Annotated in this window: 72 protein-coding genes (2 of these 72 only partly in view); 64 read left to right on the top strand and 8 right to left on the bottom strand. The window is 47.4% G+C overall.

Annotated features, from left to right (window positions below; genetic code table 11):
- A protein-coding gene (locus T494_RS14105; RefSeq protein WP_155984021.1) for a hypothetical protein crosses the window boundary here: on the top strand, positions 1-131 show its 3' portion. The gene continues 25 nt to the left of window position 1, outside the view; 131 of the gene's 156 nt are visible here — the last part of the coding sequence; its start codon lies beyond the left edge, outside the window; it ends in the stop codon at positions 129-131.
- 95 nt (positions 132-226) lie between these two features.
- Here the strand turns inward: T494_RS14105 and guaB are convergent, their stop codons facing one another.
- Positions 227-1,705 carry an IMP dehydrogenase gene (gene guaB, locus T494_RS0103305; RefSeq protein WP_028505068.1) on the bottom strand — a complete coding sequence of 493 codons (1,479 nt, stop codon included), beginning with the start codon at positions 1,703-1,705 and terminating at the stop codon, positions 227-229.
- Positions 1,706-1,958: 253 nt separating this feature from the next.
- Here guaB and T494_RS0103300 point away from each other — a divergent pair, with 253 nt between their 5' ends.
- Positions 1,959-2,927 carry a CobD/CbiB family cobalamin biosynthesis protein gene (locus T494_RS0103300; protein WP_028505067.1) on the top strand — a complete coding sequence of 323 codons (969 nt, stop codon included), beginning with the start codon at positions 1,959-1,961 and terminating at the stop codon, positions 2,925-2,927.
- A gap of 384 nt (positions 2,928-3,311) precedes the next feature.
- On the top strand, positions 3,312-6,887 hold the full coding sequence (gene nifJ / locus T494_RS0103295; RefSeq protein WP_028505066.1) for a pyruvate:ferredoxin (flavodoxin) oxidoreductase: 3,576 nt from the start codon (positions 3,312-3,314) through the stop codon (positions 6,885-6,887).
- A gap of 107 nt (positions 6,888-6,994) precedes the next feature.
- Here the strand turns inward: nifJ and alr are convergent, their stop codons facing one another.
- A complete protein-coding gene (alr, locus tag T494_RS0103290) occupies positions 6,995-8,113 on the bottom strand; it encodes an alanine racemase (protein ID WP_028505065.1) in 1,119 nt (372 codons plus the stop codon).
- Positions 8,114-8,226: 113 nt separating this feature from the next.
- On the opposite strand from alr, the gene T494_RS12145 reads away from it, so the two are divergent.
- The 24 genes from T494_RS12145 (at position 8,227) to rplA (ending at position 28,697) form a co-directional block, all read left to right on the top strand.
- The gene (locus T494_RS12145; protein ID WP_051539979.1) at positions 8,227-8,853 is read left to right on the top strand and encodes an SLOG family protein; all 627 of its coding nucleotides are present in this window, start codon (positions 8,227-8,229) and stop codon (positions 8,851-8,853) included.
- Between the two features lie 72 nt (positions 8,854-8,925).
- Positions 8,926-9,861 carry an LCP family protein gene (locus tag T494_RS12140; protein ID WP_051539976.1) on the top strand — a complete coding sequence of 312 codons (936 nt, stop codon included), beginning with the start codon at positions 8,926-8,928 and terminating at the stop codon, positions 9,859-9,861.
- Positions 9,862-9,890: 29 nt separating this feature from the next.
- Positions 9,891-10,364: a hypothetical protein gene (locus T494_RS12135; protein ID WP_051539975.1), complete on the top strand. Its 474-nt coding sequence runs from the start codon at positions 9,891-9,893 to the stop codon at positions 10,362-10,364.
- A gap of 164 nt (positions 10,365-10,528) precedes the next feature.
- On the top strand, positions 10,529-11,032 hold the full coding sequence (rimP, locus tag T494_RS0103270; protein ID WP_028505064.1) for a ribosome maturation factor RimP: 504 nt from the start codon (positions 10,529-10,531) through the stop codon (positions 11,030-11,032).
- 123 nt (positions 11,033-11,155) lie between these two features.
- Positions 11,156-12,229 (top strand): transcription termination factor NusA, encoded by a 1,074-nt coding sequence (gene nusA, locus T494_RS0103265; protein ID WP_028505063.1) that lies wholly within the window; start codon positions 11,156-11,158, stop codon positions 12,227-12,229.
- Between the two features lie 13 nt (positions 12,230-12,242).
- The gene (locus tag T494_RS0103260; RefSeq protein WP_028505062.1) at positions 12,243-12,494 is read left to right on the top strand and encodes a YlxR family protein; all 252 of its coding nucleotides are present in this window, start codon (positions 12,243-12,245) and stop codon (positions 12,492-12,494) included.
- Positions 12,484-12,816, top strand: coding sequence for a ribosomal L7Ae/L30e/S12e/Gadd45 family protein (locus T494_RS0103255; protein ID WP_028505061.1), 333 nt, complete (start codon positions 12,484-12,486; stop codon positions 12,814-12,816). The genes T494_RS0103260 and T494_RS0103255 overlap by 11 nt, the downstream gene beginning before the upstream one ends.
- Before the next feature lie 53 nt (positions 12,817-12,869).
- On the top strand, positions 12,870-15,392 hold the full coding sequence (gene infB, locus T494_RS0103250; protein ID WP_037343789.1) for a translation initiation factor IF-2: 2,523 nt from the start codon (positions 12,870-12,872) through the stop codon (positions 15,390-15,392).
- A gap of 99 nt (positions 15,393-15,491) precedes the next feature.
- Positions 15,492-15,863, top strand: coding sequence for a 30S ribosome-binding factor RbfA (gene rbfA / locus T494_RS0103245; protein WP_028505059.1), 372 nt, complete (start codon positions 15,492-15,494; stop codon positions 15,861-15,863).
- 34 nt (positions 15,864-15,897) lie between these two features.
- Entirely contained in the window at positions 15,898-16,845 is a 948-nt protein-coding gene (locus tag T494_RS0103240; protein WP_028505058.1) for a bifunctional oligoribonuclease/PAP phosphatase NrnA, read from the top strand.
- A 2-nt stretch (positions 16,846-16,847) separates the two neighbouring features.
- Entirely contained in the window at positions 16,848-17,756 is a 909-nt protein-coding gene (gene truB, locus T494_RS0103235) for a tRNA pseudouridine(55) synthase TruB (protein ID WP_051539972.1), read from the top strand.
- Positions 17,757-17,764: 8 nt separating this feature from the next.
- Complete coding sequence (gene nudC / locus T494_RS0103230; protein WP_028505056.1) at positions 17,765-18,583, top strand: NAD(+) diphosphatase; 819 nt, start codon at positions 17,765-17,767, stop codon at positions 18,581-18,583.
- 16 nt (positions 18,584-18,599) lie between these two features.
- Complete coding sequence (ribF, locus tag T494_RS0103225; RefSeq protein WP_037343786.1) at positions 18,600-19,535, top strand: riboflavin biosynthesis protein RibF; 936 nt, start codon at positions 18,600-18,602, stop codon at positions 19,533-19,535.
- A 21-nt stretch (positions 19,536-19,556) separates the two neighbouring features.
- The gene (gene gltX / locus T494_RS0103220) at positions 19,557-21,005 is read left to right on the top strand and encodes a glutamate--tRNA ligase (protein WP_028505054.1); all 1,449 of its coding nucleotides are present in this window, start codon (positions 19,557-19,559) and stop codon (positions 21,003-21,005) included.
- A 31-nt stretch (positions 21,006-21,036) separates the two neighbouring features.
- Positions 21,037-21,993, top strand: coding sequence for an ATP-binding cassette domain-containing protein (locus T494_RS0103215; RefSeq protein WP_028505053.1), 957 nt, complete (start codon positions 21,037-21,039; stop codon positions 21,991-21,993).
- On the top strand, positions 21,993-22,697 hold the full coding sequence (locus T494_RS0103210; RefSeq protein ID WP_028505052.1) for an ABC transporter permease subunit: 705 nt from the start codon (positions 21,993-21,995) through the stop codon (positions 22,695-22,697). The genes T494_RS0103215 and T494_RS0103210 overlap by 1 nt, the downstream gene beginning before the upstream one ends.
- A gap of 12 nt (positions 22,698-22,709) precedes the next feature.
- Complete coding sequence (locus T494_RS12130; RefSeq protein ID WP_051539970.1) at positions 22,710-24,266, top strand: GldG family protein; 1,557 nt, start codon at positions 22,710-22,712, stop codon at positions 24,264-24,266.
- Between the two features lie 9 nt (positions 24,267-24,275).
- Positions 24,276-25,709 (top strand): DUF4340 domain-containing protein, encoded by a 1,434-nt coding sequence (locus tag T494_RS0103200; protein ID WP_028505051.1) that lies wholly within the window; start codon positions 24,276-24,278, stop codon positions 25,707-25,709.
- A gap of 43 nt (positions 25,710-25,752) precedes the next feature.
- Positions 25,753-26,034, top strand: a complete 282-nt coding sequence (locus T494_RS0103195) for a hypothetical protein (protein ID WP_028505050.1) — start codon at positions 25,753-25,755, stop codon at positions 26,032-26,034.
- Between the two features lie 331 nt (positions 26,035-26,365).
- The gene (gene rpmG / locus T494_RS0103190; RefSeq protein WP_002848320.1) at positions 26,366-26,515 is read left to right on the top strand and encodes a 50S ribosomal protein L33; all 150 of its coding nucleotides are present in this window, start codon (positions 26,366-26,368) and stop codon (positions 26,513-26,515) included.
- Positions 26,516-26,538: 23 nt separating this feature from the next.
- The gene (gene secE, locus T494_RS0103185) at positions 26,539-26,802 is read left to right on the top strand and encodes a preprotein translocase subunit SecE (protein WP_028505049.1); all 264 of its coding nucleotides are present in this window, start codon (positions 26,539-26,541) and stop codon (positions 26,800-26,802) included.
- Positions 26,803-26,850: 48 nt separating this feature from the next.
- Complete coding sequence (gene nusG / locus T494_RS0103180; RefSeq protein WP_028505048.1) at positions 26,851-27,381, top strand: transcription termination/antitermination protein NusG; 531 nt, start codon at positions 26,851-26,853, stop codon at positions 27,379-27,381.
- Between the two features lie 120 nt (positions 27,382-27,501).
- Positions 27,502-27,927 carry a 50S ribosomal protein L11 gene (gene rplK / locus T494_RS0103175; protein ID WP_028505047.1) on the top strand — a complete coding sequence of 142 codons (426 nt, stop codon included), beginning with the start codon at positions 27,502-27,504 and terminating at the stop codon, positions 27,925-27,927.
- A 74-nt stretch (positions 27,928-28,001) separates the two neighbouring features.
- Complete coding sequence (gene rplA / locus T494_RS0103170) at positions 28,002-28,697, top strand: 50S ribosomal protein L1 (RefSeq protein WP_028505046.1); 696 nt, start codon at positions 28,002-28,004, stop codon at positions 28,695-28,697.
- 120 nt (positions 28,698-28,817) lie between these two features.
- Here rplA and T494_RS0103165 read toward each other — a convergent pair whose 3' ends face one another.
- Genes T494_RS0103165 through T494_RS0103155 form a run of 3 tightly spaced genes read right to left on the bottom strand, consistent with a single transcriptional unit; the run spans position 28,818 to position 33,005 of the window.
- Positions 28,818-31,271, bottom strand: a complete 2,454-nt coding sequence (locus T494_RS0103165; protein WP_028505045.1) for a glycosyl hydrolase family 65 protein — start codon at positions 31,269-31,271, stop codon at positions 28,818-28,820.
- A gap of 52 nt (positions 31,272-31,323) precedes the next feature.
- Complete coding sequence (locus tag T494_RS0103160) at positions 31,324-31,995, bottom strand: hypothetical protein (protein WP_028505044.1); 672 nt, start codon at positions 31,993-31,995, stop codon at positions 31,324-31,326.
- A gap of 2 nt (positions 31,996-31,997) precedes the next feature.
- Positions 31,998-33,005, bottom strand: a complete 1,008-nt coding sequence (locus tag T494_RS0103155) for an aldose 1-epimerase (RefSeq protein WP_028505043.1) — start codon at positions 33,003-33,005, stop codon at positions 31,998-32,000.
- 205 nt (positions 33,006-33,210) lie between these two features.
- Here T494_RS0103155 and T494_RS0103150 point away from each other — a divergent pair, with 205 nt between their 5' ends.
- The 3 genes from T494_RS0103150 (at position 33,211) to rplL (ending at position 35,140) form a co-directional block, all read left to right on the top strand.
- A complete protein-coding gene (locus T494_RS0103150) occupies positions 33,211-33,417 on the top strand; it encodes a DUF378 domain-containing protein (RefSeq protein ID WP_028505042.1) in 207 nt (68 codons plus the stop codon).
- A gap of 684 nt (positions 33,418-34,101) precedes the next feature.
- Complete coding sequence (rplJ, locus tag T494_RS0103145) at positions 34,102-34,614, top strand: 50S ribosomal protein L10 (RefSeq protein ID WP_028505041.1); 513 nt, start codon at positions 34,102-34,104, stop codon at positions 34,612-34,614.
- 154 nt (positions 34,615-34,768) lie between these two features.
- Positions 34,769-35,140 (top strand): 50S ribosomal protein L7/L12, encoded by a 372-nt coding sequence (gene rplL / locus T494_RS0103140; RefSeq protein WP_028505040.1) that lies wholly within the window; start codon positions 34,769-34,771, stop codon positions 35,138-35,140.
- 69 nt (positions 35,141-35,209) lie between these two features.
- On the opposite strand, the gene T494_RS0103135 is transcribed toward rplL, so the two are convergent.
- The 3 genes from T494_RS0103135 to T494_RS0103125 form a co-directional block, all read right to left on the bottom strand.
- Entirely contained in the window at positions 35,210-35,836 is a 627-nt protein-coding gene (locus T494_RS0103135) for a zinc ribbon domain-containing protein (RefSeq protein WP_028505039.1), read from the bottom strand.
- Between the two features lie 20 nt (positions 35,837-35,856).
- The gene (locus T494_RS0103130; RefSeq protein ID WP_028505038.1) at positions 35,857-36,360 is read right to left on the bottom strand and encodes a hypothetical protein; all 504 of its coding nucleotides are present in this window, start codon (positions 36,358-36,360) and stop codon (positions 35,857-35,859) included.
- A gap of 76 nt (positions 36,361-36,436) precedes the next feature.
- On the bottom strand, positions 36,437-37,069 hold the full coding sequence (locus T494_RS0103125) for a zinc ribbon domain-containing protein (protein WP_028505037.1): 633 nt from the start codon (positions 37,067-37,069) through the stop codon (positions 36,437-36,439).
- A 951-nt stretch (positions 37,070-38,020) separates the two neighbouring features.
- Here T494_RS0103125 and rpsJ point away from each other — a divergent pair.
- The 34 genes from rpsJ to T494_RS0102955 all read left to right on the top strand — a co-directional run.
- Positions 38,021-38,335, top strand: a complete 315-nt coding sequence (gene rpsJ / locus T494_RS0103120; RefSeq protein ID WP_028505036.1) for a 30S ribosomal protein S10 — start codon at positions 38,021-38,023, stop codon at positions 38,333-38,335.
- Between the two features lie 89 nt (positions 38,336-38,424).
- Positions 38,425-39,060, top strand: coding sequence for a 50S ribosomal protein L3 (gene rplC / locus T494_RS0103115; RefSeq protein ID WP_028505035.1), 636 nt, complete (start codon positions 38,425-38,427; stop codon positions 39,058-39,060).
- 17 nt (positions 39,061-39,077) lie between these two features.
- Entirely contained in the window at positions 39,078-39,701 is a 624-nt protein-coding gene (rplD, locus tag T494_RS0103110; RefSeq protein ID WP_028505034.1) for a 50S ribosomal protein L4, read from the top strand.
- Positions 39,701-39,991, top strand: a complete 291-nt coding sequence (rplW, locus tag T494_RS0103105; RefSeq protein ID WP_028505033.1) for a 50S ribosomal protein L23 — start codon at positions 39,701-39,703, stop codon at positions 39,989-39,991. Before rplD ends, rplW begins: the two co-directional genes overlap by 1 nt.
- A 23-nt stretch (positions 39,992-40,014) precedes the next feature.
- A complete protein-coding gene (locus tag T494_RS0103100; RefSeq protein ID WP_028505032.1) occupies positions 40,015-40,197 on the top strand; it encodes a hypothetical protein in 183 nt (60 codons plus the stop codon).
- 38 nt (positions 40,198-40,235) lie between these two features.
- A complete protein-coding gene (rplB, locus tag T494_RS0103095; protein ID WP_028505031.1) occupies positions 40,236-41,069 on the top strand; it encodes a 50S ribosomal protein L2 in 834 nt (277 codons plus the stop codon).
- Between the two features lie 22 nt (positions 41,070-41,091).
- On the top strand, positions 41,092-41,373 hold the full coding sequence (gene rpsS, locus T494_RS0103090; protein ID WP_028505030.1) for a 30S ribosomal protein S19: 282 nt from the start codon (positions 41,092-41,094) through the stop codon (positions 41,371-41,373).
- 20 nt (positions 41,374-41,393) lie between these two features.
- Entirely contained in the window at positions 41,394-41,729 is a 336-nt protein-coding gene (gene rplV, locus T494_RS0103085; RefSeq protein ID WP_028505029.1) for a 50S ribosomal protein L22, read from the top strand.
- An 18-nt stretch (positions 41,730-41,747) separates the two neighbouring features.
- Complete coding sequence (rpsC, locus tag T494_RS0103080) at positions 41,748-42,566, top strand: 30S ribosomal protein S3 (RefSeq protein ID WP_028505028.1); 819 nt, start codon at positions 41,748-41,750, stop codon at positions 42,564-42,566.
- Positions 42,566-42,997 (top strand): 50S ribosomal protein L16, encoded by a 432-nt coding sequence (gene rplP, locus T494_RS0103075; protein ID WP_028505027.1) that lies wholly within the window; start codon positions 42,566-42,568, stop codon positions 42,995-42,997. Before rpsC ends, rplP begins: the two co-directional genes overlap by 1 nt.
- Positions 42,997-43,194, top strand: coding sequence for a 50S ribosomal protein L29 (gene rpmC, locus T494_RS0103070; RefSeq protein WP_028505026.1), 198 nt, complete (start codon positions 42,997-42,999; stop codon positions 43,192-43,194). Before rplP ends, rpmC begins: the two co-directional genes overlap by 1 nt.
- Before the next feature lie 20 nt (positions 43,195-43,214).
- Complete coding sequence (rpsQ, locus tag T494_RS0103065; protein ID WP_028505025.1) at positions 43,215-43,475, top strand: 30S ribosomal protein S17; 261 nt, start codon at positions 43,215-43,217, stop codon at positions 43,473-43,475.
- 45 nt (positions 43,476-43,520) lie between these two features.
- Entirely contained in the window at positions 43,521-43,889 is a 369-nt protein-coding gene (rplN, locus tag T494_RS0103060) for a 50S ribosomal protein L14 (RefSeq protein ID WP_028505024.1), read from the top strand.
- Between the two features lie 15 nt (positions 43,890-43,904).
- Entirely contained in the window at positions 43,905-44,222 is a 318-nt protein-coding gene (gene rplX, locus T494_RS0103055) for a 50S ribosomal protein L24 (protein ID WP_028505023.1), read from the top strand.
- Between the two features lie 17 nt (positions 44,223-44,239).
- Positions 44,240-44,782: a 50S ribosomal protein L5 gene (gene rplE, locus T494_RS0103050; RefSeq protein WP_028505022.1), complete on the top strand. Its 543-nt coding sequence runs from the start codon at positions 44,240-44,242 to the stop codon at positions 44,780-44,782.
- Between the two features lie 19 nt (positions 44,783-44,801).
- Positions 44,802-44,987 carry a type Z 30S ribosomal protein S14 gene (locus T494_RS0103045; protein ID WP_028505021.1) on the top strand — a complete coding sequence of 62 codons (186 nt, stop codon included), beginning with the start codon at positions 44,802-44,804 and terminating at the stop codon, positions 44,985-44,987.
- 15 nt (positions 44,988-45,002) lie between these two features.
- Complete coding sequence (gene rpsH / locus T494_RS0103040) at positions 45,003-45,401, top strand: 30S ribosomal protein S8 (RefSeq protein ID WP_028505020.1); 399 nt, start codon at positions 45,003-45,005, stop codon at positions 45,399-45,401.
- A gap of 14 nt (positions 45,402-45,415) precedes the next feature.
- Complete coding sequence (gene rplF / locus T494_RS0103035) at positions 45,416-45,967, top strand: 50S ribosomal protein L6 (RefSeq protein ID WP_028505019.1); 552 nt, start codon at positions 45,416-45,418, stop codon at positions 45,965-45,967.
- An 18-nt stretch (positions 45,968-45,985) separates the two neighbouring features.
- Entirely contained in the window at positions 45,986-46,345 is a 360-nt protein-coding gene (rplR, locus tag T494_RS0103030) for a 50S ribosomal protein L18 (protein WP_028505018.1), read from the top strand.
- Between the two features lie 17 nt (positions 46,346-46,362).
- Positions 46,363-46,863, top strand: coding sequence for a 30S ribosomal protein S5 (rpsE, locus tag T494_RS0103025; protein ID WP_028505017.1), 501 nt, complete (start codon positions 46,363-46,365; stop codon positions 46,861-46,863).
- Between the two features lie 13 nt (positions 46,864-46,876).
- Positions 46,877-47,056: a 50S ribosomal protein L30 gene (gene rpmD, locus T494_RS0103020; RefSeq protein WP_028505016.1), complete on the top strand. Its 180-nt coding sequence runs from the start codon at positions 46,877-46,879 to the stop codon at positions 47,054-47,056.
- Positions 47,057-47,075: 19 nt separating this feature from the next.
- On the top strand, positions 47,076-47,516 hold the full coding sequence (rplO, locus tag T494_RS0103015) for a 50S ribosomal protein L15 (RefSeq protein ID WP_028505015.1): 441 nt from the start codon (positions 47,076-47,078) through the stop codon (positions 47,514-47,516).
- A gap of 2 nt (positions 47,517-47,518) precedes the next feature.
- The gene (gene secY / locus T494_RS0103010) at positions 47,519-48,814 is read left to right on the top strand and encodes a preprotein translocase subunit SecY (protein WP_028505014.1); all 1,296 of its coding nucleotides are present in this window, start codon (positions 47,519-47,521) and stop codon (positions 48,812-48,814) included.
- A 132-nt stretch (positions 48,815-48,946) separates the two neighbouring features.
- Positions 48,947-49,579: an adenylate kinase gene (locus T494_RS0103005; protein ID WP_028505013.1), complete on the top strand. Its 633-nt coding sequence runs from the start codon at positions 48,947-48,949 to the stop codon at positions 49,577-49,579.
- Between the two features lie 34 nt (positions 49,580-49,613).
- On the top strand, positions 49,614-50,360 hold the full coding sequence (gene map / locus T494_RS0103000) for a type I methionyl aminopeptidase (RefSeq protein ID WP_028505012.1): 747 nt from the start codon (positions 49,614-49,616) through the stop codon (positions 50,358-50,360).
- Between the two features lie 15 nt (positions 50,361-50,375).
- Entirely contained in the window at positions 50,376-50,642 is a 267-nt protein-coding gene (locus T494_RS12125; protein ID WP_242836373.1) for a KOW domain-containing RNA-binding protein, read from the top strand.
- A 16-nt stretch (positions 50,643-50,658) separates the two neighbouring features.
- Positions 50,659-50,877, top strand: a complete 219-nt coding sequence (gene infA / locus T494_RS0102990; RefSeq protein ID WP_028505011.1) for a translation initiation factor IF-1 — start codon at positions 50,659-50,661, stop codon at positions 50,875-50,877.
- A 52-nt stretch (positions 50,878-50,929) separates the two neighbouring features.
- Positions 50,930-51,043, top strand: a complete 114-nt coding sequence (gene rpmJ, locus T494_RS0102985; RefSeq protein WP_028505010.1) for a 50S ribosomal protein L36 — start codon at positions 50,930-50,932, stop codon at positions 51,041-51,043.
- Positions 51,044-51,072: 29 nt separating this feature from the next.
- Positions 51,073-51,441 (top strand): 30S ribosomal protein S13, encoded by a 369-nt coding sequence (rpsM, locus tag T494_RS0102980; protein ID WP_028505009.1) that lies wholly within the window; start codon positions 51,073-51,075, stop codon positions 51,439-51,441.
- A gap of 15 nt (positions 51,442-51,456) precedes the next feature.
- On the top strand, positions 51,457-51,858 hold the full coding sequence (gene rpsK, locus T494_RS0102975) for a 30S ribosomal protein S11 (protein WP_028505008.1): 402 nt from the start codon (positions 51,457-51,459) through the stop codon (positions 51,856-51,858).
- An 86-nt stretch (positions 51,859-51,944) separates the two neighbouring features.
- Positions 51,945-52,541, top strand: coding sequence for a 30S ribosomal protein S4 (rpsD, locus tag T494_RS0102970; protein WP_028505007.1), 597 nt, complete (start codon positions 51,945-51,947; stop codon positions 52,539-52,541).
- 124 nt (positions 52,542-52,665) lie between these two features.
- Entirely contained in the window at positions 52,666-53,625 is a 960-nt protein-coding gene (locus T494_RS0102965; RefSeq protein WP_028505006.1) for a DNA-directed RNA polymerase subunit alpha, read from the top strand.
- An 18-nt stretch (positions 53,626-53,643) separates the two neighbouring features.
- The gene (gene rplQ / locus T494_RS0102960) at positions 53,644-53,985 is read left to right on the top strand and encodes a 50S ribosomal protein L17 (protein WP_028505005.1); all 342 of its coding nucleotides are present in this window, start codon (positions 53,644-53,646) and stop codon (positions 53,983-53,985) included.
- A 150-nt stretch (positions 53,986-54,135) separates the two neighbouring features.
- A protein-coding gene (locus tag T494_RS0102955; RefSeq protein WP_028505004.1) for a metallophosphoesterase crosses the window boundary here: on the top strand, positions 54,136-54,394 show its 5' portion. 932 nt of this gene lie beyond the right edge of the window; 259 of the gene's 1,191 nt are visible here — the first part of the coding sequence; it begins with the start codon at positions 54,136-54,138; its stop codon lies off the right edge, out of view.

Genomic DNA, 54,394 nt, shown 5'->3' with positions numbered 1-54,394 from the left:
CCCTTCAGAAACCTTTTATTGCTTTTTCGCCATCGGGGATCTTCGACCCCGATAACGAAAAAGTAGTGAGAGGCTCAGAGAGAGTTAAGAGAAAACTTTTTTCAGAAGAAATACCCTCAGCTGTCAGCTGAGCAGACGCAGATATGTATTTCAGACAACAAGTTCTTACATCTTATCTTTTTTTCTTAAAAACTAAAAGCCGAGATCTCTCTCGGCTTTGTATTTATCAGAATCCTGCCGAATAGTTCGGAGCTTCCTTTGTGATATAAATGTCGTGCGGGTGGGACTCTTTCAGTCCTGCGCCTGTGATCCTTATGAACTGTGCCTTTTCCGCAAGCTCGTCGATAGTGTGGCAGCCGCAGTAACCCATACCCGATCTGATACCGCCTACAAGCTGGTAGATAGTATCGCTTACAGGACCCTTGAAAGCAACTCGTCCCTCTACGCCTTCCGGAACAAGCTTCTTTGTGTTGGTCTGGAAGTATCTGTCCTTTGAGCCGCAAGCCATTGCAGCCATTGAACCCATGCCTCTGTAAACCTTGAAGGAACGTCCCTGGTATATCTCTACCTCGCCGGGAGCTTCTTCGCAGCCTGCCAGCAGCGAGCCGAGCATTACTACGCTTGCACCTGCGGCAAGTGCCTTTACAATATCGCCCGAGTACTTGATACCGCCGTCTGCGATAACGGGAACACCGTACTTTGCAGCCTCACAAGCAGCGTCATAAACCGCTGTGATCTGGGGAACGCCGATACCCGAAACAACTCTTGTTGTGCAGATGGAGCCCGGACCGATACCTACTTTTATAGCGTCTGCGCCTGCCTCACAAAGAGCCTTTGCAGCAGCAGCGGTTGCTATGTTTCCTGCGATCACGGGAGTGTCCGGGAACGCAGCCTTTACCTTTTTGAGGCAGTTGATAACGTTCATCGAATGACCGTGTGCAGAGTCAAGCACCAGTACGTCCACCTGTGCATCTATAAGCGCACCTGCTCTTTCAAGTACATCCTGGGTCATGCCGATAGCTGCACCGCAAAGCAGTCTGCCCTTTTTATCCCTTGCGGAGCTTGGATATTTCTCCGCTTTTTCAATATCCTTTATAGTGATAAGTCCTTTGAGGACGCCGTCTTTATCAACAAGCGGGAGCTTTTCGATCTTATGCTTCATAAGGATCTGCTGTGCGCCTGCAAGGTCTGTGCCTACGGGTGCTGTGACAAGGTTGTCCTTTGTCATAACGTCTTTTATCAAAATAGAATCAAAGTCTTTGATAAATCTCAGATCCCGGTTTGTCAGGATGCCAACGAGTTTGTTCTTTTCGTCAACGATAGGAACGCCGGATATTTTGTATCTTCCCATAAGTGCGTCAGCCTCGGCAACTGTTTTATCGGCTGTAAGAGAGAACGGGTCAACGATAACTCCGTTTTCCGACCTTTTGACCTTGTCCACCTCGTCAGCCTGCTGAGCAATGGTCATGTTCTTGTGGATTATGCCGATACCGCCCTCACGAGCAATAGCGATAGCCATTCTGGATTCGGTGACCGTATCCATTGCCGAGGTCATTATTGGTGTGTTGAGAACGATGTCCTTGGTGAGATGGGTGTGAATGTCCACCATGTCGGGAGTACAATCGGACTCTCCTGGTATGAGCAGCACATCGTCAAATGTGATGCCTTCTTTTGTAAATTTCTTGTTTTCGTTTGTTTCAAGCATAATTTTACCTCCCGTTTTCCTTCATACTTCAAACTTCGTCAAAAATATTATTCTTCATGATACACCATTTCAGCCTAAAAGTCAATAAACGCAAATGTAAAAAATATCAAACTCACTGTTAACAAAAACAGCAATTTGCACATATGGTGGATTGGGAGAAAAAAGTTTGCAAATGCTGTTGAAAAAAAGTTGTAATTGTGATACAATGTATGACAGCGTCAGTTTCTGATGCAGCGGAACGGAGAGAAACGATATGATAATGAATACACTTTGCGCACTGGCAATAGGTTTTGTGCTTGATGCGCTGCTGGGAGATACCTCGGTGGGGAGATTTCTTCCGGGACTGATAAAAAAATACATAACTGTCGTTGACAGCAGGATAAAAAATGCATATGCCGATTCAAAGGAAGCAAGAAATGCAGCCGGGGGAATGTTTGAGTTCATCGTGCTGCTGAGTGCGGTGATACCCTCCGTGGGTCTGTATATCCTTGGATATCTTATTTCAAATGTGGTAGGGATCTTTGTGGAAAGCATCATGTGTGCAGCCGCACTTTCCATAAGAAATTCAAAGACCCTTGCCGCACAGATAATGAGGTCGCTGCAGAAAAACGACCTTCAGAGTGCAAGAGAGTTTTTTACAGAGCTTACCGGAATGAATGCCGATGACCTTGACTCGGAGGATATCGTAAGATGCACCCTGGAGTCTGCCTCGGCTAATATAACCGACCACGCAGTTGCGCCTATATTCTGGATAGGACTGCTTGGGGGAGCCGGGGGATTTGTGTACCGCTGTGTCAATATCGCCGACAGAGTCGGCGGCAGGATGGGAGGCTACGAGGATACCTCCGGACGGGTCCCCACGGCAATAAATAAGTTCTTTACTTTTGTGCCTTCAAGGATCGCCGCAAAGCTTTGCGTTGCCGACGGCTCGCTGCTTATGCTGGATTCAAAAAACGCATCCCAGACGGTGAAAAGATTTGCAGCAGATTCGGCAAACAGGAATGCGGCACAGACCCAGGCGGCGTGCGCAGGACTGCTGGATATTTCCATTGACAGCGGCTATCCCAACAGCGTAACGATGACGCTGGGAAAAGAAACACAGACTCCCGGCACCGCCAGTATCTATTGGGTCAATCAGCTTATCTCCGGCTCGTCGATGTTCATGCTCATGCTGGTCGCAGCGGTGAGAGTGGGACTGTTTTTCCTGATGAAATATATCTGAAAAATTGAATCAGAAACAATATGTATATCAAGCGGATTTTTCCATTGCCTGCCGATAAAAAACGGCGGGCTTTTTTGTTACCCGTGAGAAACTTTCACGATGAAAGTCTGCGTTTGAAAATGACACGGGCACATCATCAAAAATTTAAAATAATTAAGGGAAATTTTTTCAACAAAAAAGCGGAAAGCTATTTACAAATCAAAAAATAAGTGATATACTATAATAGTTAAAATGACAGAAAGTATTTTTGCGTTTTGCTTTTTGTCTTACGCAGAGTTTAAGCTTTGCAAGAGGTCAAGTCTGCCGTGTGCTTTGCCGGGCAGACAAAAAAGAATTTCTAATTTTGCCTGAGGGCTAAATATTCAGAAAGGAATGATTCAAGAAATGGCAAGAAAAATGAAAACCATGGATGGTAACAACGCTGCTGCATGGGCATCATACCCGTTTACAGAAGTCGCTGCTATCTATCCGATCACACCTTCTTCCGTTATGGCAGAGGTAACAGACCAGTGGTCTGCAAAGGGACAGAAAAACCTGTTCGGCGCACCGGTAAAGGTTGCAGAGATGCAGTCTGAGGCAGGCGCTTCCGGTACAGTTCACGGTTCTCTTGCAGCAGGTGCACTGACAACTACCTACACAGCATCCCAGGGACTTCTCCTTATGATCCCAAATATGTACAAGATCGCAGGTGAGCTTCTCCCTTGCGTTATCCATGTATCTGCAAGATGTGTTGCTTCCCATGCACTTAACATCTTCGGCGATCACTCTGACGTGTATGCTTGCCGTCAGACAGGTTTCGCAATGCTGTGCTCATCCAACCCTCAGGAGGTTATGGACCTTGGTACAGTTGCTCACCTTTCGACAATCGAAGGCAGAGTTCCTTTCCTTCACTTCTTCGACGGATTCAGAACATCTCATGAGATCCAGAAGATCGAGACATGGGACATCGAAGACGTAAGAAGCATGGTAAACTTCAAGAAGATCGACGAGTTCAGAAAGAGAGCTCTCAACCCTGAGCATCCTGTACTTCGTGGTACAGCTCAGAACCCTGATATCTTCTTCCAGGCTCGTGAGGCTTGCAATCCTTACTATGACGCTATCCCCGGCATCGTTGAGGATTACATGAACAAGGTAAACAAGAAGATCGGTACAGACTATAAGCTGTTCAACTACTACGGTGCTCCCGATGCAACTCACGTAATCGTTGCTATGGGCTCTGTATGTGATACTATCGAGGAGACTATCGATTACCTCAACGCTACCGAAGGCACAAAGCTTGGTCTTGTTAAGGTAAGACTTTACAGACCTTTCGTAGCTTCCAAGCTGGTAGAGGCTATCCCAAGCACCTGCGAGCAGGTTTCTGTTCTTGACAGAACAAAGGAGCCGGGTTCTCTTGGCGAACCTCTGTATCTGGACGTTGTTGCAGCTCTCAAGGGCACTCAGTTCCATGATGTTCCCGTTGCATCCGGCAGATACGGTCTTGGTTCCAAGGATACAACTCCTGACCAGATCAAGGCAGTTTACTGGAACGCTTCCTGGAAGGATACCTTCAAGCCAAGATTTACTATCGGCATCGAGGACGACGTTACAGGCCTTTCACTCAAATCCGAGGGCAAGCTTAACTCTGCTCCCGAGGGCACAACTGCTTGTAAGTTCTGGGGTCTTGGCGCTGACGGTACCGTTGGTGCAAACAAGAACTCCATCAAGATCATCGGTGACCACACCGACCTTTATGCTCAGGCTTACTTCGCTTATGACTCCAAGAAGTCCGGCGGCGTAACAGTTTCTCACCTCAGATTCGGTAAGACACCTATCAAGTCCACTTACCTCATCAACCAGGCTGACTTCGTTGCCTGCCATAACGAGTCGTACATCAACAAGTACAACATCGTTAACGACATCAAGCCGGGCGGAACATTCCTGCTCAACTGTCAGTGGACAGAGAAGGAGCTTGACAAGCACCTCCCCGGACAGGTTAAGAGATATATTGCCCAGAACAACATCAAGTTCTATATCATCAACGGCGTTAAGATCGGTAAGGAGATCGGTCTGGGCAACAGGATCAACACCGTGCTCCAGTCTGCATTCTTTAAGCTTGCAAACATCATTCCTATCAAGGACGCTATCAAGTATATGAAGGACGCTGCTACCGCTTCTTATTCCAAGAAGGGCGAGGCTATCGTAAAGATGAACCATGACGCTATCGACGCAGGCTGCCAGCAGGTAGTCGAGGTCAAGGTACCTGAGTCCTGGAAGAACGCTAAGGATTCCAAGATGGGTATGCCTAAGGTTAAGGTCGCAGGCAACAAGACACTTCAGGATTTCGTAAACAGCATCCAGATCCCATGCAACGCTCAGGAAGGCGACAAGCTGCCTGTTTCCACATTCGTGAAGATGGCAGACGGTACATTCCCACAGGGCTCAGCTGCATTTGAGAAGAGAGGCATCGCTGTTGACGTTCCTGCATGGAACAATGAGAATTGTATCCAGTGTAACTTCTGCTCTTATGTCTGCCCGCACGCAGTTATCAGACCTGTTATCATGACAGATGCTGAGCTGAAGAAGGCTCCTAAGCTTGCTCAGGAAAAGGCTATCCCATGCATGGGTATGCCGGGATACAACTTTGTAATGACAATGTCCGCTCTGGACTGCACAGGCTGCGGTTCCTGCGTAAACGTATGTCCCGGAAAGAAAGGCAACAAGGCACTTTCTATGATGCCTCTGGAGAGCCAGCTTGCTGAGCAGGAGGTATTCAACTACGGTCTGACTCTTGCTGAAAAGCCTGAGGTATTTGCAAAGTTCAACGAGAAGACTGTTAAGGGCTCACAGTTCAAGCAGCCTCTGCTTGAGTTCTCCGGCGCTTGCGCAGGATGCGGTGAGACACCTTATGCTAAGCTCATCACACAGCTGTTCGGCGACAGAATGTATATCGCCAACGCAACAGGATGCTCCTCTATCTGGGGCGGCTCCGCACCTTCAACTCCTTACACAACAAATAAGGACGGCAAGGGTCCTGCATGGGCTAACTCCCTGTTCGAGGACAACGCTGAGTACGGCTACGGTATGTTCCTGGCTCAGTCCGCTGTAAGAAACAGAGCTATCGGCAAGGTACTTGACCTTTCCAAAGCTACAAAGAACGCAGGTCTGAAGAAGGCTTGTGAGGAATATCTTGCAACCGTTGACGACGGTGCAAGCAACGGCGCTGCAACAGAAGCTCTGGTAGCAGCTCTGAAGAAGAACAAGTCAAAGGCAGCTGATGAGATCCTTAAGGATGCTGATTACCTCAAGAAGAAGTCCATGTGGATCTTCGGCGGCGACGGCTGGGCTTATGATATCGGATTCTCTGGTCTTGACCATGTTATCGCTTCCGGCGAGGACGTAAACATCTTTGTATTCGATACCGAGGTTTACTCCAACACAGGCGGACAGTCCTCCAAGTCAACTCCTACCGGTGCTATCGCACAGTTCGCAGCAGCAGGTAAGGAAGTTAAGAAGAAGGATCTGGCAGGTATCGCAATGTCTTACGGCTACGTTTATGTTGCACACATCGCAATGGGTGCTGACATGAACCAGTGTATCAAGGCTATCAGCGAGGCTGAGGCTTACCACGGACCATCCCTTATCATCGGTTATGCTCCATGTATCAACCATGGTATCAAGGGCGGTATGTCCATCGCTCAGACTGAGGAGAAGAAGGCAGTACAGGCAGGTTACTGGCATCTGTACAGATTCAATCCTGAGCTGAAGGCAGAGGGCAAGAATCCGTTTACTCTGGACTCCAAGGCTCCAACAGCTGATTATAAGGAGTTCATCATGGGTGAGGTAAGATATAATGCTCTTGCAAGACAGAACCCTGAGAGAGCTGAAAAGCTGTTCAGCAGCGCTATCAAGAACGCAGCTGACAGATATGATTATCTGGTAAGATACGCTAAGCTCTACAACAACGAGGAAAAGAAGTAATTTTCCCATAAACATCAAAGAGGTCGGACCTTATGGTCTGACCTCTTTTTTGTGCGGCAGAAAAAAGAGGCATGAGCTGTATGCTCATACCCCGTTTATGTTTTATGTTATATCTTTACCCTGGGTACCCTTGCGGTTATGCCGCAGACTATCTCGTAACCAATGGTATCTGTAAGATGTGCGATGTGGTCAGCGGTTATCTCACTTCCGAAAAGAATTACCTCATCATCTGTGGATACCTCATCCAATTCGGAAACATCGCACATGAACTGGTCCATGCAGATACGCCCCACAATAGGACATCTTACACCCCTTACAATGACCTCCCCCTTGTTGGACAGTCCCCGTGGGAAGCCGTCAGCATATCCTGCGGTAACAGTTGCCAGCTTCATGCGCTTTTGGGCGGTAAAGGTGCGCCCGTAGCTGACGCAGGTGCCTTTTTCTATGTATTTTATCTGGGAGATCACCGCTTTAAGCGTCATAACAGGCTTTGGAACAAAGGGCAGCGAAAGACCGGGGTCGGGATACAGCCCGTAAAGAATTATCCCGAGCCTTGCAAGGGTGCTTTTGTCGGTGGTGTGATACACCCCGCCGGCAGAGTTGAGAAAATGCACCTGTTCAAGATCAAGCCCCTGCTTTTTGAGCTCGTCGTATACAGCCAGTATCTTCTGCGTCTGTGCGGCGGTGTATGCGACGTTGTCCTCGCTGTCCGAGTCGGCAACAGCATAGTGGGTGAATATTCCCTCAAGGGATATGTTTTCAAGCCGGGAGATCTTTTCAAGTTCGTCGGCGTTTGCCTTAACGTCCCCGTGAAGCCCGATCCGTGTCATTCCTGTGTCAATGGCTGCGTGCAGGCGCACCCTGCCCTTTGAAGCAGCTTGTGAGAGCTTTTCAGCAAAGCTGTACTCGGTGCAGGCTTGTATTATATTGCTTTCAATAAGCCTGTCAGCGTGCCGTGGGGGAGTGTATCCCAGTATGAGTATCTCGCCCTTTACGCCGTATTCACGCAGCTGTAAAGCCTCCGTGAGATTTGCCACCGCAAACCACTTTACGCCCAGCTCCTTTTCAAGACAGGGCACGATAATATCTGCTCCGTGACCGTAGCAGTTGGCTTTTACAACGCACATAAGCTCTGTGGGACTTTTTATGCAGTTTTTGTACTGCCGTAGATTGTACCGCAGGCTGTCCATGTCTATTTCAGCCCAGCAGCGGCGTAAAAATTCCATTTTCATTACTTCCTTTGTCTGTATTTTTGAAGGGAATAAAAGAATAGCTATTGAAAAAAATAAAACAATGTGCTATAATATTCTAAATGGTGTGTGGGCGGAGGTGAAACCGGTTGAAAGAAGTCAGCATCAATAGCTTTGAGTGCGACAGGCTTTCTACCTGTTGTTTCAGCGGTCACCGCAGCCGTGATCTGCCATTCAAAGGCGACCTGCATAAACAGGGGATGAAGTGCCTTTACAGCACCCTTCAGCTGCTTGTGGTGGAGGCGGTTTCCGACGGCTTCAAGACCTTTATTTCCGGAATGTCCGACGGCATAGACCTTATCTGTGCCGATATCGTCCGACAGTTGATCCTGAGCAAAAGATACGGCGACATCAGACTTATCTGCGCTCTGCCTTACCGTGAACAGTATAACGAGATACACAGTGCTCTTGACAAATACAAGTATTCCATTATAATAAACAGCTGCGATGAAAGGGTGATCGTTTCCGAAAAGAGCGATCCCGACAGATATAAGCTGCGCAATAAGTTCATGGTGGACAATTCGTCCAGGATCATAGGCGTGATGAAAGAAAAGCAGAGAGGATCCGGAACGCTCCAGACGCTTAATATGGCAAAGCGTGCAGGGATAGAAATGAAGATAGTATCACTTGCGAACAATCCGCAGCTTTATGTTGATACCGATTTGGGTATCGACCGCAAGCTTGAGATATACAACGAAAAAAACTTACCCTTATAGTTTACACCCAAACGGTTATAAGTTCAATAGTTTTGCGAAAAAAACTGAAAAAATAAATAAGGAGAAAGAAAAATGGCAAGAAAAAAGGCAAAAAAGAGATCTCAGGCACCGGTTGCCCTGGTGTATTTTATTACACTTTTGCTGGCATTGTCGCTTGTGGGAGGAGTGTCTTATTATTTTCTGAAAAAATATGATGTTTTCAAGTCCGAAGACGAAAGCTCCCAGTCGGAAAAGTCCACCAGTGTAAATCTGCTTTTTGCAAGGGTGAGCGAAACCGGCGAGTTCAAGGATCTTTGCGTTTTCAGAATAGACTCTGTGAAAAAAGAGATAATAATAGTACCTCAGCCCGATGTTACTAAAACAGCCACAGGAAAACAGTACCGTGAGGTAATGGCGGAGTCCGGCATCAACGGTCTGGAAAGAGCCGTGGGACAGGCTCTGGGAATACAGATAGACTACCATGCAACAGTTACCGATTCGGCATTTGAGCAGGTGGCAGACATAATGGGCGGAATGACATATACCGCACCCCAGGAGCTTTACCACATTTCTCAGAAGAGCGGAAAGGACGATATATCGCTGCAAAAAGGCGACAGAGCTACCCTTAACGCACGGCAGATAAGAAATCTTATGGACCTTAAGATCTTCAATAATAATAAGCAGGGCAACCTGGAGTTTATGGGACAGGCAATGGAGGAGATCGTGAACAACGGCTTCAGACAGGCAACAATGCTCAAGGACAACCTGTATAACATTTACGAGATACTTATGGTGGGCAGCGACACAAACATAACCAAAGAAGTCTTTAACGAGATAAGAAAATATCTTAATACCATGCTGGACGAAAGAGATATCCCTGCAAGGGTAATGCAGCCCGAGGGCTTCTGGAACAACGACTACACCGCATTTACCATGAAGGATGAGTTCAGGTCATCCGTTGCGTCGGCATTCGGTGTGAAGCAGCCGGAAAGCTCCGTAGTTACCACCAAGCCTACCGAGCCGGAATAAGATAAACAAATTTACGGGAGAACACAATAATGAAGCTAATGGTTATAATCCTCAACAAGACCGATGCCCTTGACAGCCTGCTTGAGGGAATGTCCGCAGCAGGTCTTGGAGGCGCAACGATAATAGAATCCTCGGGACTTGCCACCACTCTTTCAAGGCTGGACAGCAGCATTATAAGCGCATCTATCAGAGCTATACTCAGCGGTGCCGAAGAGGATAACCGCACCATTTTGTCGGTTATACGCAATGACCAGCTTGAGATAGCAAGAAAGGTGGTCTATAACACCGTTGGCGATCTGTCTCATCCGAACACAGGTATAATGTTCACTGTGCCCATAGACTTTGTGGAAGGCACAAGGAAAAACCGCAGCAGCTTTGAGCCTGCGATTGCGGAGCCTGATGAACAGACTGCTGTGCAGCAACAGAGCAAGGAGCCTGAAAAGGCGGCGAAAAAGCATAAGCTGTTCGGAAGGAATAAAAAATCAAGAAATGAGGAGAGTTAACAGAATATTTACAAAATACCCCTGCGAATATTCATCAAATCCTCTTTAAAAACGGTTTTTAGCCTTGCAAAAAAACAATAAATATGGTATACTAACTACAATAGGCTTTTATTAAAAGACTGGAATTTGACTTCCGGTCTTTTGATTTTGTATGGAGGGATTTTATGGAGAGTAAAAAAAGCACCGTTGAAAAAGTATGGGAGCTTGCACAGCCCATAGCCGATGAACTGGGGCTTTTCCTTTGGGACGTGCGGTTTGAAAAGGAAGGTTCGATGTGGTATCTTCGGGTGCTTATCGACAAGGACGGCGGCGTGGATATGAACGACTGCGAGGCGTTCACCAGACCTATGAACAAAGCCCTCGATGAAGCGGACCCTATACAGCAAAGCTATGTGCTTGAATGCGGAAGCCCGGGACTTGGCAGAGAGCTGAGAAGAGCGGAGCATTTTCAGGTGTGTATCGGTGATGTTATAAGAATAAGGCTCATAAGACCCGATGAAAACGGAGAGAGAGATTTTGTCGTGGGGCTTGTGGGGTACGAAAAGGATAAACTGCTTTGTCAGACGCTTGACGAAAACGGCAACGGAGTGGAAAATGTTGAGTTTGAGCTCAGCGACTGCGCTTATGTCAGACTCAACGACGACGAAGATCTGTTTGACGGGATATGACCACGACCTGTGACCCTTATCAATATACAGATATATCATCTTAACTAACGGAGCATTGCTCCTTATCAATAAAAATCAACCAAGCCGAAAGGCAGACCATAACAGAAAGGAACGGTAGGAAAAATGAACAAAGAGATATTTGACGCACTGGGCGCATTGGAAAAGGAAAACCATATTGAAAAGGACGTGCTTATCGAAAAGATAAAGCAGGGCATCATGAAGGCGATCAAGAGAGATTACCCCATGAGCGAGCACATTGTAGTGGATATCGACCCGGATAACAATAAGTTCGAGATGAAGCTGCAAAAAGAGGTCATGGACGTTAAGTATGTTGACGATCCCGACAACGAGATCTGGATAGAGGAAGCAAGGACATACGATCCCAACGTAATGGTTGGCGACTGGATAGATATTCCTCTTGATCCGGCAAGGTTCGGAAGAGTTGCTGCGCAGAACGCAAAGCAGTCCATAAAGCATGACATCAAGGACTACGAAAGAGCTAAGCTCATCGAACAGTATCAGGACAAAGAGCGTGAGGTGGTGTCCGCCGTTGTTCAGAAGGTGGAGCCGGGAACACTTAACGCTATCGTTACTATTGACAAAAACGAGGTATATTTCATAAGAAAAGAACAGATACCGGGCGAAGTCCTCAAAGCCGGCGACATGATAAAGGTGTATGTGGCAGGCATAGCAAATTCCGAAAAGAGACAGCCTGTTATCAGAATTTCCAGAACACAGAGGGAATTTGTCAAGAGGCTGTTTGAGATCGAAGTTCCCGAGATCGCAGACGGTACGGTGGAGATAAAGGCTATCTCAAGAGTTGCAGGCGCAAGAAGCAAGATCGCTGTTATCTCAAATGACCCCAATGTTGATGCGGTAGGTGCCTGCATAGGACCGAGAAAGTCCAGGATATCTGCTGTTGTAGACGAGCTTAACGGCGAAAAGATAGACGTTATAACATACAGCGAGGATCCTGCGGAATTTATCGCAAAGGCTCTTGCTCCTGCAGAGGTCATAAGAGTTGACCTGCTGGAGGATCTGGTGGACGGAGATAAGGTACAAAAGAGATGCCAGGTCATCGTTCCCAACAATCAGCTTTCGCTGGCTATCGGAAATAAGGGTCAGAACGCAAAGCTGGCTGCCGGACTTACAGGATACAAGATAGATATTCTTCCCCAGGTGCCTGTAAGCGAATAACGAGGAAATGCCTATGAAAACCAAAAAGATACCTATGAGAATGTGCGTGGGCTGCGGTGAGATGAAGCCGAAAAAAGAGCTTATCCGCATAGTCACCGACTCCGAGGGAACTGTGAGCGTTGACCCCACAGGTAAAAAAGCAGGCAGAGGCGCATATATTTGTAAAAGCACCGAATGTCTGAAAAAAGCGGGAAAGTCCAAAAAACTCAGAGTGACAGATGAGATAATACAGCAGCTGGAGGCTGAGATAGAAAATGAGCAGTAACAAAGCAGGGATAATAACCATGTCACGCAAGGCAGGAAAGCTTGTTACGGGTATGGATATGGTGAAAAGAGCCTGCTGTGATGCCGCAGCGTCGGCAGTGTTCGTTACAAAGGACTTATCCGAAAAATCGTTCAAGGAAGTCAGATTTACCTGTGCAAAGTACAATGTGAAGCTTTACCGGCTGGATATGACAATGGACGATATGGATCTTACAATGGGTAAAAGAACGGGAGTTGTTGCAATGACCGACAGGGGCTTTGCAAGGTCCTGTGCAAAAGACCTTGAGGAGATCGGAACTGATAAAAACCAATTTGAATCATGATCTGTGAAAGCGCTTCATGTAGGGGCGCTGCAGCAAGGAGGACATAATTGCCTATGGAAAAGAAAGTAGTAAAAACCAAGCTTGGTGAGCTTGCAAAGGACCTGAAGGTGTCAAACGGTGACATCGTCAAGTGCCTTGAAACATATGACGGCGAGACCCGCAAGACTCAGGCGTCACTTGTGCCCGAGGAGGTGGGATACGTTCTTGAGTACTTCACCCAGAATAACCAGGTGGAGAACTTCAACGAGTACTTTGCCAACAATGTTCGCCCCCAAGGGGAGAAAAAGCCCGAAAAGGCAGCTAAGAAAACTGTAAAGAAGGCTGAAAAGCCCGAGGAAAAGCCCGAGGCAGCCAAAAAGTCTGAGCAGAAGGCGGAGAAGCCGGAGAAGGACGAAAAGGCTCAGCCAAAGGCAGCTGAAAAGCCTGCCGAGAAGAAAGAGGTCAAGCAAGAGGAGAAAAAGGCTGAAAAGAAGCCTGCAAAGAAGCATGAGCCTGCAAAGAAGAAGGACGTTGGCGTAAAGACCCGTCTTGGCGGATTTGCCTCTGCCTCTGATGATAAAGGCTACACTCTTTCCTCTGACGATGAGGGCGGATATTCAAAAACCACTACCATTGACACAAGGGGAAGCTATGTAGAGCTTGATAAGTACAACGAAAAGTACGATAATCTTGCCAATACCAAGCATAATAAGAGCAAGGATAACCAGGCAAGAAAGCAAAAGCTGGTGCAGAAGTCCCAGCAGCATAAAAAACAGCAGTTCTCACACAAGAAGGAGACCGAGGCTGAAAAGCTGCGCAGACTGGAGCTTGAAAGAGCAAGAAAGCAGCAGCTCAAGGTCATGATACCCGACGAGATAGTTGTTTCCGAGCTGGCTTCAAGACTTAAAGTCACAGCAAGCGTTGTTATCAAAAAGCTTATGGGTCTGGGCGTTATGGCAGGCATCAACGAAGTGGTGGACTTTGACACGGCGGCTATCGTTGCGGATGAGCTGGGCGCAAAGGTGGAAAAGGAAGTCGTTGTTACTATCGAGGAAAGGCTTATCGTTGATGATGCGGACAAGGAAGAGGACCTCAAGCCAAGATGCCCTGTTGTGGTCGTAATGGGTCACGTTGACCACGGTAAGACATCTATCCTTGACAAGATAAGAAACGCTCACGTTACCGACGGCGAGGCAGGCGGTATCACTCAGCATATCGGTGCATATCAGGTAAATTACAAGGGCGAGAAGATAACCTTCCTGGATACCCCGGGACATGAGGCGTTCACGTCAATGAGAGCAAGAGGTGCAAATATCACCGATATCGCTATCCTTGTTGTGGCAGCCGACGACGGTATCATGCCTCAGACAGTTGAGTCTATCAACCACGCAAAGGCAGCGGGAGTTTCCATAATCGTTGCCATAAACAAAATGGATAAGGATACCGCAGATCCCGACAGGATCAAACAGCAGCTCACCGAGCACGACCTGGTCGTTGAGGAGTGGGGCGGCGACGTTATCGCTGTGCCTGTTTCCGCAAAGACCGGAATGGGTATCGACGACCTGCTTGAAAATATATTGCTGGTGGCTGAGGTCAAGGAGCTTAAAGCTAACCCTGACAAGCTGGCAAAGGGTACAGTAATCGAGGCAAGGCTTGATAAGGGCAAGGGACCTGTTGCTACACTTCTGGTGCAAAACGGTACGCTCAATTCGGGCGACGTGCTTATTGCAGGCACATCTGTGGGCAGAGTGAGAACCATGACCGACGACAAGGGCAGAGCTATTGAGCATGCAGGACCTTCCACACCTGTTGAGATAACAGGTCTTGGGGAAGTGCCAAGCGCAGGCGACGTGTTCAATGCGGTTGCAGACGAAAAGCTGGCAAGAGAGCTTGTTGAGCAGAGAAAGCACGAGGCTAAGGAGCAGGAGTTCAGCCAGTACAATAAGGTCACTCTGGACAATCTCTTTGAGCAGATCAGCGAGGGCGAGATGAAGGAGCTGCCTGTCATCGTAAAGGCAGATGTTCAGGGCTCTGTGGAGGCTGTAAAGCAGTCGCTTGAAAAGCTGTCCAACGAAGAGGTCAAGGTCAAGGTCATCCACGGTGCAGTGGGTGCTGTCTCCGAGGGCGATGTAATGCTGGCAAACGCATCAAAGGCTATTATCGTGGGGTTCAACGTGCGTCCCGATCCCGTTGCTAAGATGAACGCAGAGCAGAACGGTGTTGACATAAGACTTTACAGGATAATCTATGACGCTATCGAGGATCTTACCGCTGCAATGAAGGGTATGCTTGCTCCTAAGTACAGAGAGGTAGACACCGCAAGAGTAGAGGTAAGACAGGTTTACAAGATCTCCAACGTGGGTACCGTTGCAGGATCTTATGTTCTCAGCGGAAAGATCGGAAGAAACGACCTTATCCGTGTTGTGAGAGATGGTATAATAATCGCAGACGACAAGATGTCCAGCCTTAAGAGATTCAAGGACGACGTTAAGGAAGTTGCTGCAAACTTTGAGTGCGGCATCACACTTGAAAAGTTCTCCGATATCAAGGAAGGAGATATCCTTGAGGGCTACATCATGGAGGAGTACAGAGATTAGTTTTTTAGCTTCAAAAACAACGCCAGAAAACTATTGACACTATTATTTTGTAATACAGATATCAGGACCTTAGAAAGATCCGCAGGAAGGAGAATTGCTATGGGCTCACACAAGGCAGGACGCATGGGCGAGGACATAAAAAGAATAGTCTCGGGCATGATGCGGGAGCTTAAAGATCCCCGCCTGCACGGCGGCATGATGCTGACGGTGGTAAGGTGCGACATGGCGCACGACGGCTCATTCTGCAAGGTGTATATTTCAAGCTTTGAGGGATTTGAAAGCGCAAAGGAAGCAGTAAAGGGACTTGACAGTGCCAAGGGACTTATCAAAAAGGAGATCTCAAAGGTACTGGGAACAAAAAAGTGCCCCGAGCTGAGCTTTGTGGCTGACAATTCCATAGAGCGTTCGGCAAGGATAACCAACAGGCTCAAGGAGCTTGTGCCGGATGAGCAGCAGGATGAGGAGCAATAAGCAGTGACAAAGATGTGAGAAAGGACTTTTATATATGAACTTTCAGGAGATCGTGGACATCTTGAAAAGCAACGACAATTTCACCATACTCACCCATAAAAGCCCCGACGGAGATACCCTGGGTTCAGGATTTGCACTGTGGCATTTTCTGAAAAATATGGGCAAAAAGGCAAATGTGCTCAACAGCGAGGAGCTGCCCGACAGGTACAGCTTTATGTATGAGGGATATGCGTCTGAGGAGTTTGAGGAAAAGTTTGTGGTGGCGGTGGATATCGCCGACCCCAACCTTATCGGAAGCAGGCTTGCACAGTATCAGCAGCCCGGTGCAGTTGACCTTTGTATAGACCACCACATTTCAAACAAGCAGTTCGCAAAAAAGACCTATGTTGACGGTGACGCTTCTGCAGCGGCTATGCTTATATATAAGGTAATAAAGGCAAGCGGCGAGAAAATGACCGACATAATGGCAAAGTGCCTTTACACAGGTATTTCCACCGACACAGGCTGCTTCAAGTATGAAAACACCACACCCGAGGCGCACATTATCGCTGCGGAGCTTATGGCGTACAATATCGACTATGCCAACGTGAACAGAATGATGTTTGATGTGAAAAGCCACGGAAGGATACAGGCTGAGCAGCAGGTCATCAGCAACATGAAATACTATTTCGGCGGCAGATGCACCATGATAGTGCTCACCAAGCAGCTTATGGCTCAGTGCGGTGCGGACCAGTCGGAGTTTGACGGACTGGCATCGGTGCCCCTTTGCGTAGAAGGGGTGGATATCGGCATAACGGTCAAGGAAAGACATACCGATTATTATAAGATATCCGTAAGGACTACCGATAAGCTCAACGCATCGGAATTCTGCCAGAGATTCGGCGGCGGCGGACATATAAGAGCCGCAGGGTGCGAGATAAAGGGAAAGCTGGATGATGTGGTAAAGATGCTGCTTGACGAGGCGGCAAAGCTTTTTGAGTAATTATGAGCGCAAGTGATAATAATATAATGGGCATACTGCCTGTGAACAAGCCAAAGGGCTGGACATCCTTTGATGTGGTGGCAAAGCTCAGAGGCGTACTGAAAATAAAGCGTCTGGGACACGCAGGAACGCTGGATCCTATGGCAGAGGGAGTGCTCCCTGTATTTGTGGGAAAGGCAACAAAGGCGTGCGACATACTCCCGGACACAAAAAAGGTGTACACCGCAGGCTTCAGACTGGGCGTTACCACCGATACGCTGGATATTACCGGTAAGGTGCTGAGTGAAGATGCCGGCGATGTGACGGCACAGCAGCTGGAAAAGGTAAGGGAGCAGTTTGTTGGTGAAATAACCCAGCTGCCGCCTATGTATTCGGCTGTTAAGGTGGACGGAAAGCGGCTTTACCAGCTTGCAAGAGAGGGTAAAACGGCGCAGCGCACACCAAGAAAATGCCTTGTACATTCCATTGAGATAATATTATACGACGAGAAAACCCGTGAGGGGGAAATGACAATTTCCTGCGAAAAGGGGACCTATGTGCGCACTATTATCGACGATATGGGAAGTGCCATTGGTACGGGAGCGGTGATGACAAGCCTTGTGAGGACATACTCGGGAGGCTTTGACATAAAGGACTGTCTCACCATAGAGCAAATAGAGGATATCTGTGCCAGGGGCAGGCTCAGTGAGGCGATGATGCCTGTGGAAAAAGCCTTTGAAATGTACGGTGAGATACATCTTGACCGGCGGCTCACGGGACTGTACAAAAACGGAGTGAAGCTTTACCGCAGACAGGTAAAGACGGACACACCGGCAGAAAACACTTTCAGGGTGTTTGGCTCTGAGGGCAGCTTTCTGGGGCTTGCGGCGTTTAAGGACGATATGCTCACAAGTGTGAAGAATTTTTATTAGGTGATATTATGTTTCAGGATATACCTGACAGTGTGGATATAGAGTTTGACCCGCTGCCTGCAAATGGCGGCGACAGCGTGCTGTGCTTTGACGGCAGGAGCGTGCTGGTGCGTATTGATGAAAACAGAGCGGTGCTGCCAAAGCTATGTGAGCTGGTAAGCGGCATTAAAACTGTGTTTGCGTTCAAAGCGGACGGCATAAGGTTTTTTCTCTGTCTTGAAAAGGCTTGCGCACAAGGGTTTGAGTTTCAGCCCCTGAACAGGATAAGACACGTTGAGCCTGACACAGCCCAGTATGCGGTGGTAACAGGTTTCCACTATTATTGCTTCCACATGGAGAATAAGTTTTGCAGCGTATGCGGCGCAAAGCTGGAGCATGACGGAGCAAAGCGGTGCATGGTGTGTACAGGCTGCGGCAACGAGGTGTATCCCAAGATAGCCCCTGCGGTCATACTTGGTATAATCGACCGGGAAACGGACAGTATATTGCTTACACGCTATGCGGACAGGGAGTATAAAAAATACGCCCTTGTGGCAGGCTTTGTGGAAATGGGCGAAAGCGCAGAAGCGGCTGCAAAGCGTGAGGCTATGGAAGAAACCGGGCTTGAAATAACGGATATAGAGTATTTTGCTTCCCAGCCATGGGGCTTTGCACAAAATCTGCTTGTTGGATATTTTGCGCAAGTCAAAGGCTCACGTGAAATCAAAATGGACACACAGGAGCTTTCTGAGGCGGTGTGGGTAAAGCGTGAGGACGTGCCTGCGCAGCCGGGAGGGATAAGCCTTACGGGAGAAATGATGTGGGCTTTCAAAAGCTCACAGAGGTAACTTCGGGGGTAATATTTTGATATACCTTAAAGATGATGAAACGGTAAAAGAAGGTACTGCCTGCGCTCTGGGGCTGTTTGACGGGGTACACCGTGGACACCAGCTGGTGATCGCAAAGGCGTGCGGATATAAACAGCAAGGTCTGCGCTCTGCTGTATTTACCTTTAAGACGGACACGGTGACCACAAAGGGAAATAACGGCAGAATAGAGATGATACTCACGGACCGTGGGAAGCACAGGCGTATTGAAAAGCTGGGAGTGGACTACCTGTTCTCTCCGGGCTTTGGAGAGTATAAGGATATGTCCTGCGAGGATTTCGTAAGGGGCGTGCTAAGGGAAAGGCTCAACTGCAAGGCGGCGGTATGCGGAACGGATTTCCGTTTCGGAAAAGCAGCGGCAGGAGACCACAATACACTGAGTGAGCTTGGTGAAAAGTACGGTATCAAAGTCGAGGTTGTACGTCAGCTTTGCGATAACAACGGCGTTATAAGCTCCACCGTAATAAGAAGCGCCATACGCTGCGGAGAGATCGAGATCGCAAACTCCATGCTCGGGTACACATTTTTCATGGAGCTTCCTGTTGAGCATGGCAGGATGATCGCAAGAAAGCTGGAGCACCCCACAATAAATCAGAGGATACCTGACACACAGGTTATCCCCAGGTTCGGTGTGTACTGTACCAGAGTGCTGATAGGGGAAAAACAGTATGCAGGGGTGACCAATGTGGGCGTAAAACCCACCTTTGAAATGCACACCTCACCTCTGGCTGAAACATACATAATCGGCTATGACGGGGACCTTTACGGACAGACCGTACAGGTGCGCTACGACAGCTTTATCAGAGCGGAAAAGAAATTTGATGACCCGGGGAAGCTGAAAGAGCAGATAAATGAGGACACAAGGCAGGCGCAGCAGTACTATAAAGGCACAGGCGCAATGCTGAAAGAGTAAGCGGAAAGGACGAGATGAAAGATGAATAAGGTAAGGACAAGATTTGCCCCCTCACCTACGGGCTATATGCACATAGGAAATCTTCGTACTGCGCTTTTTGCGTATCTTATCGCAAAACAGCAGGGAGGCGACTTTATACTGCGTATAGAGGACACCGACCAGGGAAGATATGTTGAGGGTGCAGTGGATGTTATATACAAAACCCTTAAAGATGTGGGACTTAACTGGGACGAGGGACCGGATATCGGAGGTCCTGTGGGACCGTACGTACAGTCGGAAAGAATGGGTATGTTCAAAAAGTATGCCCTTGAGCTTATCGAAAAGGGCGAGGCATATTACTGCTTCTGTGACAAGGACAGGCTGGACGGACTGAAAGCGGAGCTTGAAGCTCAGGGCAAGACATACAGCTACGACAGACATTGCCGTGACCTTTCCAAAGAGGAGGTTCAGGCAAAGCTTGATGCAGGCACACCTTATGTTATAAGACAGAAAATGCCGACCGAGGGTCAGGTGACTTTCCACGACGAGCTTTACGGCGACATCACTGTTGACTGTGCAGAGCTTGAGGACCAGATCCTTATAAAGACCGACGGTATGCCCACATATAACTTTGCAAACGTGGTTGACGACCACCTTATGGGTATAACCCATGTTGTGAGAGGCAACGAATATCTCTCCTCCGCACCAAAGTATGAGCTTTTGTACAAAGCCTTCGGCTGGGAGGTGCCTACGTACATACACGTTGAGCACATTATGAAAGATAAACAGCATAAGCTTTCCAAGCGTGACGGCGATGCTTCTTTCCAGGATCTTATGGAAAAGGGCTATCTGAAAGAGGCTGTGCTGAACTATATCGCACTTCTTGGCTGGGCACCAAAGGGGGAAAACGAGATATACTCCCTTGAGGAGCTGGTAAAGGAGTTTGACATTCACGGGCTTTCAAAGGCACCGGCCATATTCGATCCGCTGAAGATGAAGGCGATAAATGCAAAGTATATCAAGGCTCTGGAGCCTGAGGTGTTTGCGCAGTACGCTATACCATATATAAAGCAGTCGGTAAAGAGAGATGATGTTGACCTTGAATATATCGCATCACTTTTACAGGCAAGGACAGAGGTGTTCACCGACATTCCCGGAATGGTGGACTTTATCGACGCCCTGCCTGAGTACGACAACGAGATGTACTGTCACAAGAAGATGAAGACTAACCTTGAAAACTCCCTTCAGTCGCTCAAGCAGGTGCTGCCTGTAATGCAGGCGCTTGAAGACTGGAGCATTGAGAGTATTCACGATGCGCTGTTCGGACTTATCGAAAAGCTGGGCGTAAAGAACGGCTTGATCCTGTGGCCTCTGCGAGTTGCGCTTTCGGGCAAGCAGTCAACACCCGGCGGAGGAGTTGAGATAGCCTACATTATCGGCAAACAGGATACTATTGACAGGATAAATAAGGGCATAGAAAAGCTCTCGTAAAACAAAGCAGAAAACGAAAGGAGGACACAAAGTGATAGAGGTAAAAAATATCACCAAGCGATACGGTTCGCAAAAGGCTGTTGAAGATGTGTCCTTCTGCGTGAACGAAGGGGAGATACTGGGCTTTCTCGGTCCCAACGGAGCAGGAAAGTCCACGGTCATGAATATTATCACAGGCTATATATCCTCCACCTCCGGCAAGGTGCTGGTGGACGGAAAGGATATAGTGGAAGCTCCTGCCTATGCAAAAAAACAAATGGGATACCTTCCCGAGATACCGCCTCTTTATGAGGACATGACCGTAAAGGAGTATCTTTACTTTATATATGACCTGAAAAAATGCAAGCTCCCTAAAATATCCCACATGAAGGACATCTGCTCTCTTGTTGGCATAGACAGCGTGTACAACAGGGTGATAAAGAACCTTTCGAAGGGATATAAACAGCGTGTGGGCTTTGCCCAGGCACTGGTGGGGGACCCGAAGATACTTATTCTTGACGAGCCTACCGTAGGGCTTGACCCACGGCAGATAGCGGAGATAAGAAGCCTTATCAAGAAGCTGGGGAAAAAGCATACGGTGATACTTTCCTCCCACATACTTCCCGAGATACAGGCGGTGTGCGACAGGATAGTGGTCATAAACCACGGAAGAATAGTTGCCGACGACACAGAGGAGAATATTCTGACTTCCTTTGAGGAGGAGAGAAAGCTTTTCCTTACCGTTGAGGGCGCAGGAAGAGAAACTATCCGCAGTGCAGTGGAAAAGCTAAAGGGCGTTAAGACAGTCAGCTTTGCAAAGGAGAGAAAAAGCTCGCTGGATGTGGAGATAACGGCACAAAAGGACTGCGACATTCGCAAAGCGGTGTTTGACACGGCGGCTAAAAACGGCTGGACGATCCTTGAGATGCGTTCGTCAAAGCTGACGCTGGAGGAAATATTCATACGCCTTACCGAAAGCGGCACGGATGTGCAAGAGGAGGTGGGCTGATGAGAGCGATTTTCAAGCGTGAGCTGAAGGGCTATTTCATCTCGCCCATAGGCTATGTGTTCCTTGCGGCATTTTATTGCTACGCAGGGCTTATGTTCTATGTTACAGGGCTGTCGGAGGGCAGAACTCATATGGATATGCTTTTCAGCTCCCTGCTGATAATACTGGTGGTCATCGTTCCCATACTGACCATGAGTACAATGGCACAGGAGCGCAGGGCAAAGACCGACAGATGTATCCTCACCTCTCCGGTAAGCATATGGTCAATGGTGCTGGGTAAATTCTTTGCAGCCTTTACAGTGTATCTGATGGCGATCTCAATAACTTTGGTAATGGCACTTATCTGTGCGGTTTATTCGCCCCCCGACTGGAGCGTGGTGCTGGGCAGCTTTACAGGACTGGCACTTCTGGGCGCAGGCTGTATAGCCGTGGGGATATTCTGTTCCGCTTGCACGGAAAGTCAGGCGGTAGCTGCGGTGCTGTGCTTCGGTGTGCTGATGTTTTTCAGCTTTATTTCCGCCGTGGCTGCACAGCTGCCATTTGAATTTCTTGTTAAAGCTGCGGACAAGATAGCTTTTTCAAAGAGATACTACGCATTTACCTACGGGCTTTTTGATATGTCAAATCTACTGTTCTTCCTCAGCGCAGTTTTCATCTTCCTTTTCCTTACGGTAAGGGTCGTTGAAAAGCGCCGCTGGAGTTAGGGGGTGCAGAGATTGAGTGACAAGAAAAAAGAAGTCTGCGAAAAAAAGAGAAAGCCCTCAAAAGGCTTGTCCGCAAAGTTCAGGCACTCCACATTGTCCATGATACTTACGGTAGTTGTGGTTGCAGCGGTGGTACTGGCAAATGCAGCGGCAACAATGGTCTTTGACCGTTATCCCCTTACGATCGACATGACGGACAAAAAGATCTACACTATTTCCGATAAGTCCCTTGAATATGTGAAGAAGATAGACACCGATGTTACGGTCACCGTCTTTGCCGACGAGGAGACATATACGTCTTTCAATTACCCGTATAACAAGCAGGCAATGGAGCTGCTGAAAAATTACAGCCGTGAAAACAGCCGCATAAAATACAGATTTGTGGACATAGACAAGAATCCTGATATTGCCCGCAGCTATAATGATGTGCGGCAGATGGACATTGTCTTTGAAACAAAGTCGGGAGATATATCCAGGACCAGAAAAGTCGGAGTATCGGATATCATCAATTTTCAGGACAGACTTGTTGAAGGACTGTCAAATTCGGGTTATACTGTTGATTCCTACGCTAAAAATAATCTCGAAGGGTCGCAGGCTGCGTTTGTGCAGTACTTTTCAAACTATATCCAATCGTCAAATGCCGAGCAGGCGTTTACCTCGGCGCTTCTGGCTGTGACAGACCCAAAGCCTGTGAATGTAGTCTTTCTCACAGGGCGTGGGGAGCTGGCTGAGCTGGGGTATATGAAAACTCTGCTGTCGGCTAACGGATATAACGTATCTTCGCTGGATATTACCGGCGGCGAGATACCGGCAGATACAGATGTTGCCGTTATATGTGCACCTCGGACTGATTATATGCAGCCGGAAACAGATAAGCTTGAAAAGTTCCTGTCGGGGAAAAACAAGCATATTCTTTGCTTTTCCCATGCGGCACAGAGTGACACGCCCCTTATCAACGGCTTGCTGAAAAAGTACGGCGTGAGTGTGGGAGAGGGAACGATATGCGAAAGGGATACGGATAAGTATTACAACCAGCCCTATTACACCCTTGCGCAGGATATTTCCCGTGAGCTTGAAAAGCATATAGACAGCAATGCTCCAAGGCTCCTTGTGGCACAGTCACGACCTGTGGAAACACCGGATACGGGCAGCTCGGATATTAAGGCGGAAAAGCTGCTGCAAAGTTCCGACGCAGCATTCACCGCAAGGACAGATGAGCTTGTGAACGACAATGTGGTGGTGCTCAAAAACGCAAAGCAGTGCTATGCAGCTCTGGGTACAAACACCGTTACAGGGTCGGGCGCAGCAGTTATCGGGACCTCCTCACTGGCGGAGGACCGCTTTATGGCATACGGACAGTATCAGAACAGAGAGTTTATCTTAGCTCTGTTTTCTGAAATGACTGACAAGACCCCGGGGATAAAGATAGAACCGAAAGTCCTGCAAGGCGGTGCCTTCGACATTACCCAGGGGCAGAAACAGGTGCTTAAATGGACATTTATCGTGATCATCCCTGTGGCTGTGGCAGTTACAGGCATAGTGGTCACGGTGAGAAGAAAACGCAGATAGGCGAGGCAGATGAAAAAGAAACTTGTGGGGATAATCGCAGGACTGCTGTGCTGTGGGTGCTTTATAGGAGTTATAATATATATGAGCCTGCCGGAAAAAGAGCAGGAGCATGAACATGAACACACAGAGCAGTCGGGCGAGGTGCATGAGCATGATGACATGGTGATAGTAAGCGGTGAGGATATTTCCGCTGTGACTGTGTCAAAGGGCAGCGAAAGCTTCACCTTGGAGGTTTTGTCCTCGGGGGAAACTCAGATAAAGGAGCTTTCCGGTCTGCGCCAGGACGAGATACGCAAAAAGGCACTTTTGGAGCTTTGCAAATCGGTAAAGGCGGCAAAGCTGGTGGAGGAGCACCCGCAGAGCCTTGAAAAATACGGACTTGATAAGCCGGTATCTGCTGCGACAATAAACTATAAGGACGGCAAAAGTGTCAAGGTGTGCATGGGGGAAATGTCGGTGGACGGCAGCCAGTGTTACACCATGATACAGGGGCAGGACAAGGTGTGGCTGGTCGAGAAAAATATACAGATGTATTTTTCCGGCAGCGCAAGGGACTATGTTTCCACGGTCATGTCCCCTCGGATAGATAAGGATAATACGGCTGATGCTAAGATCACCGTAACAAAGCCCGGGTCAGAGGACATGGTCCTTGAGCGCAGGGCAGGTGACTGGTCGATGAGTGCGCCGATAAACGCCTATGTTGATGAGCAAAAGTCCACGGGCACAATAAACGGCATATTCAGCCTTACCGCAGAATACTGCGAGACGGTCCACCCTGATGATGAGGCAAAGAAAGCCCATGGGATCGGTGCTGATTCGGTAAAGGTGAAGCTTGAACAGGGAAAACAGACATTTGTGCTGTATATCGGCTCTCCCGCAGTGAAATCACAGGGCGAGGAAAGAGATAAGCTTTACTGTTATCTTGAGGGCGAGCCTTCGGCAGACTGTATATTTGCCGTGGACAAAGAATACGTCCCCTGGGCGGAGATCACGCCGCAGGATATTATCTCACAGACCATGATACCCAATTATCTTGTCCGGCTTAAAAGCATTGTCATAAACGCAGAGGGCAAGACAAGGGAATACACTATATATAATACGGGCGAAGGAGTCGCAAGCGGGGATATTTCAAAGATCACCACCGAAAAGGTCACTAAGGACGGGGCGGAGTTGGATCTGGCGCAGTTCAGAAGATTCTACGAGTTCCTTATGAAATGCCCCGTGTCACAGATATACACAAAAGATGATAATAACAGCCCACGCATAACCGTGATATACAACAGGTCTGACGGCAAGGCTGACAAGCTGGAGCTGGTGCAGACGGACAAAGGCTATGGGGCAAGGATCAACGGAAAAATGTCGTACCTTGTGGATAAAAGCTGGGTGGATGCGCTGGTTGTTAATATAACTGCTCTTGAACAGGGCGGAGAGATCAGGACATAAATATAAAAAGCGGAAAGACCGCAACATTCAAGGAGGAATAAATATGGCAAACGAAAAAAGCAAGTTTTTCACCTACAAGGGACTTCCCTTGGTGAGAAAGGGCAATCAGCTCTATTTCGGAAATATGTACGATGAGTTTGTGGTGCAGATGGAAATACTGAGCACCAAGAAGGTGGGCGAGCTGGAAGTGGCTGACAAGGTCATGATAAGAAAAATGTCCACCGATATGACTATCAGCCCTCTTGAGGCTATTGTTAAGACCGCAAAGAAGGACAGCCTTTACGATGCGCTGGATATCGCCTGCGCATGGCTCAAGGTCTCCTGAGGGCAAACGGTGGGCTTAACGCCCACGACCGGGGCAGCGAAGCTGCCCCGCCCTGCGCCTGCGGCGCAGGCGTTTGCCCCTGATGGGGGATAAAAAAGCCGGGTTTTAATAAAAAAAGATAAAAACGGCGAAAAAGGGCTTGACAAAGGATATAAAATGAGGTATAATAGCTTTACCTCGTATTGAGGTCTATTTTTTTGCGCCCGTTTTTTGACGGCGGGAGAGCAAGGATCATAAGTTACCTCAGGGCTTGAAAAAGCCATAAAGTGAGGGAGGCAGACTGTGCTCCGATAGTTCTTGCGGGGTACAAATTTCGTCAGGAGGTGCCGAAATGAGAGTAAAGATCACACTTGCATGTACAGAATGTAAGCAGAGAAATTACAACACAAAAAAGAACAAGAAGAATGACCCTGACAGACTTGAAATGAACAAGTATTGCAAGTTCTGCAAGAAGCACACTCTTCACAAAGAGACTAAGTAATAGTCAGAAAGGAGCTATGAATAATGGCTAAGAATGATGTTACTAAGTCTTCAAAGGACAAGGCTAAAAAAGCTGTGACACCGATTAAGAAGAAAGGTGGGCTCAGACGCTGGTTCAAGGAGCTTAAAAGCGAAATGAAAAAAGTCGTTTGGCCAACAAGGAAAAAGGTCATCAACAACACAGGTATCGTTCTGGGCGTTATGACGTTCATGGGAATATTCCTGGGTGCGGTGGACCTTGGTCTTACCAAGCTTCTTGAAAATGTCATACTGAAAATAGGAAGCTGATAGTCCTTGTAGGTTTTAAGACAACTTCGAGATATGGAGGTCAAAAGCATGTCAGAGGAAGCAAAATGGTATGTGGTGCACACTTATTCCGGATATGAGAATAAGGTAGCAGAGAATATTGAGAAGGTTGTTGAGAACCGTAAGCTTCACGATCTTATTCCCGAGGTCAAGATCCCTACGGAGATCGTTACCGAGGTAAAGGACAGTAAGACCGTTGAGGTGGAGAAAAAGCTGTTCCCAAGCTATGTGCTGGTGAAAATGGTGCTGACAGATGACTCCTGGTACATTGTGAGAAACACAAGAGGCGTTACCGGATTCGTTGGTCCTGCAAGCAAGCCTGTTCCCCTTTCGGAAAGAGAGGTCAAGGCTCTGGGCGTTGAGACCAAGAGAAGCGAAAACATCACTGTAAGCTTCAAAGTTGGCGACAATGTTGAAGTAACAGGCGGATCCTTTGAAGGATTTGTGGGCAAAGTCGAGAAGATCGACCTTGATGCACAGACCGCAGATGTACTTGTTTCAATGTTCGGCAGAGAAACATCAGTTACCCTTCCGCTTACACAGGTCAAGCCTGAGGCGTAAGGAAAGAGGGAAAAATCATTCGTAACGGAAGCAATTTTTTATTTATATAAAAGCTTCCAAAAACGTGGGAGAGCTGAAAGAGTCAGCTCGCCTTACCACTTAATTATGGAGGTGCAAATAATGGCACAGAAGGTAGTAGGCTATATCAAGCTGCAGATCCCGGCAGGAAAGGCAACTCCTGCACCACCGGTTGGTCCGGCACTCGGTCAGCACGGTGTAAACATTATGGCATTCACAAAGGATTTCAACGAGAGGACCAAGAACGATGCAGGTCTTATCATCCCTGTTGTTATCACGGTTTATGCCGACAGATCATTTACATTTATCACAAAGACACCGCCTGCAGCAGTTCTTATCAAGAAGGCTTGTAAGATCGAGCACGCATCAGGCGAGCCAAACAAGAAGAAAGTCGCAAAGATCACCAAGGAGCAGATCCAGAAGATCGCAGAGCAGAAAATGCCTGACCTGAACGCTTCCAGCCTTGAAAGTGCAATGAGCATGATCGAGGGCACATGCCGTTCAATGGGCGTTGTAGTTGAAGGTTAATTGATCGCTGCGTAAAATTTTGCGCAGAGGTGGGAGGATTATTCCGCATTACCACTTTAGAGGAGGAAATACTAATGAAACATGGCAAGAAGTATGTTGAGAGCGCAAAGGCTGTCGACAGAACTAAAGCATATGAAGCTCCTGAGGCTCTTGAACTGGCAGCTAAGGGTGCAAAGGCAAAATTTGACGAAACAATCGAGCTCCACGTTCGTCTGGGCGTTGACTCAAGACACGCTGACCAGCAGGTAAGAGGTGCTGTCGTACTTCCTAACGGAACAGGTAAGACCGTAAGAGTCTGCGTATTCTGCAAGGAGGATAAGTACGACGCTGCCAAGGAGGCAGGTGCTGACTATGTTGGCGGCATGGATCTTGTTGACAAGATCATGAAGGAAAACTGGATGGAATTTGACGTTGTAGTTGCATCACCCGACATGATGGGCGTTGTAGGACGTCTTGGTAAGGTCCTCGGTCCTCGTGGACTTATGCCAAACCCAAAGGCAGGTACAGTTACACCTGACGTTGCAAAGGCTGTTACAGAGGCTAAGGCAGGTAAGATCGAGTATCGTCTTGACAAGACAAACATCATCCACTGCCCCATCGGTAAGGCTTCTTTTGGTGTTGAAAAGCTCAACGAGAACTTTGAGACACTTATCGGCGCTATCGTAAAGGCTAAGCCGGCTGCTGCAAAGGGTCAGTACCTTAAGAGCGTTGTTGTAGCTTCTACAATGGGTCCCGGAATCAAGATCAGCACTGCTAAGTACGGCAACTGATTTGATATAACTGAATGGAATTGTGAATTTAAAAGAGCTATGGTTTGTTCCATAGCTCTTTTTGTGTGCCTGAAAATGCAGAAAAAATATCCCCTGCATGTGCAGGGGATATTGATATAACTAGCCCATTACTACCTCAACGGTGTGCTCTGTGCCGCTTTCAAATACAGGCAGAACATTTCCATTTACCTTTACGCCGTCACAAACAACGGACTTAACGCCCTTTGAAACGTGATCCGGGTTGGTAATGGTGATGTTGTAGGTGTTTCCTCTGAACATTCTTCTGAGCTTGAAGCCGTCCCAAGCTTCAGGAATAGACGGATCGATCTTCAGACCGTCATAGTCAGGGATACAGCCAAGGATGTACTGGGAAATTGCAACAAAGTTCCAGGAAGCTGTACCTGTTAGCCAGGAGTTCTTAGCCTCGCCGTGACGCTTAGCATCCTTACCTGCTATCATCTGAGCGTAAACATATGGCTCAGTTCTGTGCAGATCGGAGATGTCCTCAAGATATGCCGGAGCGATCTTGGAGTAGTACTCAAATGCCTTGTCGCCGTGACCGATAGCAGCCTCAGCGCAGATTATCCATGCGTTGTTGTGGCAGAAGATACCTGCGTTCTCCTTATATCCGCCCGGATAAGTGGAGATCTCACCGTACTCTTTATAATACTTTGTAAATGCAGGGTTGTTAAGAACAAGACCGTACTTGGTATTAAGGTACTTGTCCACGCTCTGCATGGTAAGGATATCCTTTCCGGACTCCTTGCCAAGACCGGCCATAACAGCAAAGCCCTGTGGCTCGATGAAGATCTTGCCCTCTTCGCACTCCTTGGAGCCCATCTTCTTGCCGAAGTCATCATAAGCTCTGAGGAACCACTCGCCGTCGAAAGCGTGATCCATTGTGTTCTTGTTCATCTTGTCGATCTCAGCCTGAGCCTTGTCAGCCTCGTCGTCAAGACCCTGATGCTTGCAAAGTGCAACGTACTCAGGTCCTACAAATGCCATCATTGTAGCAACCAGAACGGACTCTGCAACACGGCTGAACTTCTGCTCGCCGTACTTAGGGCTGGTATATGTCTGGAAGCTCTCGCCCGGAGTGTCGGAATGACAGCTAAGGTTGATACAGTCGTTCCAGTCAGCACGCATAGCCAGAGGCAGTCCGTGAGGACCAACGTTTGTTGCAACGTGCCAGAAGCTCATCTTCAGGTGGTGCATAAGGGACTGAGCCTTGCTCTCGTCGTTATCGTAAGGAACCTGCTCGTCAAGAATTGAGTAGTCGCCGGTTTCCTTTATGTACTGTGCGGTAGAAAGGATCATCCACAGCGGGTCGTCGGAGAAGTCGCCGCCGATAGCATCGTTGCCCTTCTTTGTAAGAGGCTGGTACTGGTGATAGCATCCGCCGTCCTCAAACTGTGTAGCGGCAAGATCGAGGATCCTCTGTCTTGCTCTGTCAGGGATCTGGTGAACGAAGCCGAGAAGATCCTGGTTGGAGTCACGGAAGCCCATTCCTCTGCCGATACCGCTTTCAAAGTAGGAAGCAGATCTTGACATATTGAATGTAACCATGCACTGATACTGGTTCCAGATGTTGACCATTCTGTTGAGCTTTTCGTCGCTTGTTTCAACGTGATACTGTGCAAGCAGAGCGTTCCAGGAATCCTTCAGATCAGCAAGAGCCTTGTCAGCCTTTTCAGCTGTGTTCATAGCCTCGATCATAGCGTAAGCCTTGGATTTGTTCATGCTTCCGTCAGCGTTCCACTTGTCTGCGCCGTTCTCAACATAGCCCAGGATAAACACCAGAGTTTTCTCCTCGCCTGCTGCCAGAGTAACGTCAACGCAATGTGAAGCAACAGGTGACCAGCCGTCTGCAACGGAGTTGGAAGGCTTGCCCTCAAAAACGGTGCCCGGGTTAGCAAAGCCGTTGTAGATGCCGCCCATGAAGCTTTCTCTGTCGGTATCAAAACCGCTTATATCGGTGTTTACAGTATAGAATGCAAAGTGGTCTCTTCTCTCTTTATACTCGGTCTTATGGAATATAGTAGAGCCTTCGATCTCCACCTCGCCGGTGTTGAAGTTTCTCTGGAAGTTTTCACCGTCGTCCTGAGCGTTCCACAGGCACCACTCAAGGAACGAGAACAGCTTAAAGCTTTTTGGTGCGCCGGAGGTGTTCTTGAGAACGACCTTCTGGACCTCGCCGTTATAATTCTGAGGAACGAAGAAGGACACCTCAGCCTCGATCCCGTTTCTTTCGCCCTTGATGATGGTATAACCCATACCGTGGCGGCAGGAATAGTTTTCAAGCTCTGCCTTAACAGGGCTCCAGCCAGGATTCCATACATCACCGTTATCGTTGATGTAGAAATATCTTCCGCCCATATCAACAGGAACGTTATTGTAACGATAACGTGTTATTCTTCTCAGTCTGGCATCCTTAAAGAAAGAATATCCTCCTGCGGTGTTGGAGATAAGGGAGAAGAACTCCTGTGTTCCCAGATAGTTGATCCATGGGTATGGAGTACGTGGGTTTGTGATGACATATTCCTTGTTTACGTCATCAAAAAATCCAAATTTCATAAGTGTTCCACCTTTCGTGTTAATATGTATAAAAATTAATTTTCATTAATTATTACCCTGTTGAAACAAGCTCTGCACTTTTGTATATTACGGATCTGTCGTAGTATACTATTTTTGCGTTTGAACGATAAAAGGAAACGTCGGTATATTTGTCCTTTGCTTCCGATATCTGGTTATAAGCAAATCCGGAGCCTGTGTCGGAATAATTTCCTGCGCAAAGCTCGCTGTATTTATCCTGCGGGATCTCAAGAAGTATCCCGTCGCCGTTATCATCAAAGGCGGCGTAGTATTTCCCCGACTTGTCCTTGCAAAGGGTATAGCTGCTCAGCTCTGCGGTGCGTGGATGTTTAAGCTCGCCCCTTATTCTAAGAACAGGCATTAGTGAAGTTGCCGCAAAAAAGATGACCAGGATGCCTGTGCCGAATGAAAATATCAGTTGTTCGATAGAGCTTTGTCTGCCGTTCCATGTCTTTATGAATACAACGATAAAAGCAATTATTAGTACACACATTATCACAAATCGCACCAGATTTGCTCTGAAGAACTTTTCCACCGTGGCTTTTCCGCCGAGATAATCGGCACCCTTTACCATGGCTTCCTTTATGAGCGCTGCGCCTATACACAGCAGTGCGAAAATTGCGAACAAAGGTCCCCATTTTGACTTTTCTTTCTGCATCGCACGGTATCTTTCCGCCGCCGCATCAAAACTTTCCCACAGTCTCATATCTAAGCTTTCCTTGTGGCAAATCTCTGCCAGCAGGTGTAGACTTGTCCCTTTGAAAGCTCGCAGTATCCCGATACTTCATGGGGAAGTGAAAGATTGGTGCAGTTTATCATTGCCGTCATAGGCTCTGGGCAGAAGTAGTGGTTTACTCCGTTGTGGTTCCACATATTCCAGAATCTGAACTCCCTTGACACCTCGTTGAGAACAAGTGTGCCCTTTGCGGTATCCTTAACATATGCGCCATAGAAATCCTCGTCGTCAAGCTTGTTCGTTCCGGCTGTGTACATATCGTTGTCAATGACCTGAAGGGTAGGCATTTTGCCTGTGAGATACTCCTTGTCCCAGTCGTTAAGCTCCAAAAGCTTTTCGGTGGGCAGGCATCTTTCGTTCAGCTCGCATCTTTTGCCTATGGGAACGAACAGCCTCAGATCCTTTTCCTCTCCTCCGTCCACCATTGGAGCATTGATGGTCGTGTGGGTGCAAAGGGTGACCGGAAGAGCTTTTTCGCTGAGATTTATAAGGTTTATCTCCTGTTTCAGACCCTCATCGGAAAGGGTGAAAGTATAGGATATCCTGAAATCAACAGGGAAAAATGTGTACATCTCATCGCTGCTGTCATGGGTGAATGATGTTACAAGCACGCATTTGTCGTCAGTGTCACTTGTGCTCTCTATCACGTGGGGGCGTCTGTGCACCCAGCCGTGCATATAGTTGTGCTGATCCGGCACGTTTATCGGCATTTTGTAAAGTCCGTCCGAGGTCTTTATTTTTCCGTCCTCAAAACGGTTGGGAAGATAAAGAGTGGGAAGTCCCCAGATCTCTCGCTCGGTTTCAAGCTGCTGTGCAGATGCGTTTTCATCATAACGGAAAACGTCTATCTTGTTTTCTTCGTCACGAAGACGAAGCACCGATGCGCCCAGAGAAGGAGCCACAACACAGGAATATTTTCCGTGCTGCATTTTTACACACCTGATGCCTTTGAAGTCATAGTCACTAATTATACTGTTCATTTGAACTTTCCTTTTTCTTTGTTTGATTTACATAAAGTTATTATATCACATTCTCTATTTTTTGTCCAGTATTTATACAAATTATTTCATAGAATTTGTCCGTGTTTTTTAAGTAGTATTTACCAAAAAAACGCTGAATAAAAACAAAAGGAAGGTCAATAATAGTCATACAGAGCACGATGATGCTCTGAAAGGAGGTTTTTAAATGTTAGACAGGATAGCATTGGTGCTGCTTATCATAGGCGGCATAAACTGGGGACTTATCGGTATATTCCAGTTTGACCTTGTGGCGTTCCTTTTCGGCGGAATGGGAGCGGTCATCAGCAGGATAATCTACAGCCTGGTAGCAGTAAGCGCATTGTGGTGCATCTCGCTGCTGTTCAGAGACAACGAGCTTGTAAGAGAGCAATAATTCCTGCGGCTTGGCTTCGGCATTGGGCAGGGAAGTCTTTTTTCGGCAGTTTTGCGGTGCAGAAAAACAGGGTCTGCATTACGCCGCAGAAACACCGAATCAAGGGCTTCCTTTCCCAGTGCTGAAGCTTTTTCTAAATTATGAACGAAAAATCAATACATATCCCGGCTGGTAGAATATAGGCTTGGCATTTTTGTGCAAAACAACAAAATATGACAAAAATAAGGGAATTTAATAGTTAAGCCTTGACTTTACGGAGAAAACAATATATAATCATAATTGATGATAAGCACGGGGATAATGCCCGTCTTAACATCCGTTTTGTTGTCTCCTTTCTTTTGTTCTACACATAGTTTTTTTGTTTTGTTTCAGCAGAGCCTCGTAGCTCTGCCATTTTTTTGCCCTTGTGACGGAGATATGCTCCAAGGGGCGGTTCACAAAAAATTTATAATCTTTGCTTTGTATGCCCTTGACAAAGCACAAAAGCTTTGTTATAATATATGAGCATTCGTATCTAAAGACAGCTGGCAGAGCGGAATTTCCGTTTGTAAGACCCGCCGAGGAAAGAATAGCAAAGTTTATAGCTTATATTGACTTTGTTTCTCTTTTGTCTTTGCGGCGAAAGAGTTTTTCTTTTTTAGTTTACGCTTTGCAAATCATTTTCAAAGAGGTGAATATAAGAAGATGCCAAGTGAAAAGGTTTTGCTTGCAAAGCAGGAAAAGGTAGCCAAGCTTACAGACCTCATCAAGAATTCGGCAGCAGGTGTACTTGTTGATTACAAGGGACTTACCGTTGAGGAGGACACAAAGCTCAGAAGAGAGCTGAGAGAGGCAGGCGTTACCTACTTCGTAGAGAAGAACACTATCCTTCGTTTTGCACTGCACAACGCAGGTTACGAGAACTTTGACGGAGTTCTGGAGGGAACCACCGCTTTTGCGATCTCCAATGACGACCAGACAGCTCCTGCAAGAGTACTCGGAAAATTCGGTGAGCAGTTCAACGGTGAAAAGCTTATCCTCAAGGCAGGTTACATCGGTGAGGATACTTACGATGCAGCCGGCGTGAAGGCTCTTTCCAAGATCCCTTCCAGAGAGACATTGCTTGCACAGCTGGTTGGCTCCCTTCAGGGTCCTATCCAGAAGCTTGCTGCTACACTCAAGGCTGTTGCAGACAGCAAGAGCGGCGACGCTGCATAATTGCGGCACAGCGGCTTGAACGGCGGATGAAAAGGTCCGCATAAAGCGTGGCGAAAAGCTCCGCATGAGGCAGGGCGAAAGCTCTGAAAACAGGGGGATATCCCCGCGGCGTTTGCCGTAAATGTAAAATATGATTTAAAGGAGAATTATTATCATGGCTTCAGAGAAAATTATGAATTTCGTAGAAGAGATCAAGACACTTTCCGTTCTCGAGCTTTCCGAGCTCGTTGACGCTATCCAGGAAGAGTTCGGCGTAACAGCTGCTATCGCTGCTGCACCTGCTGCAGGCGCTGCAGGTGCTGCTGCTGAGGAGAAGACAGAGTTTGACGTAGTTCTTGCTTCCTTCGGTGACGCTAAGATGGGCGTTATCAAGGCTGTTAAGGAGATCACAGGTCTGGGACTCAAAGAGGCTAAGGAGCTGGTTGAGGCTGCTCCTAAGGCTATCAAGGAAGGCGTTTCCAAGGCTGACGCTGAGGAGATCAAGACTAAGCTCGAGGCTGCAGGCGCAACTGTTGAGCTCAAGTAATATAAGACTTGAAATAATAAAGACAGCATCTTTTTCAAGGTGCTGTCTTTTTTTGTTGTAGTTATTTGTCTAATTTTCGTCAAGATCTATTGAGTAGCTTGCCGCCGCCGTGGAGCTGCTGCTGTCGTCGCCCCAGATCTGCTTTTTGAAAAGCCAGAACACGTCGATGAGGATAACGGCGATAATAAGTATTATCAGAATTATGGGAACTACAAGCGAACCGCCTTTTTTCCCGGGGACTGTTCCCGGCATATTGGGAGATGCAGGGTTTACGTAATCGGGAGTTTCCTGCTGCATATCCTGTCCCGGCTGTGTGAAGCCCGGCTCAATAGGTGCCTGAGAGTATGACTGACCCAGTCCGCTGTTGTCGTAGCTGAATGGCTGCTGGGGAGCATAGTTCTGCTGCGGCGGGAACTGATTGGGCTGGTCAAAGGTTTGCTGAAGGTTCTGAGGCTGCTGAAAGCCGCCCTGGAAGCCCTGCTGCATTACAGGCTGAACAGGTGGTGCTGACAATGGCTGCTGAAAGCTGTTGTCGTTTATTACCGGGGGAACTATTTCCTCCATTTCGGGAGCAGCTTGCTGCATATACGGTTGCTGTATCTCGCCGGTGAGATCGTTGTCTAAATGTGTCCCGCAGCCGGTGCAGAATTTTGCATCGTCTGATAATTGGGAATTGCAGATCGGACAGTATTTCATTGTTTACCCCTTCTTTTATCCTAAAATTTAAATGACTCGATAACATCGCCGTAAATGTACCAGCTATCATCTATAAGCACCACCGTAAGATCCTTCACAATGGTCCTTTTGCCGCCTGCGATGGCAGCGCTCAACAAAAAGGCTTTTTCTATCGTGTCGTTTTTTGAATAGTTTTTCTTGTATTGGTGCTGGAGTTTTTCTTTTTCGCTGTCGGATATTTCGGTGCGGGAAATTATTTCACACCTAAGCTCGCTGTCACTTTCCAGTCCGCTTTTTTCAAGCACTCCGGCAACTATTTCTTCCGGTCCCGCAGAGTCCTTTGACGCCAGATAGGCTTTCCTGGCTGCGGGCATAAAGCAATTAAGATAAGTTGCTCCGTCTTTATGGGAAATACTTGAACAAAGATTATATACAGGGCGATCGTGGTTGGTGACAAGAACGCTGCTGCTGCCTCCGCAGCCGCTGAACATCACGCATGACAAAACGGAGATCATAAGAAAAACAAAAAGTCTGATTTTTTTCATATCCGGTACCTTAAAAATAAAAGGCACACCCGGCCGTAGTGTCGGGCGGGTATGCCGTAATAAAGATCCTGCTGCGTCAGGTCAGAGTAGGTGCGCTTCCCAGACACCATTTTCCGTCTGTTTTAAGAACTTTGACGGTCTTGGTGACGGAGCCTTCCTTCTTGGAACCTGCTACTGTGAATTTAACCTTGAGGGTATATCCCTTGTCCACAAGACCAAGGGTCTCGGTGGTGCTCATTTCGGTTTTTTCAAGTATCTCATAGGAGATCTTGTAATCCTCGCCGTATTTGTTGATGATGTTCTTGACTCTGCTTGAGTACTGGGATTTAGCCCCGCTCTCGGAAAGGGTAGCAAGTGCTCCCAGAGATCCGCTCGGAGTTACAGACTCAACAAAAAGATCAACATCCTGCTTTTCAAGCGCCTTTACATAGTTCTTAAGCGGCTTTTCATATCCTCCGCCAAGAAGAACGATGAGAAGCCAGATGATAAGACCAAGTGCAACTGCACTGCATCCGATTATGATCGCCAGCTTGGCATTTTTGCTCATTCCTGCCTTAGGAGCACCCATAGCACCTGCCTGCTGGAAAGCCGGCTGATTGAACTGTGGCTGTGCTGGAGCACCCTGAGCCTGGACAGGAGCACCGCAGCTGGGGCAGAATGTAGCGTTATCCGCTAAAGTTGTACCGCAATGACCGCAAAATTTTGACATACCTATATCCTCCCAAAAAATTTCTCTCCAATAATGTCACCTGCGTCGGTAACATTTCCATTGAACATTATAAACTAAACATTCATATTTGTCAAGCGGTTTTGCGCTGTTTTGCAGATATCGCCACGGCTTGGGAGCGAGTCTTTTTCGTAAGCCTTTTCTTTTTCATATACCTTTATAATAGAAACGTAAAATGACGGGCACTGAATTTAGTGGGAGACAAGCCGATAAATACTACATATTGTTGCCGTCGTTAAATGATACAGCTGCGTTGTGCAAAGTGTATAAAAAGACGATTAAAAAACAGCAAAAATTCTACGGGAGAATTGAGAAAAAATGCTTGAAATTGCCTATGTTATGGTGTATAATGACACTTGCGTGACTGCACAGATTGGATCTGCGTGAATACAGATCCAGCAACACCGTTCTTACAGACGCTTGTAAAATGCCTGATGGGCTTCGACGGGAGCACATGAGGTAATCGGATGACCCGACGGGGTCTGCCGTATCAGCACGGGCATCGGCAGAACGGTCAAGATATGCGTTGAAGCGGAAGGTTGCCGGCGGTTGACCGGGTAATTTCCGTGGAGTATGTCCGATTTTAAACCGGGCGACTGGAATACTGACACAGTATGTGCTTATGCTTCTTGCGATGGCAGGGGATGACCTTGCTTTGGCATGGGTGTGTATGGCTATGTGGTGTCTGCTATCTAACGTCCGAACCGTATTGAGCGGTTTCGGAATTTTTTGTGAGAAGGCAGGGAACACACGGCAGAGTGTAAATTTATAATAAGGGTATTCCGGAAAGGTCTTGGGCAAAACCTGTCAATTGCGTTTGCGATAGACAAGGACAAAAAGCGGTGAGTCGATCGTAGACGCAATTGACTCAGGCTTTGCCGGAAAAACAAGGCTTTGCCCCCTAATTCAAAAATTTTAAGGAGGCGGATCAAAGTGGCAGTCAATGAAAAGATCAGAATCAAGATCAAGGGTTATGAGCACGCTGTAGTAGATGCAGCAGCGGTAAAGATCGTGGAGGCTGTTAAGCGTTCCGGCGCACAGGTTTCAGGTCCTATCCCACTTCCTACCGACAAGGAGATAATCACAATTCTCCGTGCGGTACACAAGTACAAGGACAGCCGTGAGCAGTTCGAGATGAGAACTCACAAGAGACTTATCGTTGTTATCAGACCTACAAAGGAAACAGTTGCATCCCTTGAAAGTCTTGAACTTCCTGCCGGTGTAAACATTGTTATGGAAACCAAGTAGTTTCCAACGGAGATCACAGGTGATCTCAAAACACAATGGCACGCAGGTCATGTTGGGAAACCAACCAATAACCAAAGGAGGAAAAAATAATGGAAAAAGGAATCATCGGTAAGAAGATCGGTATGACACAGATCTTCGATGAAGCAGGAAAAGTAGTTCCTGTAACAGTAGTTGAAGCCGGTCCATGCGTAGTTGTTCAGAAGAAGACTGTAGAGAACGACGGTTACGAAGCAGTACAGCTGGGATTCGGCGATATCAGAGCCAAGAGAGTCAACAAGCCTCTCCAGGGTCATTTCAAGAAGGCAGACGTTGCAATGAAGAGAACACTCAAGGAGTTCAGACTCGCTGATTGTTCAGCGCTCAACGTAGGCGACATCGTAAAGGCTGACACCTTTGCAGCAGGCGACATCGTAGATGTAAGCGGCACAAGCAAGGGTCACGGATTTTCCGGAACGATCAAGCGTCACAACGGCCACAGACTTAAGGAAACCCACGGTTCGGGTCCTGTACACAGACATGCAGGTTCCTACGGCGCTTGCTCCGATCCTTCAAGGATCTACAAGGGCAAGAAGATGCCGGGACAGTACGGTAACACAAAGGTGACTGTACAGAACCTTGAGGTGGTAAAGGTAGACGCTGAAAATAATCTTATCGCGATCAAGGGCGCTATCCCCGGTCCTAAGAACGGCACCGTAACGATAGTTGACTGCGTTAAGAAGGCTTAGTGGAAGGAGGAATAGATATGTCACAGATTTCAGTATTTGATATGACAGGTAAAAAAGTTACCGACACTGAGCTTAACGATGAAATATTCGGCATAAAGCCAAATAAGGCTATCCTTCACGCAATGGTAGTCAACTACCTTGCAAATCAGAGACAGGGCACACAGTCCACACTTACCAGAACTGAGGTAAGCGGCGGCGGAAGAAAGCCTTGGAGACAGAAGGGTACAGGTCATGCAAGACAGGGTTCCATCAGAGCTCCTCAGTGGGTTCACGGCGGTATCGCACTGGGACCTAAGCCAAGAGATTATGGCTATTCGCTCAACAAGAAGGAAAGAAGACTGGGAATGAAGTCCGCACTTTCCGTTAAGGTGGCTGACGAGAACATGGTAGTCGTTGACAACATCGCAATGGATGAGTTCAAGACAAAGACTATCGTTGAGATGCTCAAGGCACTTAAGGTAGAGGGCAAGGCACTTATAGTTACTGCCGAGGCAGATGCAAAGGTAGTAAAGAGTGCAAATAACATCCCCGGCGTAAAGACAGCTACAGTAAACACACTCTGCGTTTACGACATTATGAATTACGATAAGTTTATCGTTTCCTCAGAGGCTGTAAAGAAGATCGAGGAGGTTTATGCATAATGAAAACTGCTCAGGATATTATTATTAAGCCTGTCATCACAGAAGATGCAATGGACAGACTTCAGAACAATGTTTACACCTTTAAGGTAGCTAAGGACGCTAACAAGATCGAGATCGCAAAGGCTGTTGAAGAGCTTTTCGACGTTAAGGTCGCAAGCGTTAACACTATGATCGTCAAGGGCAAGGAAAAGAGAATGGGTAGATTTACCGGTTACCGTGCCGACTGGAAAAAGGCGATCGTTACTCTTGACGGAGAAAAGACTATCGAGTTCTTTGAGGGTATGTACTAATACCCGGGACCGTCTGAAAGAGGGTGCGGCATAACGCCGCATACGGACTTTGCGCCGAGCTATACCGAAGCGGCGCAGAGGTGACCTGCGAGGCGGCGAGGGCTGCTGGTCAGAAAGCGGCGGAGCAAGTTGATGCAAAGCCGGAACAAATGACCGCATTTACCGCAGGCGTAAGTATGGAAGGGTGCTTGGCTGAAAAGCTTTGACCTTTTCGCAAAACTTCAGATTAAGGAGTGTATCAATTATGGCAATAAAGAGCTACAAGCCTACGACAAACGGTCGCCGTGGCATGACTGTTACGGACTATTCCGATCTGTCAAAGGTTGCTCCATGCAAGTCTCTGCTTGAGCCTCTGAAGGCACATTCAGGCAGAAACAGCTATGGTAGGATCACCGTTCGCCACAGAGGCGGAAGAGTGAGAAGAAAATACCGTATTATCGACTTCAAGAGAAATAAACTTGATATGAACGCTAAGGTGCTCACCATAGAGTACGATCCAAACCGTTCAGCTTTCATCGCACTGGTTGAGTACGAGGACGGAGAGAAGAGATATATCATCGCTCCTAACGGACTCAAGGTAGGCGATACCGTAAGAGCAGGCGCAGATGCCGACATCAAGCCCGGCAACGCACTTGCACTGGCAAACATCCCTGTGGGTACATTTATCCACAACATCGAGCTTTATCCCGGAAAGGGCGCTCAGCTCGTAAGATCAGCCGGCAACATGGCGCAGCTTATGGGTAAGGAAGACAAGTACGCACTTGTAAGACTTCCTTCCGGTGAGATGAGAAAGGTGCCTATCAACTGTATGGCTACTATCGGACAGGTCGGCAACATCGACCACGAGAACGTAAACATCGGTAAAGCCGGCAGAAAGCGCCATATGGGCTGGAGACCGACAGTTCGTGGTTCTGTAATGAACCCATGCGATCACCCACACGGTGGTGGTGAGGGCAGAGCTCCTATCGGACGTCCTTCCCCTGTTACACCTTGGGGTAAGCCTACAATGGGTTACAAGACTCGAGCAAAGCACAATCGCTCCGATAAGTTTATCGTAAAGCGCAGAAACGGTAAGTAAGCTGAAAGGAGGACGATTTTAAATGAGCAGAAGCGTAAAGAAGGGACCATACGTACAGCCGGTCCTTCTCAAGAGAGTCAAAGCAATGAACGAAGCAGGTGAAAAGAAGGTGCTCAAGACCTGGAGCAGAGCTTCCACGATCTTCCCTGATTTCGTAGGTCATACATTCGCAGTTCACGACGGACGTAAGCACGTTCCCGTATATGTGACTGAGGATATGGTAGGTCATAAACTGGGAGAGTTCGCACCCACAAGGACCTTTAAGGGTCATGCAGGCTCCAAGACCTCAAATAGTGGTAAGTAGTGCGGAAGGAGGAAAACAACATGGAAGCAAAAGCAATAGTGAGAAATGCCAGAATTGCTCCTCGTAAAGTACAGATCGTTCTGGACCTTATCAGAGGAAAAGATTTTGAAGTTGCAATGGCAACTGTAAAGCATACACCAAAGGCTGCAAGTGAATATCTGGAAAAGCTTCTCAAGTCCGCCGCTCACAACGCTGAGAACAATCATAACATGGACAAGAACAATCTGTTCGTAAGCGAGTGTTATGTTTGCCCGGGACCGATCATGAAGAGGATAATGCCAAGAGCACAGGGCAGAGCCTTTAGGATCCTGAAGAGAACTTCTCATATAACAGTAGTTCTCAAGGAAAAGGAATAAGCTAAGAGGAGGTAAACTATGGGACAGAAAGTTAATCCACACGGACTTCGTGTAGGTGTTATCAAGGATTGGGATTCCCGCTGGTTTGCAGATAAGAGCACCTTTGGCGACACACTGGTAGAGGACTTCAATATCCGTAAGTTCATTATGAGAGAGCTTAACAGAAGATCGAAGAACCCTAACGATAAGTGCGTATATGCAGGTGTTCCGAAGATTGAGATCGAAAGATTCGCTGATAAAGACGGCAGTTCAAAGGTCAAGGTGCACATTCATTGTGCAAAGCCGGGACTTGTGATCGGCAGAGGCGGAGCAGAGATCGACAAGCTTCGTGCAAACATTGAGAAGATGATCGGCAAGAGTGTTGCCGTAAATATCGTAGAGGTAAGGTCACCTGACCTTAATGCACAGCTGGTTGCCGAGAAGATCGCACACGATCTTGAGGACAGAATCTCGTACAGAAGAGCTATGAAGCAGTCCATCGGCAGAGCTATGAAGCTGGGCGCAAAGGGTATAAAGACAACAGTATCCGGCAGACTTGCAGGTGCTGAGATCGCAAGAAGCGAGAGCTACCACGAGGGTACTATCCCGCTTCAGACAATCAGAGCTGATATCGACTACGGTTTCGCAGAGGCACTTACCACATACGGTAAGCTGGGCGTAAAGGTCTGGATCTACAGAGGAGAGGTCCTCAAGGGTGAGGCTGCTCCTTCCGACAGAAGAGACCAGGGCGAGAGAAGCGACAGAAGACGCAGACCCCGTCAGAACGACAGAGCTAAGGATAACCGCAGAGAGTATAACAAGGCTCGTGAAATGAAAAGAGAAGGAGGTAACAACTAATGCTGCTTCCAAAGAGAGTTAAGTACAGAAAACAGCACCGTGGACGCATGACCGGTAAGGCAATGCGTGGAAACAAGGTTTCAAACGGTGAGTTCGGTCTCCAGGCTCTTCAGCCTGCATGGATCACATCAAATCAGATCGAGGCTGCCCGTATCGCTATGACAAGATACATCAAGCGTGGCGGTCAGGTCTGGATCAAGGTGTTCCCGGACAAGCCGGCAACAAGAAAGCCGCTTGGTACCCGAATGGGTAAAGGTAAGGGCGCTCCTGATTACTGGGTAGCAGTTGTTAAGCCGGGCAGAGTAATGTTCGAGATCGCCGGCGTTAGCGAGGAGGCTGCAAGAGAGGCTATGCGTCTTGCAATGCACAAGCTGCCTATCAAGTGTAAGTTTATAACCAGAGATACTCAAGAAACGGGTGGTGAGCAGTAATGAAGGCAAATGAAATCAATAACATGACAGCCGACGAGCTTAACAGCAAGCTGGCTGAACTCAAGCAGGAGCTTTTCAACCTTCGTTTCCAGCACGCCGTTAATCAGTTGGAGAATCCAATGAGATTAAAGGCTGTAAAGAAGGATATTGCTCGTGTTAAAACAGTCATTCGTAAGCAAGAGTCTGAAATTCAGTAAAAGGTGAAGGAGGAACTACTGTGAGCGAAGAGAGAAACCTCAGAAAGACCAGAGTCGGTGTTGTAGTATCCGATAAGATGGATAAGACCATCGTAGTTGCTATCAAGGATAACGTTCAGCACCCTCTGTACAAGAAGATCATCAAGAAGACCGTTAAGCTCAAGGCACACGATGAGAAGAATGAATGCGGCATCGGTGACAGAGTAAAGGTAATGGAGACCCGTCCGCTGTCCAAGGACAAGAGATGGAGACTGGTTTCGATTCTTGAGAAGGCTAAGTAATAAGTATCGTGCAAAAGCACTTATATTTGAAAGGAGGAACGCACTGTGATACAGATGCAGACTTACCTTAAGGTTGCAGATAACTCCGGAGCTAAGGAGCTTATGTGCATCAGAGTTCTTGGCGGAACTCGCAGAAAGTATGCAAACATCGGTGACGTTGTCGTTTGTTCTGTTAAAAAAGCAACACCAGGCGGAGTTGTTAAAAAGGGCGATGTTGTTAAAGCAGTAATCGTTCGTTCAGCAAAGGGTCTTCGTCGTTCTGACGGAACATATATCCGTTTCGACGAGAACGCAGCTGTAATAATCAAGGAAGATAAGAACCCAAGAGGAACCCGTATATTCGGACCTGTTGCAAAGGAACTGAGAGAAAAGGATTATCTGAAGATCCTGTCTCTGGCTCCTGAAGTTCTTTGATCGGAGGTGTCGTAAATGAATAAGGTACACGTAAGATCAGGCGACACCGTCGTTGTTCTTTCCGGTAAGGATAAGGGCAAGCAGGGTAAGGTACTTCAGGTATCTCCCAAGGAAGGTAAGGTAATCGTTGAGGGACTTAATGTTGTAACAAAGCACGTTAAGCCCAGAAGACAGGGCGAGCAGGGCGGCATCGTAGAGGCTGAGGCAGCTATGTATGCAAGCAAGGTACAGCTGGTTTGCCCTAAGTGCAGCAAGCCTACAAGGATCGCTCACAAGATCCTTGAGGACGGCTCTAAAGTCAGAGTCTGCAAGAGCTGCAGCGAAGAAATATGATAAGGAGGAGTTAAACGATGTCAAGACTTAAAGAAGAATATGTGAACACCGTAGCTCCTGCTATGATGAAGAAGTTCAACTATTCAAACGTAATGCAGATCCCAAAGCTCGATAAGGTAGTCATCAACGTTGGCTGCGGAGCTGATAAGGATAACAAGAAGGTCATCGACGCTATCATGGCTGACCTTGCAGCGATCACAGGACAGAAGCCTGTAGTGTGCAAGTCCAAGAAGTCTGTTGCTAACTTCAAGCTTCGTGACGGACAGGTGATCGGCGTTAAGGTAACACTCAGATCGGAAAAGATGTATGAGTTTGTTGACAGACTTTTCAATGTTGCATTCCCACGTGTTCGTGACTTCAGAGGCATCAGCGCAAACTCTTTCGACGGCAGAGGAAATTACTCCACCGGTATCAAAGAGCAGCTGATCTTCCCTGAGATCGAGTACGATAAGATCGACAAGGTTCGTGGTATGGATATCAACTTTATCACTACCGCAAACACCGATGAAGAGGCAAAAGAGCTGCTCTCACTGATGGGCGCACCTTTTGCAGAGAAGTAAGAAGAGGAGGATATAAGTAATGGCTAAGAAGTCTATGATAAACAAGCAGCAGGCTGCGCCTAAGTATTCAACTCGTGCTTACAACAGATGTAAGATCTGCGGAAGACCTCATGCATATCTGAGAAAGTTCGGCATCTGCCGTATCTGCTTCAGAGAACTGGCTCATGAGGGTAAGATCCCGGGCGTTAAGAAGGCAAGTTGGTAAAGGAGGTTAACAAGCATGCAAATTACTGATACAATAGCAGATTTATTGACCAGAATTCGTAATGCAAGTTCTGCAAAGCACGCAACTGTTGACGTTCCTGCATCTAATATGAAGAAGTCCATCATACAGATCCTCGTGGACGAGGGCTATATCAAGGACTTCAAGATCATTGAGGACGGTAAGCAGGGTATAATAAGAATTACTCTTAAATATGACGAGAACAGAAATTCAGTCATCACAGGTCTTAGAAGAGTGTCTAAGCCGGGACTGAGGATCTACGCAAGCTGCGAGGATATGCCTAAGGTAATAAAGGGTCTTGGTGTTGCCATCGTATCAACATCCAAGGGCGTTATCACCGATAAGAAGGCTCGTGAGCTGAACGTGGGCGGAGAAGTTCTCGCATTCATCTGGTAAGGAGGACTAATGTTATGTCAAGAATAGGTATCAAGCCGATTAGTGTTCCTGCAGGTGTGGATGTAACAATTGCGGAAGGCAATCTGGTTACGGTCAAGGGACCAAAGGGAACACTCACCAAGAAGCTTCATGGTGATATGATAATCAAGAACGATGCAGGTGTGCTCACTGTTGAGCGTCCAAGCGAGGACAAGATGCACAAGTCACTGCACGGTCTTACAAGAACACTTCTCAACAATATGGTCGAGGGTGTAACAAATGGATTCACAAAGCAGCTGGAGATCGTAGGTGTAGGTTACAGAGGACAGAAGCAGGGCAAGAACCTGGTTCTTAACCTGGGCTTCTCCAATCAGGTAGTTATCGCTGAAACAGATACTATCAAGTTGGAGATGCCTGATGCAAACCACATCACAGTATCAGGCTGCGACAAGCAGGAAGTTGGTCAGTTTGCTTGCGAGATCCGTAAGAAGCGTCCACCGGAGCCTTATAAGGGTAAGGGTATCCGCTATGTCGGCGAGTACGTTATCCATAAGGAAGGTAAAGCCGGTAAGGGTGCTAAGAAGTAATAAAAGGAGAGAATTACTATGGTTAAAAAGCTTGACAAGGCTAAGGCAAGAGCCAAGAGACACGCAAGAGTCCGCAATAAGATCTGCGGTACTGCACAGTGTCCTCGCCTTAATGTATTCCGCTCCTCTAAGCATATCTATGCACAGATCATAAACGACGAGACAGGCGTTACACTTTGCGCAGCATCCTCAATGTCAAAGGATTTTGACGGCAAGGGCAGCAACAAGGAAGGCGCTCGCAAGGTCGGAGAGATGATCGCTTCAGCGGCTAAGGCAAAGGGAATCGAGAATGTTGTATTCGACAGAGGCGGATTCCTTTACCACGGACGTGTTCAGGAGTTAGCAGACGGAGCCCGTGAAGGCGGACTTAAGTTCTAAATAAGGAGGGTATACATTTGGCTTTAATAGATGCTTCAACATTGGAACTTAGCGAAAAGGTAGTTGCGATCAACAGAGTATCCAAGACCGTTAAGGGTGGTCGTATCTATAAGTTTGCAGCACTGGTTGTTGTAGGCGACGGAAACGGCACAGTAGGCTTCGGCATCGGAAAGTCCGGAGAAGTTCCGGATGCGATCCGTAAGGGTATCGAGGACGCTAAGAAGAATCTTATAAAGATCTCACTCAAGGGTACAACAATCCCTCACGAGATCGTTGGAAAATATGGCGCAGGCGCAGTTCTTATGAAGCCGGCTGCTCCCGGTACCGGTGTTATCGCAGGTGGTCCTGTGAGATCGGTAGTAGAGATGGCAGGCATCAAGGATATCAGAACAAAGTCACTTCGTTCAAACAATCCTTGCAACGTAGTAAGAGCTACACTTGCAGGTCTTGCTGCAGTAAGAAGTCTTGATGAGATCGCTGCAAAGAGAGGCAAGACTGCAAAAGAAATTGTAGGCTAAGGAGGAATAACAGATGGCAAACCTGAAAATCGAACTGGTCAAGAGCTTGAACGGTAGAAGCGCAAAGCAGATCGCCACTGCAAATTCTCTTGGTCTGAGAAAAATCGGTGACACAACAGATCAGCCTGATAACCCACAGACACAGGGTAAGATCAAGGTCGTATCTCACCTTATAAAAGTAACCCAAGCTTAAGCAAGGAGGTGCAATACAAATGAAACTGCACGAATTATCACCTATGCCCGGCTCAAACGTAGAGAGCAAGCGTAAGGGCAGAGGTCACGGTTCCGGAAACGGAAAGACAGCCGGCAAGGGTCACAAGGGACAGAAGGCACGTTCCGGCGGCTCGATCAGACCGGGCTTTGAAGGCGGTCAGACAGCACTGGCTCGAAGGATCCCTAAGCGTGGATTCAACAATATATTTGCAACAAAGTACGCAGTTATCAATGTTTCGGATCTTGAAATGTTCAACGACGGTATCACCGTTGACGCAGAGCTGCTCAAGGCAAGCGGACTTGTTAATAAGGAGCTTGACGGCATCAAGGTGCTTGGAAACGGCGAGCTTACTAAGAACCTTACCGTAAAGGCTGCCAAGTTCTCGGCAGCTGCCAAGGAAAAAATCGAAAAGGCAGGCGGGAAGGCTGAGGTGATGTAATTGTGATAGAGACATTTCGTAATGCCTGGAAAATACCGGACTTAAGGAAAAAACTCATATTTACATTCTTCATCATCGTCATATACAGAGTGGGCGGTACGGTCCCCGTTCCGTTCCTTGATTCAGCAGCACTCAAGAGCTGGTTTGAACAGAGCGAGAATACAGGTAACTTCTTCAGCTACCTGAACGTTCTGTCCGGAGGTAACTTCTCCAAAGCCACTCTTCTGGCACTGTCTGTTTCACCGTATATCAATGCACAGATCATTATTCAGCTTCTCACTTATGCTCTTCCTCCGCTGGAAAGACTTGCACACGAAGGTCCCGAAGGCAGGAAGAAACTGGACAAGATCACAAAGTATTTTGCTTTGCTGATCGCTATATTCCAGGGTTGGGCATACTACCTCACACTTTCAAAGGCAGGCGCAGTTGTTTATACAGACGGCTTCGCAAAGGTATTTGCAGAGATAGTTATTATCGCTTGCTTCACAGCAGGTGCTTCAATGACCATCTGGCTTGGTGAGGAGATCAACGCAAAGGGTATCGGAAACGGTATCTCAATGCTGTTGTTCGCTGGTATCATCGCAAGAGGTCCGGCAGCAGTTATCGGACTTGTACAGCTGATGCAGACCGGCAACGCAAAGAATATGATCCTCGTTCCGATCATTATCATTGTTTTCGTTCTGATGATCGCCTTTATCATCTTTATGAACGAGGCAGAAAGAAGAATACCGATCCAGTACGCAAAAAGAGTAGTGGGAAGGAAACAGTACGGCGGACAGAATACCTTTATTCCTGTCAAGATAGCAATGAGCGGCGTTCTGCCTATCATCTTCGCTATGGCGTTCGTTTCACTTCCGTCAACACTGGAAATGTTCATCAAACCAAACCCGGGCTCGTTCTATGACAAGTTCCTGAGCTGGTTCAGATATACACATCCTGTGTACGCTATAATTTATTTCCTGCTGATAATCGGATTTAACTATTTCTATGTTTCAATGCAGTATAATCCTGTTGAGATAGCTAACAATCTGAGACAGAATAACGGCGGCATCCCCGGAATCAGACCCGGTAAACCCACATCCGATTATATCAAGAGGATCCTGGGCAAGATCACATTGGTGGGCGCTATATTCCTGGGCGTAATAGCTATATTCCCTATCATCTTTACAGCTATCACAAAGATGAACATTGCAATGGGCGGTACTTCCATCCTTATCGTTGTGGCAGTTGCCCTTGAAACAGTTCGTACAATGGAGTCCCAGATGATGATGCGTCATCACAAGGGCTTCCTGGAATAACCCCCGAGTTTTTGTAAGGCAGTAGATTTTGAAAATGGATAATTCAAAATAAGCTTTGTGCAAGCCACAGGGCAAAACCTATAAAACCACGAAAGGAGGATATATCCTTGTTTACAGGGATATAGTTAAAGTATGAACATTATTCTTTTAGGCGCTCCCGGTGCCGGAAAAGGCACTCAGGCAGAGGTTATGTGCAAGGAGCTTGGTATCCCTACCATCTCCACAGGTAATATGCTCCGTGCAGCTGTAAAGGCAGGCACAGAGTACGGTCTTAAAGCAAAGGCTGCAATGGATGCAGGTGCGCTGGTGTCCGACGATATCGTTATCGGTATTCTCAAGGACAGGATCGCAGAGCCTGATGCACAAAACGGTTTTATTCTCGACGGTTTCCCAAGAACAGTTCCTCAGGCTGAGGCTCTGGATAACATGGGCGTTCAGATCGATAAGGTCATTGAGCTTGCTGTTGAGGATGAAAAGATAAAGAGCAGACTTTCAGGCAGAAGAGTTTGTCTGGACTGCGGCGCAACCTATCACGTTGTTACCAAGGCTCCAAAGGTCGAGGGCGTGTGTGATGTTTGCGGAAAAGAGCTTGTTATCAGAAAGGATGACGAGCCGGCAACAGTGATCAGCAGACTTGAAACATATCACAAGACCACCGCTCCGCTGGTAGATTACTACTCCAAGCAGGGCAAGCTGGTAACAGTTCATGGTACAGATTCCGTAGCAGAGACCAACGACCTGGTGCTTGCTGCACTCAAGGGCTAAGGCGCTGCATAGAAAGGTCAAAAAGGCATAAATAATGATATGTGTCAAATCCAATAAAGAAATAGAGAAGATGCGTAAGGCGGGACAGATCACCGCCGGCGCTATCCTCGCTGCGGGCGAAGCGTTAAGACCGGGTATGACTACCCTGGAGCTTGACAAGGTCGTCCACAGATATATCACCTCCCACGGTGCAAAGCCAAGCTTTCTTGGCTATGGCGGATTTACAGGCTCTGCTTGTATCTCCATAAACGATGAGGTGATACACGGGATACCCGGACCGAGAAAGATCCTTGAGGGAGATATCGTTTCGGTGGATGTGGGAGCCTATATCGACGGCTACCACGGGGATTCCTGCAAGACCTTTGCCTGCGGAGAGGTCTCCGATGAGGCTAAGGCACTTATGAAGTCAACCGAGGAAAGTCTGTATCTTGCAATAGATATGGTAAAGCCCGGCGTAAGGCTGGGAGATCTCGGTGCGGCTATCGCAAAGTACAACGAGGATAACGGTTACTCCGTTGTGAGAGAATTTGTCGGACATGGGGTAGGAAAGGTTCTTCATGAGGATCCGGAGGTCCCTAACTACGGCAGAGCAGGACACGGTATCAGACTTGTGGCAGGTATGGTCATCGCCATCGAGCCTATGATAAACCAGGGGACTGCAAAGGTGTATCAGCTGGACGACGGCTGGACAATCAAAACCGCAGACGGCAAGCTCTCAGCTCATTTTGAGCATACGATCGCTGTTACTCAGGACGGTGCGGTCATTCTGACCAGACCGTGAGAAGGGTAAGGCATCGTGGAGATCGTTAAAGGCTCTTTGGTAAGAGCGTGCGCAGGTCGTGATAAAGGCTTCCTTTTCGTTGCAGTGGGAGTTCACGACGGTTTCGTTTATATAAGCGACGGCAGAACAAGGAAGCTTGAAAAGCCAAAGCGGAAAAATCGAAAACACATTTCACCTATGCACGTAACGATCAGCACCGAAGAGCTGACAAATAAAAAGTTAAGAAAACTGATAAGTCAGTACATGACCCAGTCTGACTTTCAGCAGACCGAAAACCTTTGAACGAGGAGGTATTTTAATGTCAAAGGAAGATGTTATCGAGCTTGAAGGCACAGTTGTGGAGGCACTGCCGAATGCAACATTCCAGGTAGAGCTTTCTAACGGTCATAAGATCCTTGCCCACATTTCCGGCAAGCTTCGTATGAACTACATTAGGATCGTTCCTGGGGATAAGGTAACGGTCGAAATGTCACCGTATGATCTGACAAAGGGCAGGATCACCTGGAGATCCAAGTGATCAATATCCCCAAGGTCAGAATGATGCAGATGAATCAAGAGGAGGTATTTCAATGAAAGTAAGACCTTCAGTTAAGCCTATTTGCGAGAAGTGCAAGGTTATCAAGAGAAAGGGCAAGATCATGGTGATCTGCCAGAACCCAAAGCATAAACAAAGACAGGGCTAACAAACCAATAATGGAGGTGCAGCTAAACAATGGCTCGTATTGCTGGTATCGACCTGCCAAGAGATAAAAGAATAGAGGTAGCTCTTACTTATATCTACGGCATCGGTCAGAAGACTGCTACAAAGATCGTCAAAGAAACAGGCGTTGATCCGGACACTCGTGTCAAGGATATGAACGAGGACGATGTAGCAAAGCTTCGTGAATATATTGATCATAATTTGACAGTTGAGGGTGACCTCAGAAGAAATGTGGCTCTTAACATCAAGAGACTTACAGAGATCGGCTGCTATCGTGGTATCCGTCACCGCAGAGGACTTCCTGTACGTGGACAGAGAACCAAGACAAACGCAAGAACTCGTAAGGGTCCTGTTAAGACCATCGCTAACAAGAAGAAGTAAGGGAGGGTGTGAACAATGGCTCAACCTAAAAAGAAGGTAACGACTATCCGTCGCCGCCGTGAAAGAAAAAATATCGAACAGGGACAGGTTCATATCCAGTCTACTTTCAACAACACTATCGTAACCATTACCGATATGCAGGGCAACGCTATCTCATGGGCATCTGCAGGCGGACTTGGATTCAGAGGCTCAAAGAAGTCTACTCCATTCGCTGCACAGACAGCTGCCGAGACAGCTGCAAGAGCTGCTAAGGAGCATGGTCTGAAGATAGTTGAGGTTTATGTAAAGGGACCGGGTGCAGGACGTGAAGCTGCTATCAGAGCACTCCAGTCCGAGGACCTTGAGGTAAGACTTATCAAGGACGTTACCCCAATTCCTCATAACGGATGCCGCCCGCCTAAGAGAAGAAGAGTATAATCACAGTTTGAGTTATCAGTTTACTCAAAGTCAGATAAGCATTTAAGCTAAGATCTGATACATCATTAAAAACGGAGGAATTTACTATGGCAGTAAATAGAGAACCAATACTCAAGAGATGTAAGGCTCTTGGTATCAGCCCAATGGTTATGGGCGTTGCTAAGGAAACCAAGCGTGATCCTAACGCTAACAAGAGAAGAAAAGTATCCGAGTACGGACTCCAGCTCAAGGAGAAGCAGAAGCTGAAGTTTATCTATGGTATGCTGGAAAAGCCTTTCTTCCACTATTTTGAGCTTGCTCAGAAGATGGAAGGTCAGGCAGGTGCAAACCTTATCACACTTCTTGAGTCCAGACTTGACAACATCGCTTTCAGAATGGGCATGGCTATGACCAGAAGAGAAGCACGTCAGCTGGTAGTTCACGGACATTTTCTTGTTAACGGCAAGAGAGTAGACATTCCTTCTTACAGAGTAAGAGTAGGCGATGTTATCTCCCTGAAGGAAAATAGCAAGAAGAGCGAAAAGTTCAAGCAGATCATCGAGGCAACGGCAGGAAGAACCACTCCTACATGGCTTGATGTGGACAAGGAAAAGCAGACCGCAAAGGTGACCCGTCTGCCCGTTAAGGAAGACCTTGACTACGAGATCGAGGAGCATCTGATCGTCGAGCTGTATTCTAAGTAATACACACAGTCCTATGGTTCAAAAGCTTGTGGGAAATATTCTCATAAGTTTTTGCCGGACATGGCGAAACCTAAACACATCAACCGAATAACAACAAACAGTTAGAACACAGGGAGGGTTTTAAATGCTTGAAAAAATAGAGAAGCCTAAGATCGAAACGCCTGAGCTTCGCCCAAACGGAACCTATGGCAAGTTTGTTTTAGAGCCGCTGGAGCGTGGCTATGGTATCACTCTCGGAAATAGTCTGAGACGTGTACTGCTCTCCTCATTGCCGGGTGTTGCCGTTACATCTGTAAAGATCGACGACGTACACCACGAGCTTTCAACTATCCCGGGAGTAAGAGAAGATGTTACAGAGATCATTCTCAACCTCAAGGGACTGACCGCAAAACTTTATTGTGAAGGACCAAAGACCATCTATATCGAAGCAGAGGGTGAATGTGAAGTTACCGCCGCAGACATCAAGGCTGATTCCGAGGTAGATATACTGGTACCGGATATGCATATTGCAACACTGGGTGCAGGTGCAAAGCTCTTTATGGAAATAACGATCGACAGGGGTCGTGGATACGTTTCCGCTGAAAAGAACAAGAGCCTTATGACAAATGCCCCCATCGGTGTTATCGCTGTGGACAGCATCTATTCGCCGGTATTAAAGGTGAACTATACTGTGGACAATACCCGTGTAGGACAGATCACCGATTATGATAAGCTCACCCTTGAGGTATGGACCGACGGTACCATATCTGCAAAGGAAGCTGTATCAATGGCAGCCAAACTCCTCAACGAGCATCTAAATCCATTCGTGGATCTGTCAGAGGAAGTCAACGTAGTTGAGATCATGGCAGAAAAAGATGATAAGAGCAAGGAAAAAGTTCTTGAGATGACCATTGAGGAACTTGACTTATCTGTGCGTTCTTTCAACTGTCTCAAGCGTGCAGGAATAAACACGGTCAACGATTTGATCGAAAAGTCCGAAGAAGAAATGATGAAGGTCAGAAACCTTGGAAAGAAATCTTTTGAGGAAGTTAAGGCTAAGCTTCATTCTTTGGGGTATGAACTCAGTTCGGAAGACGATAATTAATGTAAGGAGTGAAAATCTATGCCAGGCACAAGAAAACTGGGAAGGACTACTGACCAGAGAAGGGCAATGCTCAGAGCAATGGTCACATTTCTTCTCGAAAACGGTAAGATTGAAACAACTGTAACAAGAGCTAAAGAAGTAGCTGCAATGACCGAGAAAATGATAACCCTCGGCAAAGCAGGCGATCTTCATTCAAAGCGTCAGGTATTTTCTTATGTAACCAAGGAAGGCGTTGCAAAGAAGCTTTTTGACGAGATCGCACCTTCTTACGAAGGACGCAACGGTGGTTATACACAGATCATCAAGATCGGTCCCCGCCGTGGCGACGCTGCTGAAATGGCTATTATTAAGTTGGTTTAATATCAATACAATGATCAAAGGGAAGTCTCAATTTCTGAGGCTTCCTTTTTTGTTATCCTCTTTTGCAGCACCGGCGGCAATATTAAAATAATAGTGGTTGATTTTTTCAGGGGAATATTGTATAATGTTGGTGTTTGGAGGATTTTTTAAATGATATTTTTGTTTTTGCTGCCGCCATATCTGGCGGTTACTATATATTTGCTCGTGAGATTTTTCCACTGGCTGAAAAACTGTAACCACAGGCTGGCATGGAAAAGATTTAAGATACCCTTTACGGTGGTCTATATAGCATTGGTACTTTCGCCCCTGCTGGCATTTGTGCTGCCAAGGAACCTTTTTGCCATTGTGGTGAGAAGAATATCCACATACTGGATGGGCGTGCTGCTGTACAGCGTTATCGCTGTGGGAC

Origin of the sequence: Ruminococcus sp. FC2018, assembly GCF_000621805.1 — a bacterium.
GTDB lineage: Bacteria > Bacillota > Clostridia > Oscillospirales > Ruminococcaceae > Hominimerdicola.
Note: the sequence above shows the minus strand (reverse complement) of the source record. Positions and strands in the feature narration are given on the sequence as shown.

Coding starts and splice junctions, on each gene's coding strand:
- T494_RS0103240 (WP_028505058.1), top strand. CDS start 15,898: ATGAACTTTCAGGAGATCGTGGACATCTTGAAAAGCAACGACAATTTC.
- map (WP_028505012.1), top strand. CDS start 49,614: ATGATATGTGTCAAATCCAATAAAGAAATAGAGAAGATGCGTAAGGCG.
- rplV (WP_028505029.1), top strand. CDS start 41,394: ATGGAAGCAAAAGCAATAGTGAGAAATGCCAGAATTGCTCCTCGTAAA.
- T494_RS0103045 (WP_028505021.1), top strand. CDS start 44,802: ATGGCTAAGAAGTCTATGATAAACAAGCAGCAGGCTGCGCCTAAGTAT.
- infB (WP_037343789.1), top strand. CDS start 12,870: ATGGAAAAGAAAGTAGTAAAAACCAAGCTTGGTGAGCTTGCAAAGGAC.
- rplF (WP_028505019.1), top strand. CDS start 45,416: ATGTCAAGAATAGGTATCAAGCCGATTAGTGTTCCTGCAGGTGTGGAT.
- T494_RS0103165 (WP_028505045.1), bottom strand. CDS start 31,271: ATGAAATTTGGATTTTTTGATGACGTAAACAAGGAATATGTCATCACA.
- nusG (WP_028505048.1), top strand. CDS start 26,851: ATGTCAGAGGAAGCAAAATGGTATGTGGTGCACACTTATTCCGGATAT.
- infA (WP_028505011.1), top strand. CDS start 50,659: ATGTCAAAGGAAGATGTTATCGAGCTTGAAGGCACAGTTGTGGAGGCA.
- T494_RS0103300 (WP_028505067.1), top strand. CDS start 1,959: ATGATAATGAATACACTTTGCGCACTGGCAATAGGTTTTGTGCTTGAT.
- rplR (WP_028505018.1), top strand. CDS start 45,986: ATGGTTAAAAAGCTTGACAAGGCTAAGGCAAGAGCCAAGAGACACGCA.
- rimP (WP_028505064.1), top strand. CDS start 10,529: ATGGAGAGTAAAAAAAGCACCGTTGAAAAAGTATGGGAGCTTGCACAG.
- rpsS (WP_028505030.1), top strand. CDS start 41,092: ATGAGCAGAAGCGTAAAGAAGGGACCATACGTACAGCCGGTCCTTCTC.
- rplQ (WP_028505005.1), top strand. CDS start 53,644: ATGCCAGGCACAAGAAAACTGGGAAGGACTACTGACCAGAGAAGGGCA.
- rpmD (WP_028505016.1), top strand. CDS start 46,877: ATGGCAAACCTGAAAATCGAACTGGTCAAGAGCTTGAACGGTAGAAGC.
- T494_RS0102965 (WP_028505006.1), top strand. CDS start 52,666: ATGCTTGAAAAAATAGAGAAGCCTAAGATCGAAACGCCTGAGCTTCGC.
- secE (WP_028505049.1), top strand. CDS start 26,539: ATGGCTAAGAATGATGTTACTAAGTCTTCAAAGGACAAGGCTAAAAAA.
- alr (WP_028505065.1), bottom strand. CDS start 8,113: ATGGAATTTTTACGCCGCTGCTGGGCTGAAATAGACATGGACAGCCTG.
- rpsK (WP_028505008.1), top strand. CDS start 51,457: ATGGCTCAACCTAAAAAGAAGGTAACGACTATCCGTCGCCGCCGTGAA.
- rpmC (WP_028505026.1), top strand. CDS start 42,997: ATGAAGGCAAATGAAATCAATAACATGACAGCCGACGAGCTTAACAGC.
- rpsH (WP_028505020.1), top strand. CDS start 45,003: ATGCAAATTACTGATACAATAGCAGATTTATTGACCAGAATTCGTAAT.
- T494_RS12140 (WP_051539976.1), top strand. CDS start 8,926: ATGGCAAGAAAAAAGGCAAAAAAGAGATCTCAGGCACCGGTTGCCCTG.
- T494_RS0103260 (WP_028505062.1), top strand. CDS start 12,243: ATGAAAACCAAAAAGATACCTATGAGAATGTGCGTGGGCTGCGGTGAG.
- rplC (WP_028505035.1), top strand. CDS start 38,425: ATGGAAAAAGGAATCATCGGTAAGAAGATCGGTATGACACAGATCTTC.
- T494_RS0103155 (WP_028505043.1), bottom strand. CDS start 33,005: ATGAACAGTATAATTAGTGACTATGACTTCAAAGGCATCAGGTGTGTA.
- rplW (WP_028505033.1), top strand. CDS start 39,701: ATGAAAACTGCTCAGGATATTATTATTAAGCCTGTCATCACAGAAGAT.
- nudC (WP_028505056.1), top strand. CDS start 17,765: ATGTTTCAGGATATACCTGACAGTGTGGATATAGAGTTTGACCCGCTG.
- T494_RS0103005 (WP_028505013.1), top strand. CDS start 48,947: ATGAACATTATTCTTTTAGGCGCTCCCGGTGCCGGAAAAGGCACTCAG.
- rpmG (WP_002848320.1), top strand. CDS start 26,366: ATGAGAGTAAAGATCACACTTGCATGTACAGAATGTAAGCAGAGAAAT.
- truB (WP_051539972.1), top strand. CDS start 16,848: ATGAGCGCAAGTGATAATAATATAATGGGCATACTGCCTGTGAACAAG.
- T494_RS0103160 (WP_028505044.1), bottom strand. CDS start 31,995: ATGAGACTGTGGGAAAGTTTTGATGCGGCGGCGGAAAGATACCGTGCG.
- rpsD (WP_028505007.1), top strand. CDS start 51,945: ATGGCAGTAAATAGAGAACCAATACTCAAGAGATGTAAGGCTCTTGGT.
- rplX (WP_028505023.1), top strand. CDS start 43,905: ATGAATAAGGTACACGTAAGATCAGGCGACACCGTCGTTGTTCTTTCC.
- T494_RS0103130 (WP_028505038.1), bottom strand. CDS start 36,360: ATGAAAAAAATCAGACTTTTTGTTTTTCTTATGATCTCCGTTTTGTCA.
- rplL (WP_028505040.1), top strand. CDS start 34,769: ATGGCTTCAGAGAAAATTATGAATTTCGTAGAAGAGATCAAGACACTT.
- rplO (WP_028505015.1), top strand. CDS start 47,076: ATGAAACTGCACGAATTATCACCTATGCCCGGCTCAAACGTAGAGAGC.
- rpsC (WP_028505028.1), top strand. CDS start 41,748: ATGGGACAGAAAGTTAATCCACACGGACTTCGTGTAGGTGTTATCAAG.
- rbfA (WP_028505059.1), top strand. CDS start 15,492: ATGGGCTCACACAAGGCAGGACGCATGGGCGAGGACATAAAAAGAATA.
- rpsM (WP_028505009.1), top strand. CDS start 51,073: ATGGCTCGTATTGCTGGTATCGACCTGCCAAGAGATAAAAGAATAGAG.
- T494_RS0103210 (WP_028505052.1), top strand. CDS start 21,993: ATGAGAGCGATTTTCAAGCGTGAGCTGAAGGGCTATTTCATCTCGCCC.
- guaB (WP_028505068.1), bottom strand. CDS start 1,705: ATGCTTGAAACAAACGAAAACAAGAAATTTACAAAAGAAGGCATCACA.
- T494_RS0103195 (WP_028505050.1), top strand. CDS start 25,753: ATGGCAAACGAAAAAAGCAAGTTTTTCACCTACAAGGGACTTCCCTTG.
- nusA (WP_028505063.1), top strand. CDS start 11,156: ATGAACAAAGAGATATTTGACGCACTGGGCGCATTGGAAAAGGAAAAC.
- rplB (WP_028505031.1), top strand. CDS start 40,236: ATGGCAATAAAGAGCTACAAGCCTACGACAAACGGTCGCCGTGGCATG.
- T494_RS12135 (WP_051539975.1), top strand. CDS start 9,891: ATGAAGCTAATGGTTATAATCCTCAACAAGACCGATGCCCTTGACAGC.
- rplA (WP_028505046.1), top strand. CDS start 28,002: ATGAAACATGGCAAGAAGTATGTTGAGAGCGCAAAGGCTGTCGACAGA.
- T494_RS0103125 (WP_028505037.1), bottom strand. CDS start 37,069: ATGTCAAAATTTTGCGGTCATTGCGGTACAACTTTAGCGGATAACGCT.
- T494_RS0103200 (WP_028505051.1), top strand. CDS start 24,276: ATGAAAAAGAAACTTGTGGGGATAATCGCAGGACTGCTGTGCTGTGGG.
- rplJ (WP_028505041.1), top strand. CDS start 34,102: ATGCCAAGTGAAAAGGTTTTGCTTGCAAAGCAGGAAAAGGTAGCCAAG.
- gltX (WP_028505054.1), top strand. CDS start 19,557: ATGAATAAGGTAAGGACAAGATTTGCCCCCTCACCTACGGGCTATATG.
- T494_RS0103135 (WP_028505039.1), bottom strand. CDS start 35,836: ATGAAATACTGTCCGATCTGCAATTCCCAATTATCAGACGATGCAAAA.
- T494_RS0103150 (WP_028505042.1), top strand. CDS start 33,211: ATGTTAGACAGGATAGCATTGGTGCTGCTTATCATAGGCGGCATAAAC.
- nifJ (WP_028505066.1), top strand. CDS start 3,312: ATGGCAAGAAAAATGAAAACCATGGATGGTAACAACGCTGCTGCATGG.
- rplD (WP_028505034.1), top strand. CDS start 39,078: ATGTCACAGATTTCAGTATTTGATATGACAGGTAAAAAAGTTACCGAC.
- rplE (WP_028505022.1), top strand. CDS start 44,240: ATGTCAAGACTTAAAGAAGAATATGTGAACACCGTAGCTCCTGCTATG.
- rpmJ (WP_028505010.1), top strand. CDS start 50,930: ATGAAAGTAAGACCTTCAGTTAAGCCTATTTGCGAGAAGTGCAAGGTT.
- rplK (WP_028505047.1), top strand. CDS start 27,502: ATGGCACAGAAGGTAGTAGGCTATATCAAGCTGCAGATCCCGGCAGGA.
- T494_RS0103255 (WP_028505061.1), top strand. CDS start 12,484: ATGAGCAGTAACAAAGCAGGGATAATAACCATGTCACGCAAGGCAGGA.
- rplP (WP_028505027.1), top strand. CDS start 42,566: ATGCTGCTTCCAAAGAGAGTTAAGTACAGAAAACAGCACCGTGGACGC.